This is a genomic window from Rhizobium sp. KNZ14-9A (assembly GCF_056755015.1).
In genome coordinates this window covers 2052306-2106855 of record NZ_JBPGXB010000002.1, presented here as the reverse complement: position 1 = coordinate 2106855, position 54550 = coordinate 2052306, and the positions used below count along the sequence as shown (strand labels likewise).

Here is a 54550-nt window from a genome sequence, read left to right as displayed (position 1 = left end):
GGTTGGACTGGACACCGATAAGCGCGATCATCCCGAAGTTGTCATTGCGTTTGAACTGAGAAATCAGCGCCGCAAAATCGATCCGCGTATTGGTCTCATCGATGACGGTGATGTCGATGGCGGTGTCGGCCCCAAGCACCTGCCGCTCCGCACACTCGGCGGCAATCCCAAAGATCGCCGCCAGCGAGTTAGAGGGGATCATTGCCCGCCACCATCGGATCACGTAGCCGTCATCGTCATAGTGTGACGGCTTTATCAGGACGAGCTGAAACCGTCTGCGGGCAGCCTCTGAAATATCGGGCAAAATAACTATCTTTCGTTGTGGTCTGCATAGTTGGACTTGGTGGTACTGCAGGCCGGTCTAAGACACGGATTTCAGGCTGTCGAAAGCGCGCCCCATACTTGGGAAGGCGATAAGCAAAACGCAATAGAACAATGCAAGGCGCGAACACCCTGACCTTACCAATATCTTTTGACATAGGATATAGGCAGTTGCCGCAGGCCACAGGCAGTCACCAACAGCGTGCAATGAGGCGCGTTGTCGTAAAATAAGAACTGAGGATCAGTGGCTTACGTTCTCTAGCCTGGAAGGCGAGGGACGTTCCCTCGCTTCTTCAAAGCTCAGATTTTATGTCGCCCATGCGGTTCCACGCATCGAGGCCGGCGATTTTATAGGCTTCGGCGAGCGTCGGGTAGTTGAAGGTATTTTCGACGAAATATTCGACGGTGCCCTTCAGGTTGAGCACGGCCTGGCCGATATGCACGAGCTCGGTAGCACCTTCGCCGACGATGTGTACGCCGAGCAGGCGGCGCGTCTTTAACGAGAAGATGAGCTTCAGAAGACCCGTATCGAGGCCCATGATGTGGCCGCGCGATGTCTCCCGGAAACGGGCAATACCGCACTCATAGGGAATGCCGCGCTCCTTCATTTCCTCTTCGGTCAGGCCGCAGGTGGAGATTTCTGGCACGGCATAGATGCCATAGGGGAAATATTTCTGCGGTTCCTTGGCGACGGCGCCGATTGCGACGCGAGCAGCAATGCGGCCCTGTTCCATCGAGGTCGAGGCAAGGCTCGGGAAGCCGACAACGTCGCCGGCGGCATAGATATTGGGCACGGACGTCTGGAACGTCTCGGGATTGACCTTCAGGCGTCCGCGGCTGTCCGCTTCGAGACCGATGGCATCCAGGTTGAGCGTATCGGTGGCGCCCATGCGCCCGGCGGCGAAAAGCACCATGTCGGTCACGAGATGCCGGCCGCTGTCGAGTGTCAGCTGCACCTTGCCTGTCTCAAGCCGCTCGACCTTCTCGGCCTTCGTGCCGAGCAGCAGCTTCATATTGCGGTCGCGCAGCTGATAGGTGAAATCCTCGATGATTTCCTTGTCGATGAAGTCGAGCATGGTCGACTTTGGATCGATGACGGTCACGGCCGTATCCAGCGCCGAAAAGATCGTTGCATATTCGATGCCGATGACGCCGGCGCCGATGACGACCATGCTGCGTGGCAGTTCCTCGATATCGAGCAGCTCGTCGCTATCGAGCACGGTCTTGTTGTCGAAGGGCATGTAATCAGGCCGAAACGGCTTGGTGCCGACGGCAAGCAGGATGCTGGCGCCAGTCACCGTCATTGTGTCGCCGTCGTCCTTGATGATCTGCAGGGTATTGGTATCGACGAAGCTTGCCTTGCCGCGGATGTGCTGGACGCGGTTGCGGGCGAACTGATGTTCGAGCACTTCCACTTCATGATCCAGCGTGATCAGCAGGCGACGGCGCAGGTCTTCAGCGCTGATCTCCTGCTTGACGCGGTAGCTGCGGCCGTAAAAGCCGCGCTCGCGCCAGCCGGAAAGATTGAGTGCGGTTTCGCGCAGCGTCTTGGAAGGGATCGTGCCAGTATGGACGGACACGCCGCCGACACGCTTTCCCTGCTCGATGACCAGCACTTTCTTGCCGAGTTTTGCAGCCTGGATTGCGCCGCGGCGCCCTGCCGGACCGCTGCCGACTACCACGAGATCGTACTGGAACATCTTTAGCCCCGAACTGGAATTGGAATCATATTGCGACGCGAAATGTCGCGCGTTCATCGGTAGCCGGTCAATGTTACAGTTTGTATTCCGGCGTAGTTTAGGAGTTCAAAAAGCCGAACATTGGCTCAAGCCGCTCGAATGTGCGGTCCATCGCGTAGGCGCCGATGAAGAAAAGCGACAGATGGCCGTATGTCAGCGAGATCTGCAACTCCGCCGCAATCTCTCCTTCCTTGGCAACGCCGGCGACGTAGATGGCCGAAGCCAGTCCCGTACGGTCGGCGCCGGCCTTGCAGTGGATGAGCAGCGGCTTGGGCGCGGCGGCCATGATCGCCATCAGCTGGCGCCCTTCCTCGATGGAGAGTTCTTTCGTCGCCGACATGTGGAAATCGATATGCTGGACATTGAGGCCCTTTGCCGCGGCGACCTCGTTGTCGTACCAGGCCTCGCCGCTGCTGTCGCCGCGCAGGTTCAGTACGGATTTGATGCCGTACTCCTTGACGAGTTCGCCAAGCTTGGCGGGCGAAGGCTGGGCGGAGCGGTAGACCTGGCCATCGACAACCGCATGAACATTGGTCGAAAGCTGCAGGTATCCGAGATAGAGACCGGCTACGACAAGCAGCAGAAGTGTCAGTCGTATCAGCGATCGGAGGCTCGGCGGCGCGTACAAGCGACCAGGAGAAATGCCCATAATTCCCATCCTGTTGTCAGTCATTCAGCTTGGAGAACGCCAAGATGGCTTTTTCATGCCTTAGCCGCAGTCTTATATTAAGCGCAGGCCTTTGAGGCTTGCTTGTCCGTCTTTGCCGATGATGATGTGATCGTGGATGGCAATACCGAGCGGCTTTGCAGCATCGATGATCATCTTCGTCATGTCGATATCTGCGCGCGATGGTGTGGGGTCGCCCGAGGGATGATTGTGGACGAGAATAAGCGCCGTTGCCGAAAGCTCGAGCGCCCGCCTGACCACCTCACGCGGATAGACAGGTGTGTGATCCACGGTTCCGCGCCCCTGCACCTCGTCGGCGATCAGCGCATTGCGTTTGTCGAGGAAAAGAATGCGGAACTGCTCGCGCGTCTCATGCGCCATGGCCGCATGACAATACTGGATGACCGACGACCACGAGGAAAGCACCTGCTTGCCCTTGAGCTCGCTCTTCAACGTGCGATGGCTAATGGTGGATATCAGCTTCAGATCCAGCGCCACCGCCTCTCCGACGCCTTTGACCTCCTGTAGCAGCGCTGCCGGTGCGCCGAATACGCCGGAAAGCGACCCGAAGCGATCGATCAGTGCCTTGGCGATCGGCTTGGTGTCGCGGCGCGGGATCAGCCGGAGTTCGAGGATTTCATAATCGGCAAGCGCCGTATCGCCATGGTCGCGGAAGCGATTGCGCAGCCTCTCGCGATGGCCGTGATAATGCTCTTCCTTGGCGGGCAGGGCGGCTTTTTTGGCGGAAGCTGCCGCCTTTGACGGCTGTCCAAAAAACGCCCGTTCGTCCATAGCGATATCCTCGTCCATGTCGAAAGGCAGTTCGTCGTTGCCAACCTGCGGAACGGGACCTTTCGCCATGGCGAGTGTTACCCGTTGAGCGGCGGCAGGCCTGGCCGGTCGAGACCGGCGGGCGACAGCGTGAAGATCTCGCAGCCATTGGCGGTCACGCCGACCGTATGTTCGTACTGTGCTGATAGCGACCGGTCGCGCGTCACGGCGGTCCAGCCGTCCGCCAGCACCTTCACATGCGGGCGTCCGAGATTGATCATCGGCTCGATGGTGAAGATCATGCCCTCACGCAGTTCCGGCCCTTCATTGGCGCGGCCGTAATGCAGGATGTTCGGCGAATCGTGGAAGAGACGGCCGACACCATGGCCGCAGAAATCGCGCACGACGGAGCAGCGCTCCGCTTCGGCATAGGTCTGGATCGCTTCGCCGATCGCGCCGGTGCGCGCGCCGGGATGAACGGCGGCAATGCCGCGCATCAGCGACTCATAGGTCACTTCCAGCAGACGTTCGGCTGCGCGCTTGACCTGGCCGACCGGATACATGCGGCTCGAATCCCCATGCCAACCGTCGACGACGAAGGTCACGTCGATATTGACGATATCGCCCTCGCGCAGCGGCTTGTCATCGGGAATGCCGTGGCAGACCACATGATTGATCGAAGTGCAGGTGGACTTGGTATAGCCGCGATAGTTCAGGGTCGCCGGATAGGCGCCGTTATCCATGCCGAATTCGAAAACGAAGCGGTCGATTTCATTGGTTGCGAGACCCGGCTTGACGATATCGGCAAGCGCATCGAGGCAGCGCGCGGTCATCTGGCACGCGTTGCGCATTCCCTCGAATGCTTCAGGGCCATAAAGCCTGATGGCGCCGGTATTCTTCGGCGGCGCGGAGGAGGCTTCGATATAATTCACCATTGCAAGGCCTTAGCATAAATTGTCGTCTCTTTTCATAATGCAGCTATGCCGGGTTCGTCCATCGCGATCAACCGCGTGGGCAAGATTTCTCGGGCGTGTTGTGCGGGGTGAAAAAGCCGCCGGGCCGCCCACCAGCGTTAGCAGAGCTGCGGACCATCAATATCCACAGTCTTCTCAATAAGATAGGATTGTGAACGGAAAATTCCACTGTTACTCACCGATTGGTGACAGACCGGGGTTGACCGAATGCTGAATGAAACTGCCATGGCCGCGCTCGAACAGACGGGTGCCAATGAGCCTGAAAAGCGTATCCGCGACAGAAGCGCTACGGAACGCGCTATCCTGAAAGCCGCCAAGAGCCTGCTGGCGGAAGAGGGTTTCCAGAATTTCGGCATCAATGCCGTCGCCCGCCGCGCCGGCTGCGATAAGCAGCTCATCTACCGCTATTACGGTGGTCTCGACGGCCTCGTGGAGGCGATCGGCGCCGATCTCGGCAACTGGGTCAAGGACCGCATCCCCGAAGATACCGGCGGCATGTTCCTCTTGACCTATGGCGATCTCATGGAGCGGCTGTCGCTGCTTTTCCTGGAAGCGCTGCGCGACGATCCCCTAATGCGCCGCATCGTCGCCTGGGAAATCTCGGAAAATACCGAGCAAGTGAGGCGTCTTTCCGAGGCGCGCTCAAAAGCGCTCGGACTGTGGCTGGATCGCATGCGCGGCTCGCTGACGCCGCCGAAGGGCATCGATCCGGCAGCCGTCAATGCGCTGATCTTTGCCTCGATCCAGCATCTTGTGCTGTCGGCGGCCGCCGGCGGTCAATGCGCGGGTCTGGTTTTGAAGAACGGCAAGGACTGGGAGAAGGCGGCCACCGCGTTGAAACGGCTGGTGCGCGGCGTCTACGGCTGAACAATCCACAGCCTCCACCCGGCCATTAACCTTAACAATTGGTTTACGTTGCGTGGCGCTGGTTAACTCGCCAGTGTGGCCCACATTAGAAATGTAACAATTGTGGACCCGAGTTCAGTGATGGGAACCAGAGCAGCCAGAACCGCGTTGCTTGTCGCGGCGATGATGTTTTTCGCCGTGCTGGCGCTGGATATCGCCGTGCCCACGCTCGTACTCTGCATCATGGCATCGTCGGTCTGGCTCGTTTCCCTTGATATGTCGGTCCTACACAAGCACGAAGGAGAGGCCGCATGAAGTGGTTTCTGATCTTCTGGGCCGGTCCGATCGTCTTCCTGGCGGGATGGTACTGGCTTTCTTATTACGATCTGAACTTCGGCATCTTCATGCTGACGCGGCAGGTCCATGACCTGACCTTCCAGATTTACGGCAAGGCGCTCGGCCTTCCGCCACAGGAAATCCCGCCGCTCGTCGCCCGCGCGATTGCCGTCGACAGCCTCGTCGTCTTCGCCATCATGGGTTTCCGCAAGCGTCGCCAGATCGCCACCTGGTGGAAGGCACGTCACGCTTCCGTGTCGTCGGCAGATCTCGCCAGCAAGGAAAGCCTGTCGAGCGCTCCCTGAAGGATGAAGCTTGCCGCAGCCGAATCGATCCGTTCGGCGCGTTTTGCCCGCGAAACATCCATTTCCAGCAGGGCACGTTCGGCAGCCACCGTCGATAGCCGCTCATCCCAATAAATGAAGGGAATGGCGGTCTTTTGCTCCATGTTGCGCACGAAAGCCCGCGTCGCCTGCACGCGCGGTCCTGCCGATCCATCCATATTCATCGGCAGGCCGATGACGAAGGCCGCGACCTTCTCCTTTGCTGCGAAGCTCAGCAGCGTCTCGGCGTCGATGGTAAATTTCTCACGCTTGAGGACCGGGCGCGGCGTCGCAAAGCGGCGTCCGAGATCGGACATGGCAAGACCGATCGTCTTGGTGCCGAGATCGAGGCCGGCGATTGCCTGTCCGGGACCGAGCGTTCCGGCCAGTTCCTCGATCGTAAGCACCGTCATTGCCGTGTCATCCTGTCAAAAGAAATTGAAGTTCCCGCCGCTTTTCTTTGCGGCCATATCGGCTATGTCCTTAGAGCAATTCCAGAAAAAGTGCGAAACGGTTTTCCGACCGGAATTGCTTTAAACAGTTCTGGTCCGGAAATCGCTTTTGCATCATGTAATAAAGGAGACTTTTCATGAAGATCACCTGGCTCGGCCATTCTGCTTTCCGGATAGAGACGAAAGCCGCCAAAATCCTGATCGATCCCTTCCTGACCTATAATTCGTCCTTCTCCGGACAGGATATCAAGGAAGTGACCAACGGCATCACCCATATCCTGCTGACCCACGGCCATGGCGACCATGTCGGCGATACCGTGGAGATCGCCAAGGAAACCGGCGCCGTCGTTCTCGCCAATGCCGATCTTGCCTCCTGGCTCGGAACCAAGGGGGTCGATAAACTCGAAATGGGCAATACCGGCGGCACCGTCCCGCTCGGCAGCTTCACCGCTACCTTCACCAATGCGCTGCATTCTTCCGCACAGACCACTGAAGACGGCGTTTCCCATTCGCTCGGTAGCGCGAACGGCCTCATGCTGCATTTCGACGACGAGCCAAGCCTCTTCCACATGGGCGACACAGATATCTTCTCCGACATGGCGCTGATCAACGAGCTGCATCAGCCGGATATCGGCATCGTGCCGATCGGCGACCGTTTCACCATGGGCGGTGCGGTGGCGGCTCTTGCCTGCCAGCGTTATTTCAACTTCAAGACTGCCATTCCCTGCCACTACGGCACCTTCCCGATCATCGACCAGACGCCGGAAAAATTCATTGCCGGCATGGAAGCCTCGAAGACGCAAGTGAAGGCGCCGAAGCCTGGCGAAAGCCTGTCGCTCTGATGCATAAGCCCTCAAATCCCGGTGGGTTTGAGGGTAGGAATTCTGCATTGCCGAAAAGGCAAACCCGTTGCACAGGACGGACATGGTCTTTATAGCGATAGGAAAATTCCTATCCGGAGAATGCCATGTCCGTCGATCTCGCCACCGTTAAGCGCGTTGCGCGCCTTGCCCGTATTGCCGTCTCGGAAGAGGAGGCAAATCGCATGGTCGGCGAATTGAATGGTATCCTCGGCTTCGTCGAGCAGCTTTCCGAAGTGAATGTCGAGGGCGTCGAGGCCATGACTTCGGTGACGCCGATGGACATGAAGAAGCGCACCGATGTCGTCAATGATGGCAATAAGGCCGCCGATATCGTTGCCAATGCGCCGATCACCGACCACAATTTCTTCCTGGTGCCGAAAGTCGTCGAATAAGGCTTTGACCGCCTCTTTCCGACCCTGTTGCCATTTCCAGATCTGAAGCGAAAACACGATGAGCGAACTCACCAGCCTGACCATTGCCGAAGCCCGCCAGAAGCTGCGCGCCAAGGAAATCACCGCGACCGAACTGACCGAGGCCTATATCTCGGCGATCGATGCGGCCAATGGCCAGCTCAATGCCTATATCAAGGTCACGCCGGATCTCGCACGAGTCATGGCGAAGAATTCCGACGAACGCATCGCTGCCGGCAAGGCGGGCGATCTCGAAGGTATTCCGCTCGGCATCAAGGACCTGTTTGCGACCGTCGGCGTGCACACCCAGGCCTGCAGCCATATTCTCGATGGTTTCGAGCCGCGCTATGAATCGACTGTGACCCAGAACCTCTGGGATGACGGCGCCGTCATGCTCGGCAAGCTGAACATGGACGAGTTCGCGATGGGCTCTTCCAACGAGACCTCGCATTATGGCGCGGTCATCAACCCGTGGCGCGCCGCTGGGTCCAACCAGCAGCTCGTTCCGGGCGGCTCGTCTGGCGGTTCGGCTTCAGCCGTTGCCGCGCATCTCTGCGCTGGTGCTACCGCGACCGACACCGGCGGCTCGATCCGCCAGCCTGCAGCCTTCACCGGCACGGTTGGCATCAAGCCGACCTACGGTCGCTGCTCGCGTTGGGGCACGGTTGCCTTTGCCTCTTCGCTCGATCAGGCCGGCCCGATCGCCCGCGACGTCCGCGATGCCGCGATCCTGCTGAAGTCGATGGCAAGCGTCGATGCCAAGGACACCACTTCCGTCGACCTGCCGGTGCCGGACTACGAAGCCGCCATCGGCCAGTCGCTGAAGGGCATGAAGATCGGCATTCCGAACGAATATCGCGTTGATGGCATGCCCGACGAGATCGAAGCCATCTGGCAGCAGGGCATCGCCTGGCTGAAGGATGCAGGTGCGGAGATCGTCAACATCTCGCTGCCCCATACCAAATACGCCCTGCCGGCCTATTACATCGTGGCACCCGCCGAAGCCTCTTCGAACCTCGCCCGTTATGATGGCGTACGCTACGGCCTGCGCGTCGACGGCAAGGATATCGTCGATATGTACGAAAAGACGCGCGCTGCCGGCTTCGGCCAGGAGGTCAAGCGCCGCATCATGATCGGCACCTATGTGCTGTCGGCCGGCTACTACGATGCCTACTACCTGCGCGCCCAGAAGGTCCGCACGCTCATCAAGCGCGACTTCGAACTGGCCTTCGATGCCGGCGTCGACGCCATCCTGACGCCGGCCACCCCGTCGTCCGCCTTCGGCGTTGCAGACGAGAACCTCGCCGCCGATCCGGTCAAAATGTACCTGAACGACATCTTCACGGTGACGGTCAACATGGCCGGCTTGCCGGGCATCGCCGTTCCCGCCGGCCTCGACCACAAGGGCCTGCCGCTCGGCCTGCAGCTCATCGGCAAGGCCTTCGACGAGGAAACCCTCTTCAAGACCGCCCATGTCATCGAGCAGGCCGCCGGCAAGTTCACGCCGGCCAAGTGGTGGTAACCGGTCTAACGATACGAAAGATTGCAGACGCCGACCACAAAATGGTCGGCGTTGTTGGTTTTGCCGCATGGGCGGGAAGTAGTGCCTTTGAAGACAGCTATCGGGATCCCGCTGTCATCGACCGGGTGAAGCAGGAATTCGCGATTTTTCCGGATGAGACGACGGGCGAGATCTTCGTTGCAGAGCTTGACGGAGGAATCGTCGGCTGGGGCGCACGGGAGAATACGCCAAACTATATTTCCGACCTGTGGGTGCATCCCGATCATCAGGGCAAAGGCATTGGCAATGCGCTGCTGCTTCATCTCTGCGAGCTGACGAAAGGCGAGGGCCTGGAAACGGTGCGGGTCGATACGCATGCTAAGAACAGCGGTGCGATCCGGCTTTACGAGCGCTGCGGTTTCAAGATCATCTGGCACGGTATCGAGTTTGCAAAGAGCATGGGCGTCCCGCTCGAAAAGGTACATTTGCAGAAGCAATTAGCCGAGGACTAGCGCGACAAGCCTGAAGAAAGGCAGGCGCCGTCTCGGATTTCGAGGCGGCGCCTGTTATAGAGGGAGGTCTTTGCGAGGAGGGCCTCATGCCGAAACAGGATCTTGCGCGGTTGATCGGGGCCTTTGACCGCCTCGCCGCCAGTGGCTTTAAATTGGGCGCAGAGTGGGAGGCGGTTCACGAAATCTGCCAGAACCACGAGGGTGAACAGGTTTTCGACTGGGGCCATGCCCTTTGCCACCGCGTCGAAGGCGACGATTGGAACGCCGGTTATTGGTATCGCCGCGCCGGCAAGACGATTGGAGCAGGCACGATTGCCGAAGAATGGGCGGCAATGCGCCCGGAGCTTTCTGAAAAGCTCTGAAACGTTCCTGGCCGCACGACGACGGCGCCGCACGGCCAGGCTTTGTCAGACCTATCTGTTATCGAGCTGCGATCTGACGAGCTTCAGTCCTCTTTCGGTGATCCGGTAGGGCTGACCGGCGGAAGATTTGATTGCCTTCAGCCGTTTCAGCTTGCGGAAAAGCTCCATGCCGAAGCCGGGATAGACCCAGCCGTCGCGGGTGAAGCAACTTACCGTTTCGATCTTTTTATTGTCGTCTCGGGTGATTTCGATACGGCCGCCCTGGGCCATAAGGTGCAGGATGCGCTGTTCTGCGCGCGAGATGTCCATTGCTGTTGATCCGGAAACGCGCCTTCAGGAAGGCGCACGAAAACGATCTGGCGTTCGGGTTTAGCCGATACGCCGCGGCTTCGTTTTTCGGGCCCATGCGCGCGAGGCTGTGCTTGCGGGCAGGGCCTTTACCGGGTCTCAGGCAGGTTAGACATAAAACACCTCTGACGGGCTTTTTATCAGCAACCACAATCCGGTCAAGCAGCCGCAGCGGAACAAAAAAGCCGCCGATAGTTTTGCTTTCGCTTCTTCATCTCATTGCAGGGACTGGAAAATTGCCCAACTCAATGGTCTACTACTCTGTAGTAACGCGGAGGTGCCATTGATCCACATTCGCAATGCCCGCGAAGGCGACACGGCGCTCTTGAGCGAAATCGGCTTGCGAGCCTGGCAAAGAGCGATGGCATTGATCGGCGAATCGGACGCCATGACGGATGGAGCCCGCACCGCCTTCCGAACGTTCGTGGATAATAACTGGCTCACCATCACTGTCGTCGAACAGAACGGGCAGGTTGCCGGCTGGGCCGCGCGCGAAGGACTGGACGAGACCATCTCTGACTTCTGGATCGATCCGAGCTTCAATCGTCAGGGCCTCGGCACCGCGCTTCTGGAGCATATCGAGTTTGATATTTTCGAGCAGGGCTTCGAGGAGGCGGCGATGCAGACCCATTCTGGAAATACGGAGGCGATCTCCTTCTTCCAGAAGCACGGCTACACGATCCACTGGCTTTCGGTCGCTTATAATCCGAAGCTCGACCGCGACGTGCCATCAGTCGGTCTCAGCAAGCATCTCGGCCCGCAGGAGCCGGAAGGCTATGGCCCGGGTTTCTAGGCTGCCGAAAGCCTTGCACCGGCAGGCCATTTCCTTTACCTCACCTGTTGAAAAGAACAGCCTTCGAAGAGCATCTCATGACCATTGTCGACGTTCGCACGCCTGATCCGAAACGTTATATCCCCGGCGCCACCGGCGATTGGGAAGTCATCATCGGCTTGGAAGTCCATGCCCAGGTGCTTTCCAATTCCAAGCTTTTCTCCGGCGCTTCGACGGAGTTCGGCAAGCCGCAGAATTCGAACGTCTCGCTCGTCGATGCGGCCATGCCCGGCATGCTGCCCGTCATCAACGAGGAATGCGTCAAGCAGGCGGTGCGCACTGGTCTCGGCCTGAAGGCCGAGATCAACAAGCGTTCGGTCTTCGACCGCAAGAACTATTTCTATCCGGACCTACCGCAGGGCTATCAGATCTCGCAGTACAAGGACCCGATCGTCGGCGAAGGCAAGATCGTCATCTCGCTCGGCCCGGATCGCCAGGGCCAGTTTGAGGACATCGAGATCGGCATCGAACGCCTGCACCTGGAACAGGACGCCGGCAAGTCGATGCACGACCAGCATCCGACCATGTCCTATGTGGACCTGAACCGTTCAGGCGTTGCGCTGATGGAAATCGTCTCCAAGCCGGATATGCGCACCTCTGACGAGGCCAAGGCCTATATGACGAAGCTGCGCTCCATCGTGCGCTACCTCGGCACCTGCGACGGCAACATGGACGAAGGCTCCATGCGCGCCGACGTCAACGTCTCCGTGCGCCGACCGGGCGAGCCCTTCGGCACGCGTTGCGAAATCAAGAACGTCAACTCCATCCGCTTCATCGGCCAGGCGATCGAATACGAAGCCCGCCGCCAGATCGGTATCCTGGAGGATGGCGGCACCATCGATCAGGAAACCCGTCTCTTCGACCCGAACAAGGGCGAGACGCGGTCCATGCGCACCAAGGAAGATGCGCATGACTATCGCTATTTCCCCGATCCGGATCTGCTGCCGCTCGAATTCGACGACGCCTTTGTCCGTGATCTTGCTCGGTATCTGCCGGAACTGCCCGACGACAAGAAAGAGCGTTTCGTCCGCGAGCTCGGTCTCTCTATCTACGATGCCTCCGTGCTCGTCTCGGAAAAGGCGATCGCCGATTATTTCGAAGCCGTTGCCGAAGGTCGTGACGGCAAGGCCGCCGCCAATTGGGTCATCAACGATCTGCTCGGCGCGCTCAACCGCACCGGCAAGGATATCGAGGAAACGCCGGTTTCCCCGGCTCAGCTCGGCGCCATCATCGACCTCATCAAGGCCGAGACCATCTCCGGCAAGATCGCCAAGGATGTTTTCGAGATCATCCTCAACGAAGGCGGCGATCCCGCCGAGATCGTCGAAAGCCGCGGCCTGAAGCAGGTGACGGATACCGGCGCGATCGAGAAGGCTGTCGATGAGATCATCGCCGCCAATCCGGACCAGGTCGCCAAGGTCAAGGCAAAGCCGACGCTTGCCGGCTGGTTTGTCGGTCAGGTCATGAAGGCGACCGGCGGCAAAGCCAATCCGCAGGCTGTTCAGGCCCTCGTCAAGGCCAAGCTCAGCATCGAGGAAGAATAAGCCAACGGCCTCGGCCAAACAGCGTGGAGCGGTGTTCGGAAGACCGATACCGTGAGGAGAAGGTCTTGGTTTATTTCGTCCGAACGGCTGGCGAGCGCGATCTGGAGAATGTCCGCGCCCTGCTGGTCGAGAGTTTCCATGCGGCCTATGATGCAAGCCATGGCGTTGCGAAGGTCAAAGAACTGATCGCTCATCTCTTTTCGCCGGCTGCGCTGAAGGCGCGGCTGACGAAGAAGAATGCCGAATTCCTCGTTGCCGATGACGGTCGGAATATTGGCGGCATGGGCTATGCGGCCATGTCATCCGAGATGACGAAGACTGTCATGCTGCATCTCCTCTATGTAAAGCCGGATCTGCAGCGCCAGGGCATCGGCCGCGATATCTTCGCGGAGCTTGAGACCTGTTTTCCGGATGCGGAAATCATGCGGCTGGAAGTCGAGGTTCAGAACCACGAAGCCATCCATTTCTACACCCGGCTCGGTTTCGTCGAAGCCGGACGCAATGAGAACAGTGGCCCCGGCCAGTCCGGCGTTCCGACGCTGGTTTTCGAGAAAGCGCTCGAGCTCCACTGATATGGCATCCGGCGACATTATCATCCGCGAAGCACGTGAAGCCGATCTGCCGGCTTTGATTGCCATGTTTGCTGCCGATCAGCTCGGCGGCCATGGGGATACGAGTGATCCGGAGGCCTATCCGGAGTACGCCCGCGCCTTTGCGGGGATCGCTGCGTCTCCCAACCAGACGCTGTATGTTGCCGAACGGGACGCTGACGTCGTCGGCACCTTTCAGACGATGATCACCACCTCGCTCAATGCACGCGGCTCATCCGCCATGATCATTGAGGCGGTGCAGACGCGCTCCGATATGCGCGGGCAGGGCATCGGTGCGCGGATGATCGAATTTGCCATTGCCGAGGCGAAAGGTCGCGGCGTACGGCTCGTCCAACTGACATCGAATGCGGTACGCAAGGATGCCCATCGTTTCTACGAAAGACTGGGCTTCAAGCCATCGCATCTCGGTTTCAAGATGGCTCTGAAATGACCGTAGTTTCGGCGGGAATCACTGGACAATTCGGCTTGGCGGCGGCATAAGCGAAAAAGCCTATCTGCTTTCGTCCGCGTCCTGCGGCCACGAGGAAAAGACATGATCAAGTTCCTGTTGCACACCTTCACCTGGTGGAACAATTACACTTTCGGCACGCTCTTCGCCCTTCGCGGCTTCAAGCGCGTTGGTGAAGACGAGTTGGGCAATGTCTATTACGAAGGCGGTCTTTCCTCCTACGGCCTGCCGAAGCGCTGGGTGATTTACAAGGGTTACGCCGAAGCTTCCGCCATTCCTCCGGGCTGGCACGGCTGGATGCATCACCGCACCGATGTTCCTCCGTCCAAGGAAACCTACGTCGCTAAGGAATGGCAGAAGCCGCACCGCGCCAACCCGACCGGTTCGCCGCAGGCTTACCGTCCGCCGGGCTCGCTCTCGGTTGCCGGCGAACGTCCGCGCGTGACCGGTGACTACGACGCCTGGACGCCGGGCAACTGAGCGTCAAGCATCTGATGGCGGGTTCTGCCCCGCGCTTTGGCCACAATTGACCTTTACCCGCAGGTTGGCCGCAATCGCTGCGGCCATGAACCTGATATGTGCTGGAGACGGGTAGATATGAAGCTTTCCCTGCGAAACACGGTCCTGCCGGCTGCGGGAGCTGTATCGCTATTGGCGCTTTCCGCCGGGCTTCTTTCCAATCAGGCACAGGCTGCCCGCATCGACAATCCGGTCGCCGTCTTCTCCGGCCTCGACAAGATCACCGGCCGTATCACCACTTTCGACGTCTATGTCAACGAAACGGTCCAGTTCGGCGCCCTGCAGGTGACGCCGAAGGCCTGTTATTCGCGCGATCAGTCGGAAGCCCAGAAGATCGATGGTTTCGTCGAAGTCGACGAGATCACGCTCGACCGCAAGATCCGCCGCATCTTCACCGGCTGGATGTTTGCCGACAGCCCCGGCCTCAACGCCGTCGAGCATCCGATCTATGACGTCTGGTTAAAAGACTGCAAGCAGAACTCCGACGTCCCGCCTCCGGACAGCGCCGGCGCGAAATAAGCTTTTTCTGACGGAATAATCGTTCCCTAGAACGCGAGATGCGGCGATTCCATTGCGGCGGCGAGCAGTAGCGCATAGTCCGCTTTAGGCACGTCAATGGCACCGAATGTCTTCAGATGCTCAGTCGTGAATTGCGTGTCGAGCAGGGTGAAATGTTTCTGGCGCAAATGCTCGACTAGATGCACGAGACAGATTTTCGAAGCATCGGTGCGCCGCGAGAACATGCTTTCCCCGAAGAAGGCGGAGCCAAGCGACACGCCGTAGAGCCCGCCGACCAATTCATCACCATCCCAGGCTTCGACGGAATGGGCGTGGCCCATGCGGTGCAGGGCGGAATAGAGTGTCCTGATGGTCTCGTTGATCCAGGTACTTGGGCGGTCGGATGTTTCCTGCGCGCAAGCGGTGATCACGGCATCGAAATCGCTGTTGAAGCGGATGTCGAAGGGCCTCTGCTTGATCGTCTTTCGAAGGCTTTTGGAAACGTGAAAACGATCGCCCAGCGGAAGGACACCGCGGACATCGGGTTCGACCCAGAAAATTTCCGGGTCGTCGGCGGATTCGGCCATGGGAAAGAGGCCGATCGAATAGGCGCGCAGGAGGATTTCCGGGGTAATACCTGGTGACTTCCTGCGCGCTCCTGCCATTCCTGTCCTACGCTGCCGGCTTGCTGTTGGCGAGATACTTTTCCAGCCAATGGATATCATAATCGCCATTGGCGATATCCTGGTTAGAAACGAGATCCTGGAACAGTGGCAGCGTCGTCTTGATTCCGTCAACGACAAATTCATCGAGCGCACGGCGCAGGCGCATCATGCATTCGACGCGTGTCCGGCCATGCACGATCAGCTTGCCGATGAGGCTGTCGTAATAGGGCGGGATCTTGTAGCCCTGATAGGCGCCGGAATCGATGCGCACACCAAGTCCACCCGGTGCATGGAAATGCGTAATCGTGCCGGGCGAGGGCACGAAGGTGCGTGCGTCCTCGGCATTGATGCGGCATTCGATGGCGTGGCCGTGGAAGTGTACTTCATCCTGCGTGACCGAGAGCCCGCCGCCGGAGGCAACGCGGATCTGTTCATGCACGAGGTCGATGCCGGTGATGGCCTCGGTGACCGGATGTTCCACCTGCAGACGGGTGTTCATTTCGATGAAATAGAACTCGCCGTTTTCGTAGAGGAATTCGATCGTGCCGGCGCCGCGATATTTCAGCTTCATCATGGCGTCTGCGCAGATCTGGCCAATCTTCATGCGCTGCTCGACATTGAGGGCAGGCGAGTTGGCTTCTTCCCAGACCTTCTGGTGACGGCGCTGCAGCGAGCAGTCGCGTTCGCCGAGATGGACCGCATTGCCTTCGCCGTCGCCGAACACCTGGATTTCGATGTGGCGCGGCTTTTCGAGATACTTTTCCATGTAGACGGCGTCATTGCCGAAGGCAGCGGCCGCTTCGGTGCGGGCCGTCGACCATGCCTCGATCAGGTCGGCCTCGGTCTTGGCAACCTTCATGCCGCGTCCGCCGCCGCCGGCCGTTGCCTTGATCAGTACCGGATAGCCGATTTCGGCTGCCGTCTTCAGTGCATCCTCTTCGGTCTTCACTTCGCCATCGGAGCCGGGAACGACCGGGATGCCGAGTTCCTGGGCCGTGGTCTTGGCGGTGATCTTGTCGCCCATGATGCGGATATGTTCCGCCGTCGGGCCGATAAAGGTAATGCCGTGCGCTTCGAGAATATCGGCGAACTTGGCATTTTCCGACAGGAAGCCATAACCCGGATGCACGGCGTCAGCGCCGGTGATTTCGCAGGCTGCGACGATCTGATGAATATTGAGATAGCTTTCGCGCGACGGCGGCGGGCCGATGCACACACTCTCATCGGCAAGGCGCACATGCATGGCGTCGGCATCGGCCGTCGAATGCACGGCAACACTTGCAATGCCGAGCTCCTTGCAGGCGCGCAGCACGCGAAGGGCGATCTCGCCACGATTGGCTATGAGGATCTTCGAAATCATTGGCAAAGCCTTATTCGACGACGACGAGCAGCTGGCCGTATTCGACGGGCGAACCGTCTTCGACAAGGATTTCCGTGACCTTGCCGGATTTCGGTGAGGGGATCTGGTTCATCGTCTTCATCGCTTCGATGATGAGGAGCGTCTGGCCTTCCTTGACGGTGGCGCCAACTTCGATGAACGCGCGCGCGCCCGGTGCCGGAGCCATATAGACCGTGCCGACCATTGGTGCGTTCACCGTATTGGCCGGGTTACGGCCGGCTGCTACCGGAGCGGCGGCGGCCGGGGCTGCTGCGATCGCTGCAGGCGCCGCATAAGCAGGACCTGCGATCGGTGCCTGGATGTACTGGGGCGTGCCTGCGCGCGAAACGCGGATACGCAGATCTTCCTGTTCGACTTCGATCTCGGTCAGATCCGTGTCCTTGAGGATGTTGGCGAGATCGCGGATCAGTGCCTGATCGATACCGGATTTCTTTTCAGCCATGAGTGTTGCCCTGTCTTCTTCTTATGCCGTGATGTTCTTCAGCGCGTGCAGCGCCAGGATGTAGCTATGAGGCCCGAAGCCGCAGATCACGCCCTTGCATGCGGGTGCGATCATCGACTTGTGGCGGAATTCTTCCCGCGCGTGCACGTTGGATATGTGGAGCTCGATGACGGGAATGGAAATGGCACGGATCGCATCATGCAGCGCGACCGACGTATGCGTATAGGCGCCTGCATTGATGGCAACGCCGATGGCCTTTTCATCCGCTTCGTGGAACCAGTCCACCAGCGTGCCTTCGTGATTGCTTTGGCGGAAATCGATGTCGAAGCCGAGTTCGCGGCCCACAGCCTTGCAGTCCGCCTCTATGTCCTTGAGCGTCTTGCCGCCATAGATGCCAGGTTCTCGCTTGCCCAGCATATTCAGGTTGGGCCCGTTCAGGACAAAAATCGTTTGCGTCATCGAATGTTCCGTTTGGCGCACCGGCTCTTGATCCTCTCGGGATCAAGCGACCGCTACGCGGTTCACTGTATTCATCGCGTCCTGTGCCAGCCTATCGGCAGCAAAGGCACGGGAATGCGCGAGCGCCACCTATAGACTCCACGCGGGCTTATTGAAAGCCCTTACAGAATCGGCAAGGGACGTCGCGCCATGTTTGTCCACATGGCTGAAACGCTTCGATTTAGGCGATTTGATGAGCGCGGGTTCAGCAGCTCGTCTTGCCGCAGGCCCGCATGTTCTTCACCTTGGCTTCAAGATCGTCGATGCCGACGGCGCCGGGCACCATTTCGTTGCCGATCACATAGGACGGTGTACCGCTGATGCCGAGATTGGCGGCGAGCTGATAGGTCGCCTGCACGATGTCATCGTTCGGGCTCTTTTTCATCTCCGCGCGAATCTTGTCTTCGCTGACGCCGAGAGAGGAGGCGACCTGGATTGCGGTATCCTCGGAGGCGCGGCCGTCGCTGCCGAGTAGCGCGACGTGGAAATCGCTGTACTTTTCAGGCGCAAGCCGGCGGAAGGCATCTGCCACGCGATGTGCCGCGACCGAATCCGGTCCGAGAATCGGGAACTCCTTCAGCACGAAGCGGACATTCTTGTCCTTCTTCAGGAGCGCCTGCATGTCGGGCAGGGCGTGACGGCAATAGGTGCAGTTATAGTCGAAGAACTCGACGACGGTGACATCGCCCTTCGGGTTGCCGAGTGTCACGTCATTCTTGGAATCGAAGATGCCGTCGGTATTGTTCTCGATGGCCATGGTCGCCTTCACCTGCTGGGCCATCTGCTGCTTTTTCTGCAGCGCATCCTGCACCTCGAGCATGATCTCCGGATTTTCGATCAGATACTGCTTGATGAATTCACCCAGTTCCTTCTTCTGCTGGTCGTCGAATGCAAATGCCTGAGCCGGAAGGGCGATGGAGGCTGCAAGCGCCAGCGCGGTGAGCGTTTTGGAGAAGAAGGCCATGGTATCCTCGTCGTCGGCTGATGGGTTTTCGAACGAAAAATACCATCGCCGGGTTAATGGGCTTGGATGCGTCCGCATCAAATTACGGCGCGTCGGGCCGCCATCAAACAGGAATTTTCCTCCGATCCAAGCCCTCGCGGGATTGTGATGAGCCGATTATTGCGGCAATTGTCTGGCCTTTATCTGAAGCCAGGCAGGAAGTGATCGTGTTTTCCATATCGAAACGCAGCCAAGTCGAACCATTCCACGCCATGGATGTTTTGGCCGAAGCGACGAAGAGACGGGCAGGCGGTCACCCCGTCATTTCCATGGCTGTCGGCCAGCCCTCGCATCCCGCACCCCAGGCAGCCCTTGAGGCCGCCCGCACAGCGCTTGCCGAGGGGCGGATCGGCTATACGGATGCGCTCGGCACAACGCTGCTGAAACATGCGCTCGCCTGGCACTATCGCGATCGCCACGGCCTTGAGATCGATCCCGTCCGCATTGCCATCACAACCGGCTCGTCGGCGGCCTTCAATCTCGCCTTCCTGTCGCTTTTTGATGCCGGCGATGCGGTTGCCATTGCCCGGCCGGGCTATCCTGCCTATCGCAACATCCTCGGTGCCCTCGGCCTCAATGTGGTCGAAGTGCCCGTCACATCAGAAACGCATTTCACGCTGACGCCCGAAAGCCTCGAAGCGATCCAGAAGGAAAAGGGCGTGAAGCTGAAGGGCGTGCTGCTTGCAAGCCCTGCAAATCCGACCGGCACGGTGACCGGCCGCGAAGGCCTGAAGGCGCTTGCCGCCTATTGCGATGCCAATGACATCGCCTTCATCTCCGACGAGATTTATCACGGCCTCACCTTCGCAGGCGAAGAGACGAGCGCGCTGGAGCTGACGGACGAGGCGATCGTCATCAACTCCTTCTCCAAATATTATTGCATGACCGGCTGGCGCATCGGCTGGATGGTGCTGCCTGAGCGGCTGGTGCGCCCGATCGAGCGCGTCGCCCAGAGCCTCTATATTTCGCCTCCGGAGCTTTCGCAGATCGCAGCCACAGCAGCGCTCGGCGCCAGCGAGGAGCTGGATCGCGTCAAGGCAAGTTATGCCGCAAATCGCGAACTGCTGCTCGATCGGCTGCCGAAGATCGGCCTTGCACCGGCGTCGCCCATGGATGGCGCCTTCTACGCCTATGTCGACGTATCGCGCTTCACCAATGACAGCATGGATTTCGCGCGCCGCATGCTGGCGGAAATCAATGTCGCCGCGACACCCGGCCTCGATTTCGATCCGGTGGAAGGACCGCGTACGCTCCGCATGTCCTATGCCGGTTCAGAAGCCGAGATCGCCGAAGCGGTAGAGCGCATCGGCGTATGGCTGAAATAGGCGAGGCCTAGGTCCGATATTCGGGCGCCTGCCGGTCGAGAACGCGCCTGACGCTTTCAAGATGCAGGCGGGCACTTTCCGGATCGCCTTCACGCATCTGCTTTGCCGCCTGTTCAGCAATCTCTTCTGATACCGGCACCAGCCGGCGTCCGGTGCTCATCGCCTTGAGTTGAACCTCTGCGGCGCGCTCCAGATAGTAGAGATCGTCCCAGGCTTCGGCGATGTTTGGCGCGCAGACCATGACGCCATGGTTCTTCATGAACAGGATGTCCTTGTCGCCGAGCACGGCGGCGATCCTGTCGCCCTCACGTTCATCGAGCGCCAGTCCATTATAGTTCTCGTCGACGGCGACGCGGCCATAGAACTTCAGTGACGTCTGTCCAGCCCAGATGAAGGGATCGCCCTCGACCATGCTGAGCGCTGTCGCATTCGGCATATGCGTGTGGAAGGCCGCACCGACGCGCGGCGACATCTTGTGCAGGCGGGCATGGATGAAGAAGGCGGTTGCTTCAGGCACGCCGTCGCCGTCAATGACGTTGCCTTCAAAATCGCAGATCAGCAGCGATGAAGCCGTTGCCTCCTGAAAGGCCCAGCCGAGCCTGTTGACGAGAAAGAGATCGGGATGGCCGGGCACGACTGCCGAGAAATGGTTGCAGATGCCTTCCTCGAGCCCGAGCCGCGCCGCCATTCGAAGGCACGCCGCGAGATCGACACGCGCCTGCCAGATCTCGTCGGCATCGAGCGGCAGATTGCGCAATATCGCCGGCTGTGCCTTCGCCAGGTTCAGTTCATGGGCCATGTCTTGTCTCCTATCGTGTCAATTACATCCAGCCGTTTGCGGCAAAAAGACCGGGTACCTTGTCGAGCGTCGGCACGATTTCGTTGGGGCGGTAGTCGCTGAGCGGTTTCCGTCCCGTGCCACGATCAACCCAGATCGCACGAAAACCGAGTTCTCGCGCGGCGGCAAGGTCAAGATGCGGGCTGGCGCAGATATGTACGAGATCATCCATGCCGATGCCGAGCGTTTTCCAGGCGTGCCGGAAGATTTGCGGCGAGGGCTTATAGGCTTCCGCCTGCTCCGCGGTGATCACCCGGTCGACGAAACCGCCGAGCTGCGCGACATTGCCGGCAATGATCGCGTCGTCCGTATTGGAAATAATGGCAAGCCGGAAACCGGCGGCTTTCAGCTTGCCGAGCGTTTCTACCACTTCCGGGAATGGCGGCATCCGGCCGATAGAGCATGTCAACAGATCGGCATCGGCGGTGTTGAAGGGCAAGCCGAACTCCTTCATGGCAAGTTCCAATGCGCGAGCCGTGACTTGGCTGAAGGATCGGTGCGGCTTTTGTTGTTCCAGTTCATGCTCGTAGCGGTCATAGGCAGCAATGAAGGCGGCCTGGTCGATATCGCGACCTTTGGCTGACAGGATCGCGTCCATGGCAGCAAGCAGGCCTTCATCCCATTGGATGAAGGTGCCATAGCAATCGAAGGTCAGCCAGGTTGGTCGGTTTCCGGGAAGGGTCATCTCTCATCTCCATGATTTGCCTCATGTTGACAAAGAACGGAGTCATTGAGAAATTAAATATTATAATTATAGACAGTGGAAAATCGAATGAGCTTCGCCTTTGACCTTGATCTTCTCCGGACCTTCGCAGCGGTCGTCGATGCCGGCGGCTTCACGCGGGCGGCTGAGCGTGTTCACCTGACCCAGTCCACCGTCAGCCAGCAGATCAAGAAGCTCGAGGCCAATATCGGCCACACCCTGCTTCTGCGCGACAAATCGACGGGTGGTATCCAGACGACGGAGGAGGGCGAAATTCTCTTGAGTTATGCCCGACGTCTGTTGGCGACGGCAGAAGAGGCAATGGACGTCATGCGCAAGCCCGCTGCGCCCAAGACCGTCAGGCTCGGCGTTCCCGAGGATTTTGCCGGTCGCAGGCTCATCGATCTTCTCTCCGGTTTTTCCGCTGCCTCACCGCATATTAGGCTCGACACCGTCAGCGGCTGGAGCGTCGAGCTTCGCCGCCTTCTCGATACGGGCGAAATCGATCTGGCACTGATCAAGCGGGAACCCGGTGATGGTGCCTGTCTGGCGAGTTGGAAGGAGGAACTGATCTGGGTCGAGAGCACGCGCCGGTCGGTGAGGAATGAGCCGGTCCCGCTTGCTGTTTTTCCTGTCGGCTGCATCTACCGTGAACGGGCGATCCGCTTCATCGAGCGCAGCGGATGGCGCTGGCGCATCGCCTATACGAGCCAGGGTTTGATGGGCGTTCAGGCGGCGGTCGCCTCAGGCCTCGGCATCAGCCTGCTGCCGTCGGATGCCGTCCTGCCTGAACATCGCCGGCTTGGAGCAGCAGACGGGTTCGATCCGCAGCCGGCATCCGAACTCGCACTCGTCAGGGGAAAGATGCGCCTCACGGCGGAGAGCCGGTCGCTCGCCGATTTCCTCGCGGCCAATCTTTAGAGCCTTTCTCGGTCAGATTGCAGCATTCTGCCGGAGCAGGTTTTCGTCAGGGCAAAGGCGATTGGCGAAGGGCATACCCCTAGGTACGTCCGAGCCGATCGCCTTTGATCCTGGCGGAAAGATGCCCGGCCCTTCGGGTTGGCTGAAACGGGTCGCCTGATCGACCGGCCGGCTTGGCCGTAGATCTGGGCTACGACGCGCGCCGGCCGGTCGACCATCCGGCTCCGTTTGAGCCAACAGAATGCTGCAATCTGACCAGGAAAGGCTCTAGGTGCGTGAGGAGAAGAGCGAGGCGAGTGTCGAGGCCGGCTTGTTGTTCATCCGCGGCACGACGACGAGCTGCCGGATGTCTCCACGCTTGTAGGCAGCCAGGAAGCGCTTGTAATCCCTAAAGGAAACGCAGCCGTTGGAATCGCCGTTCCTGCCGAGCATATAAGTATGCGCCAACAGACCGACACGGTTGAAAATGGCGTCCGAACCCTGCACCGGCGTCAGGCGAATGGCCGCCACGCCATGGAACAGGGCTTCGCGCATCGTTAGGTTATAGGTGTGCGGCGGCGTCGGTCCGCGCATTTTCTGATCAATATAACGCGGGTTGTCGCGCATCTTGCCGAGACCGGAATGGGCCTCCAGCCGCTCGCCGTTCGGCAGGTAGACGGTAGCGTTTTCAATGTCGTAGATCGCCACACCAGCGCGCAAGCGCGGCGTAAAGACCGGCTTGTCATAGCGCGGCACCGCATCGTCTTCGTCATCTTCGATCGGCGAGTTCGGCTTGGCATAGGCAAGCACAGGCTCGGCAGTACGCTGCGAACCCTTGGAGACAGGCGCCGGCTTGCCGACGAGGCCATCGGGCCGCGCCATCGGCAGCGGTACGGAATCCTCATCTGGGGTGAGAACCAGATCGAAAGGCCGCGCACCATCGTCTGCTTCGGCAACCTCCATCTCGGCCGGCTTGTTGGCGGCGAGAGCAGCGGGGATCGCCGGCGGCAGTTCGACGGGAGCGGGCATGACGCGTGGGCCAGCGTCGGCTAGAGCGAGCATAGCCGGCATTTCGGCTGCAGCGACTGCGTCCTTCGACGGGATGATGATCCGGTCGGCGTCATCCTCGGCAGGCGTGGCGGCGGCGGTTTGAACGACCGCTGCCACCGCCTTGACGGTGTCTTCCTTGTTGAAGCGCGGATTGTCGGAGACGGCCACCGGCTGAAGTTCCGCGACGGCAACGGGGAGGCGATTGCTCTTGGCGAACGCGAGCTTTGCGCTCGATGCCGCCGAGGTCTTCTCCGCGTGAGACTGGATAATCTGAGCCGTCAACGGCATGACCGGCTTGGCATCGAATGCTGCAAGCCGCGAAGCCTTGTTGACATGGATAAGCCGCTCATGCGTGACGGCAACAGGCGTTGGCCTTGGTGCTGCTGTGACCGAAGCGATCTCCTTCGGTGAGGAGAAGGGCATCGATACGGATTGCATTGTTGCAACCGTGCCGATAAGCCACGTGGAGGTCAAAAGTCCGGCTATTGCGATGCCGGTGAGTAAACCACGGGATCTGCCCGAACGAACAGCGGATCCGCCAAAAGGGGCGACGTTATTGAACGTCCCTACCGCAAACGCCATACTCTACTCGTCTTCCAAAACGCGCTACACAGGCCGGCAGCACTGACTTACTGATCTTTGTCGGAGCCGCTAACTGCCCAAAAAGGCCGAATTTTGGCCCATTCGCGACAAGCGACCGTTTCTTAAGGATGACGAACTATGGTTTCCAATTGGTTTACGGACGTGGAGTTCTGCTTCGATTGTCGCGAAAAGAGACGTATTATTTTAGAAAAAGCTATTTTTCAAAGGCTTGCCGCGATCGGTATGTCGCCGCTCGGTGAGGGCGGGCAGGCGGCGGGAAATTTTTCTGTTTTCAGCTGCGCGCCATCACATAGCTGCCGGGAGCTTCCTCGATCGCATTGAGTGCTGCTCCACCCGCCTTGCGGGCAGCCACACGCTCGCCGGTTTGCGCCTCGATCCACGCATGCCAGTGCGGCCACCAGGAACCCCTCGTCTCCTTTGCCTTGGCAAGCCATGCATCATAGTCGCCCTTGGCGGGGCCGCCGGTCCAGAACTGATACTTATGCTTGTCCGGTGGATTGACGACGCCAGCAATATGGCCTGAGCCAGCGACGACGAACTGCACCTTGCCGCCGAAGAATTGGCTGCCGAGGAAGACGGAATTCGCCGGCGCGATGTGATCCTCGCGGGTCGCGAGATTATAGATGGGTATCTTGATGTCCTTCAGCGACAAGGTCTTGCCGTCGAGGACCATCTCATCCTTGGTCAGCGCATTCCTGAGATAGCAGTTGCGCAGGTAGAAGGCATGATTGGCCGCAGCCATGCGGGTCGAATCGGCATTCCAGAACAGCAGGTCGAAGGGCAGGGGCTCCTGGCCCTTCAGGTAGTTGTTGACGAAATAGGGCCAGATGAGCTCGCTCGCCCTGAGCATGTTGAAGGCTGTCGACATGCGCGAGCCGTCGAGATAGCCGAGCGCCTGCATATGCGCTTCCAGCGCCTGAAGCTGCTCCTCGTCGACAAAGACCTTCAGGTCGCCGGCATGGGTAAAATCGACCTGGGTGGTGAAGAGCGTTGCACTCTTGATGCGCTTGTTCCTTTCCTTGGCGTGCAGGGCAAGGGTTGCGGCAAGCAGCGTGCCGCCGACGCAATAGCCGATGGCGTTGACTTCCTTCTCGCCGGTTGCCTTCTCGACCGTTTCCAGTGCGAAATCGACGCCTTCCCTTGCGTAAGCCGTCCAGTCCTTCAGCGCATGGCGGCTATCCGGGTTGACCCAGGAGATGACGAAGACCGTATGTCCCTGGTCCACGCACCACTTGATGAAGGATTTCTGCGGGTTGAGATCGAGGATGTAGAATTTGTTGATCCACGGCGGGCAAATCAGCAGTGGCCGCTTGAGCACGGTTTCCGTCGATGGCTCGTATTGGATGATTTGGCAGATTTCGTTCTGGGCGATCACCTTGCCCGGTGTCAGCGCCATGTCGCGGCCGACGGCGAATTTGGTCATGTCGGTCTGGCGCATGCGCAGTTCGCCGCGACCGGCAATGATATCCTCGGTCAGCATCCTCATGCCGCGCACGAGGTTTTCGCCGCTCGTTGCGATCGTCTCACGGTAGACCTGCGGATTGGTGACCACAAAATTGGTGGGCGAGAGCGCTGCCGTAATCTGCTTCACATAGAAGCCGGCCTTGTGCTTGGTGTGCTCGTCCAGCCCTTCGGTCTCGGCAACCAGCTTTTCGGCCCAGTCGGCGGTCACGAAATAGATCTGCTTTAAAAATTCGAAGAAGGGATTCTTCTGCCAGTCTTCGTCGGCGAAACGCTTATCCACCCGTGCGATCGGTTCCGCTCCCAGCGGGCTGCCCTGCATCCTCTGCATGGAGTTCATCCATATGCCGAAGAACGAGCTCATCAGCTGTGTCTGCGCCTCGAAGGTTCGGCGCGGATCAGAAATCCAGTATTCCGTCACCTTGGAGAGCGTCTTCACCATATCGGTGACGGGTTCGACGACCGTGTCGGAGATTTCGCCGCGCTCACGCGGGCCGAGCCACGCCGAAGCTGCCGTGCCCAGGTTTTCGAGCGCACGGGCGAAGTTCATCGCCATGGCCTCGGGATCCTTCAGGAGATAGGGATCGAGATCCTTGGCGTCGAAATCCACCTTTGCACCATTCTCCCGCTTGCTGTCGGTCACGCACTTCCTCCGGCGGCAGCATCCACTGTTCATTCGTTGTACATCTGCTGCATTGAAGAAAACAAGTTCCGCGCGCCTGCTCTCATGCTATTGCTTTGTCGCTGCGACGAATTTAACAGTCGAAGCAGGCAGGATTGGATCATCAGGCATGACGACGACAGGCATTGGGCATATCGCGACCTTCACCCGCACCGCAGCAATCTGCGCGGCGGCCGCGGCCATGGCCATTGCGCTTGCCGGATGCAACAAGACCGCTGAGGAGAAGAAGGCTTTTGCCCAGCGCATGGCAGCGCCGACGGCAGTCGTGATGCCGGCCTCCAAGGGCGAACCCGTTGAAGGCGGCCTTACCAAAAGCCCGGACGGCTATCCGTCGTTCGGTGCGCCGCTGACGGCCGCCAATGTGCAGATGAGCGACGAACAGGCGGCCGAGCTTCAGCACCAGCTGACGGCCCTGACCGCCAAGCGGCAGTCGGGCGCAATCTCGGAAGCGGAGTACCAGCGTCGCGTCGCCGAGATGCGCGCGCTTGCCGCCGACCACGGGGCCGCGACGCTCTCCGAAATCACCAAATAAGCCTTGCCTTTAAGGCGATTTGGACGCAAAGCCTTCCGGATGGATCGGAAGACGCAATTTTCCCGATAATGCGCTTCGTGCGCGGCTTCTCCGTCAAAGATTTGCCGCGCAGTTAAGTTGAAGAGGAATACGGCGCTGCGAGTTTGAAGCTCGTATCGCAGATGCCGGGAGACGGAACGAGCTTCGACAGCGGTCACGTTGGCCGCATTTCCATGGGGAAAGAGATGGAAGAGTTTCACAAAGTCCGGCGTTTGCCGCCTTACGTTTTCGAACAGGTCAACCGTTTGAAAGCGAGCGCGCGAGCGGGCGGGGCCGATATCATCGATCTCGGCATGGGAAACCCTGATCTTCCGACCCCTCAGGCGATCGTCGACAAGCTCTGCGAGGTCGTTCAGGACCCGCGCACCCATCGCTATTCGTCTTCAAAGGGCATTCCCGGTCTGCGCCGCGCGCAGGCTGCCTATTACGCCCGTCGATTCGGCGTGAAGCTGAACCCGGACACGCAAGTGGTCGCCACCCTCGGCTCCAAGGAAGGCTTCGCCAACATGGCGCAGGCCATCACCGCGCCGGGTGACGTCATCCTCTGCCCGAACCCGACCTATCCGATCCATGCCTTCGGCTTCCTGATGGCCGGCGGTGTGATCCGCTCCATGTCGGTCGAGCCGGACGAGAGCTTCTTCCCGCCGCTGGAACGCGCCGTTCGCCACTCGATCCCGAAGCCGCTGGCGCTGATCCTGAATTACCCGTCGAACCCGACGGCCTTCGTGGCGACGCTCGACTTCTACAAAGATGTCATCGCCTTCGCCAAGAAGCATGACATCATCGTGCTGTCGGACCTTGCCTATTCGGAAATCTATTTCGATGGCGAGCCGCCACCGTCGGTTCTGCAGGTTCCGGGAGCAATGGATGTGACGGTCGAATTCACCTCCATGTCCAAGACCTTTTCCATGCCGGGCTGGCGTATGGGCTTTGCGGTCGGCAATGAGCGGCTGATCGCGGCGCTGACGCGTGTCAAGTCCTACCTCGATTACGGCGCCTTCACGCCGATCCAGGTTGCCGCAACCCATGCCCTGAATGGCGACGGCTCCGACATTGCGGAGGTACGCAACGTCTACAAGCGCCGCCGCGACGTCATGGTCGAAAGCTTCGGCAAGGCCGGCTTCGAAGTGCCGCCGCCGGCTGCCACCATGTTCGCCTGGGCGAAGATCCCGGAAAAGTTCCGTCATCTCGGCTCGCTGGAATTCTCGAAGCTTCTGGTCGAGAAGGCCGATGTTGCCGTTGCCCCGGGCATCGGCTTCGGCGAACAGGGCGACGACTACGTCCGTTTGGCGCTTGTCGAGAACGAACACCGCATCCGGCAGGCTGCGCGCAACATCAAGAAGTTCATGTCGACGGCGGACGAGACGATGCACAACGTCATCTCGCTCAACGCCCACCGTTAATTCCAACCTCGAAGACAGCCGCAGATTTGCGGCTGTCTCTCACTAGACATTTCAGGATCGATCCATGGCAGATGCCCTCAAAATCGGCATTGCGGGCTTGGGCACCGTTGGTGCCTCGCTTGTTCGCATCATCAGGCAGAAAAGCAATGAACTTGCAGTCACCTGCGGACGACCGATTACGATTACGGCAGTTTCGGCGCGTGATCGCTCGAAGGACCGTGGCATCGATCTGACCGGCATCACCTGGTACGAACGCCCGGAAGAACTGGCCGAAAAGGCCGATATCGACGTGTTCGTCGAGCTGATCGGCGGTGCTGAAGGGGCTGCAAATACCGCTGTTCGCGCCGCTCTTTCCCGTGGTCTCCATGTGGTGACCGCCAACAAGGCGCTGCTTGCCTATCACGGCGTCGAGCTTGCGACGATTGCGGAGGAGAAGGGCTCGCTCCTGAACTTCGAAGCGGCCGTTGCCGGCGGCATCCCTGTCATCAAGGCGCTGCGTGAATCCCTGACAGGCAACACGATCTCGCGCGTCTACGGCATCATGAACGGCACCTGCAACTACATCCTCACCAAGATGGAGAAGGAAGGCCTGTCCTTTGCCGATTGCCTGAAGGAAGCTCAGCGCCTCGGTTATGCCGAAGCCGATCCGGCTTTCGACATCGAAGGCAATGACACCGCCCACAAGCTTTCGATCCTGACGACGCTTGCCTTTGGCAACAGGATCGCCGCCGACGATATCTATCTCGAAGGCATCACCAATATCTCGATCGACGATATCCACGCCGCAGCCGACCTTGGCTACCGCATCAAGCTGCTCGGCGTCGCCCAACGCACGGATACCGGCATCGAACAGCGCGTGCATCCGACCATGGTGCCGGTCGATTCCGTCATCGCCCAGGTCGATGGCGTTACCAATGCGGTCGCAATCGAATCCGATATCCTCGGCGAATTGCTGATGGTCGGCCCCGGCGCCGGCGGCAACGCCACGGCCTCTTCGGTGCTCGGCGATATCGCCGACATCGCCAAGAGCCAGCCGGGCGCCCAGCGCGTTCCCGTTCTCGGCCATCCTGCCAAGTCGCTTGAGACTTACCGCAAGGCGCAGATCCAGAGCCATGAGGGCGGCTATTTCATCCGCCTGACCGTTCTCGACCGCACCGGCGTTTTTGCCAGCGTCGCCACGCGCATGGCGGAAAACCAAATTTCGCTGGAATCGATCGTCCAGCGTTCCAAGCAGCATCTGGCGCCCTCGCACCACCAGACGATCATCCTTGTCACCCATGCGACCATGGAGGATTCGGTGCGCAAGGCGGTCGCGGCGATCAAGGAAGAAGGCTACCTCGTCGGCGAGCCGCAGGTGATCCGCATCGAGCGTCCCAAGGAAGAATCCTGACGCTTTGTTCCAATTTGGAGCGGTTCAACCCGTCCGAGGTCGCTCGGACGGGTTTTCTGTTATTAATCAAAGCATTTCGCCGAATTTATATTAACAGATATGTAGATATAGATATAATCAACCTGGGAGCCGTTGGAGTCGCGGGTTGAGGAATATCGAGCATACGCATGATCATGTTCGGACGGAGATCGAAAACCCTCAGGCGGGCTTGCAGAAATCTGACCCTACGGCGCCTGGAGCTGCCTTCGAGCGGGAGGCGCCGCGAGGGCGGAATTGGGCCACGCTCCTGATCCTGCTTTCGATCCTCTTCGTCCTGCTGCTTGTTATCGGCTTGGTTATCTGGGCAATTTTCTGGTAATCCACAGGCTTGAAATCACCGCTTTGCTATCTGCCCTGCATCTGTAAAAAGGGCAGATGATGAAAGCGGAGTTTGGCATGGCAGATCAGGTCGATCCGGTACCGCGTGCCTTCCTGGGCGTCGAAAAATCGGTTCTCGACAATCGCTGGGTTTCACGCCTCGATCAGGCGGGGCAGAACCGCGCGCTCGCCATGTCGCAGATGCACGGCCTGCCGGATCTGATCGCACGTGTGCTTGCCGGCCGCGGCGTGACGGTGGATGAGGCAGTCGAATTCCTCGATCCCACCATCCGCAGCCTCATGCCAGACCCCTACAAGCTGACGGACTGCGAGAAGGCCGCCAAGCGCCTTGCCGCTGCGATCCGTGACGGCGAGCCCGTCGCGATCTTCGGTGACTACGATGTCGATGGTGCAGCCTCCTCCGCGCTCATGTATCGCTTCCTGACCCATTTCGGCGTCAAGGCGCATATCTATATTCCCGATCGCATCTTCGAAGGTTACGGGCCTAACCCGACGGCCATCAATCAGTTGATCGACAACGGCGCTAGCCTCATCGTCACGGTCGATTGCGGCTCCACCAGTCATGAGGCGCTGGCGGCTGCCGCGGACCGCAACATCGATGTCGTCGTCATCGATCACCACCAGGTGACACACGAGCTGCCGCCTTGCCACTCCCTCGTCAACCCAAACCGCGAAGACGATCTTTCCGGCCTAGGGCATCTTTGTGCGGCCGGTGTCGTCTTCATGGTGCTGGTTGCAACGCTGCGCCTGCTGCGCGAGGCTGGAGACAAGCGCATTCTCGCGATCGATCTCCTGCAGTGGCTGGATATAGTGGCGCTCGCGACCGTCTGCGATGTCGTGCCCCTCAAGGGCCTCAACCGCGCCTATGTGGTCAAGGGGTTGGTCGCGGCGCGCCACCAGAGCAATGCCGGTCTTGCGGCACTATTCCGCAAGGCGGGCCTGGCAGGTCCTGTTACGCCCTATCATTTCGGCTTCCTGATCGGCCCGCGCATCAATGCCGGCGGGCGAATCGGTGATGCTGCGCTGGGAAGCCGCCTGCTGACGCTGGACGATGCCGTAGAAGCCGAAGCCATCGCTCAGCGGCTGGACGAGCTCAACCGCGAGCGGCAAGCCATGGAAGCGATCATGCTGCAGGAGGCCGAGGCCGAAGCGCTGGCCGAGTATGGAGACGGCGAGGGGGCTTCCGTTATCGTCACCGCGCATGAGAAATGGCACCCCGGTATTGTCGGCCTCATTGCTGCGCGCCTGAAGGAGAGGTTCAAGCGACCCGCCTTCGCCATCGCCTTCGATCCCTCAGGCAGGGGCACCGGTTCGGGGCGTTCGATCAACGGCTTCGACATGGGCAGGATGGTGCGTGCAGCGGTCGACGAGGGACTGCTTGTGAAAGGCGGTGGTCACGCCATGGCTGCCGGCTTGACCGTCGAGCGCGGCAAGCTTGGCCTGCTGAGAGCCTTCTTCATCGAGAAAGCACAGAAGACGGTATCGGCTCTTGTTGCCAATGAAACGCTGAAGATCGATGGTGCTATCGCTGCAAGCGGCGCAACGATCGAGCTTATCGACCGTCTGGAAACGGCGGGGCCTTATGGCTCGGGACATTCCCAGCCGGTCTTTGCCATACCGGCGCATCGTGTGCGTGATTCCCGCCTGGTCGGCGAGCGGCATGTGAAGGTGACGCTGGAAGCCATGGACGGTGCGCGCCTCGACGGCATAGCCTTCAGGGCTGCCGAGACCCCGCTCGGCAACCTGCTTCTCAACTCTCGCGGCGCCAACCTGCATGTCGCAGGCTCGCTCGGTGCCGAACACTATCAGGGCTCGCGCAGAATCCAGCTGCGTATCAGCGACGGCGCACCGGCCAAGTGACTGGCTGAAGGGCTAGGCTTGGAAAGAGATCAGGCCGGCTGCGGCTGAGAAAGCGGTGCTTTTCTGCGAAGGCGAGTGACGATCACGGCAAGCAATATGCCGCCCGCAATGATTCCGACGGACAACAGCGGCCTGTAGGCGAACCAGCCTATGGCGATGACAACAGGGCCGACGAGCAGTGTCAACACGCAGGCCACGATGCTCGTGCCGAAGCCGATGACCGAGCCGAGAAACGGAATCAGGTCGGCGAGGATGGGCAGGAGCGCGAACATCAGCTTGAAACTGACGAACAAGCCGATGAGGCCGCAGGCGCGCACAAGCCAGGTGATAATGCTGTTTTCGCTCTCTGCCGTTTTGAACATCTGGCCGGCATCCACATCGCCATCAGCGGTAAGGAAAATATCGCGGTGGTTGGTCGTCTCGTAGGGAACGAGCGCGCTGTGACTCTGCTTGCCGACGATGCTTGCCGTTTCCACGTCGATTCTCTGGTAGGTGATCCTGAGATCGCCGACGTCGGGCAGGTTTTCGTTCAGACCGATATAGGCACCCTCGGAATTGCGCTTTGCCGGCCGGCTGGCGCCAACCTGCACCGCTATGCGCTGCACGTCGCTGTCGGTGAGCGCGAGTCGCGAATAGTCGCCGATCCCCGCCACATCCTTGCCTGGTACCGAGAAGGCGCCGACATGCGCCGTTTTTGCCGTGAAGGTGGCGCCGTCAGGCATGCTGGTTGGATTTTGATGATCATCAGATTGCTTGAAGCGGCTCGAATCGACGATGTCCGAGCGCCATTCCTTGGTGTAGGAATAGGTCGTCGTCGTTTCTTCGCCGCCACCCAATGTCTTTTTGGTCTGGCTCTCGCTCTTTTCCACCCACTGATACATCGCGACGCTACGGGAAAGGCCGACGGCCCCATCGGCGATGACGCCGAATTGGCTATCCTGCGGGATCTGATCGGATTTCACCGCGCCACTGATATGGACCAGCTTGCCTTCATTGGCCGAATTGATAGCCGCACCATCGACCGAAATCACCTGTGACGCGCCTTCGGACAGAGCGCGATAGGTCTGGATCGCACGTCCTTCGTTCCATATCAGCAGCCAGATACATCCGATAAGCAGAACAAGGCCGACCAATGCGCCGATCAGCGCGCTTTTGATGCGCTCAAACCACGAGGTATAGGTCGTTTCCGTATGGCTCATATCCGAAAATCCCTTGTCGCTCAGGAGTATGTTGGAGTGCCGTGTCAGCAGAAATGCCTTGATGATCTTAGACGCCGCCCGCTAATCCCCGGTAAATACCGAAAACCATTTTTGGGCTGATCATATCGTTGAAAAGAATGAGTTTTCCCAAGATTGCGGAGCGAGTTCACGAGCCGAGCTTCGTTCTGCAGACGGCAGCGTATGATGCGTGATGTCATTGCATTTGCCCCATCAACTCGCGCGACAAGCACAGTTGGATCCGCGAACGGAACTCTATGAAAAGACAGGGAAATGATGAAGGAGAGTGGCACGCCCTAGGGGAGTCGAACCCCTCTTTACAGAATGAAAATCTGTCGTCCTAACCGATAGACGAAGGGCGCGTGCTCTGTGGTGGCGCCCTTATAGTCAGCACCTTTCTGCGCCGCAAGCGGCAAAATGAGAATTTTTCGCCGGATTATGCAGATTTTTTCTGGGCTTGTGGAAAAGTGGAAAGCGGACGGGAATGATTGTCTTCGCCAGACCTTGTCGCTGCGTGAATTGTTGGCCTGCAGCGGTGGGTCACCATATGACAGGACAAATTTAGTTCTTCGTGAAATTTCGGTCGGTGGCTTTTGGTACGCCCTAGGGGAGTCGAACCCCTCTTTACAGAATGAGAATTTGTCGTCCTAACCGATAGACGAAGGGCGCAGGCTTCTAGTTCAAATAGGAAAGCACAACGCGTTCCGCAAGCGATAAGAATAATGTCGAATTGGAAGAGGAAGTGGCACGCCCTAGGGGAGTCGAACCCCTCTTTACAGAATGAAAATCTGTCGTCCTAACCGATAGACGAAGGGCGCGTGCTGTGGTGGCGCCCTTATAGTCAGGCACTTCCGATCCCGCAAGCGGCAAATTCGAAATTTTTCAAAAAAATGACAAGCCGTTTCCGCTTGTGGAAAATGAAGATTATTGCAGGCGAATCAAAGAGCTGCAGCGGCCGCCGGAAATCTCGTGCCGGCCGCTTCCCCAACGTTACTCTTTCAGAGGAGTGAAGGTCAGATCGCCCTTGCCGAAGCAATCGGCGCGCTCTTACGGCCGCAGCCCCAGTTCCAGTCGCGGGCATTGCCCGTGTCCAGATGGACCGAATCCGTGTGGCAATAGGTGCCGACGCCGCCGCGGTTCGGGAGCGACCGGATATATTGGGCGATATCCCATTTGCTGATGCCGTCGATCTGGATATCGGCGGCTTCGCAGCTCTTATGCATCGATTCCTCAGCGCCCCCGACTTCACGGTTGTGCTGCGGATCGCGGTAGCCTGACGTGACGACAACTGGCTTGCCGAAGTGAGTCTCGACTGTCTTGATGACCCGCATGAGATCGGGCTTGAAGCAGCCGACCTGGACGCTGTCGTTCTGCACATGCAGGCCGTTTGGCGCGATGCGCGTCATGCCGGGCAGCGATGCTTTCTGCAGAAGCCCGGAAAGGCTGCTGAGCAGGTTCTGCTTCGGCGCGCTGTAGAGCGCATTCATCGTCGATCCCGGAATGCTTCCGTCGGCAAGCGAGGCGGTCTGATCAGGTGCAAGCTTCGTGCTGGTATTCTGTGATGATTGCTGCGGCAGCATCTCGCCTTGTTGTGGCTCGGGCGGCGCGCTGAACACGCTCGATCTTGGGCCAGCGTTCTGCGGTGCGTAGGCGTTCACGCCCTGCGGCTGAATGACCGTCGAGGTCGAATTGTTCTGCGGTAGCGGCTGATGATCGGAAAAGATGCTCATCGCCTGCGCATTGATTCGCGTCGACTGCATGACGAGACCACCGATATTGGCCGGCTGCTGCTGTTGCATGGACGGATCGACGGGCGGCGCGGCCGTTGCCGCATTCGGATCCTGCACTGCTGCCTGCGGATTGACACCGGAGACATTGGTCAGCATCGGATCGCGATAGAGCTGTTTCGACGCGGGGGACGATGCGGCGGGCATTGCTGCTGCAAGCCTCGGCGCCGGCTGTCCCTCCACCGCCGGTGTGGCGACGGCGGCCGAATCAAGCGCCTTCTTGTCGGAGACGCAGCCGGAAAGCGCCAGGATAGAGCTGGCGATCAGCAAAGCACCGACAGCCTGCCGGCTCGGAGGGGCAATCCGCTTGTTGTTTCTGGGCAACCGAGAAATCTCCGGTGAATGCGGAAGGCGCCCGAAAGCGCGCTTCCGTTACGATGGAACCGGAGAATGCCTCGTGAAGCTTGCCTGCAGCTTGGCTTACCAGGCGCCGGTATTGCCCATGGACAGCCAGGGTTCGGCCGGGGCCAGTTTTTCGCCCTTCTGCAGGATCTCTATCGAGATGCCGTCGGGCGAGCGTACGAAGGCCATGTTACCATCACGCGGGGGGCGGTTAATCGTAATACCATTGTCCATCAATTTCTGGCAGATCGCGTAGATGTCATCCACCTCATAGGCGAGGTGACCGAAATTGCGTCCTCCGGTATAATCTTCCGTGTCCCAGTTATAAGTGAGCTCCAGGCAAGGAGCTTTTTCGCTGCGGGCACGGTCGAGATCATCGCGAGCGGCCAGGAAAACGAGCGTGAAGCGGCCCTTCTCGTTCTCATGGCGGCGGATTTCCTCGAGTCCGAAGAGTGTGGTGTAAAAATGGAGGGAAGCGTCGAGGTCTTTGACGCGAACCATGGTGTGGAGATAACGCATTGTGTTTCCTCTCTCTATTTAGGCTAGCCCATCTGGAGTAACAGACGCCAGTTTCGGGCAAGTCATCGCTATAAAATGTACAGTTGGGAATAACCGAAAACTAGGACTTGCGCTTATCCGTTACCAAGATGTTAATCTTGATTTCAAGAATCAGTTAACCGTAACAGTGTGACGCGTATTGAGGGGCTGGCGACATGGCTGACAGGATTTCATCGAATGGCTTTACCGACCTTGAGGAGTTGTCGGGGGAACCGGTTGACCTCGTTGAAATCACCGGCGTGGTGAAATGGTTCGACGTGGCCAAGGGCTTTGGCTTCATCGTTCCCGACAATGGCATGCAGGATGTGCTGCTGCACGTAACCTGCCTGAGACGTGACGGCTACCAGACCATTCTTGAGGGCACCCGCATCGTCGCGCTTATCCAGCGCCGCGAACGCGGCTTCCAAGCCTTCAAGATCCTCTCCATGGATCAATCGACTGCGATCCATCCCTCGCAGATGCCTCCGGTTCGCACCCATGTGCAGGTCACGGCAACCAGTGGCCTCGAGCGCGCCCTGGTGAAGTGGTTCAACCGCACCAAGGGCTTCGGCTTCCTGACGCGCGGTGAGGGCACGGAAGACATCTTCGTGCATATGGAAACGCTCCGCCGCTTCGGCCTCACCGAGCTGCGCCCTGGCCAGGTGGTGCTGGTGCGCTTCGGCGACGGCGAGAAGGGCCTGATGGCTGCCGAGATCCATCCTGACGTTCCGAGCCCGGTTGGCCGGTCTCACTGATGCGCAGCCTGTTTACCGTTGAGATGATGAGAAGCGCCTTAATGGCGCTTTTTTTCATGATTGCCCTGCCGGCATTTGCACAGCAGGACATGCACTTCGATAGAGAACCGCTGATCATCCAGACGGCTGCGGGCAAAATGCTGCACTTCACCGTAGAGATCGCTGCCACCGGCGACCAACGCGCCTACGGCCTGATGTTCCGCAAGACGATGGCTGACGACGCCGGCATGATCTTCGATTTCGGCGTACCGCGGCGTGTCACCATGTGGATGGAAAATACCGTCTTGCCTCTCGACATGCTCTTTGCAGACGACAGGGGCGTGATCACCCATATCAAGGAAGATGCCACGCCCTATTCCCGCGACATCATCGATTCGATGGGTGAGGTCCGATATGTGGTCGAGATAAACGCCGGCACCGCCCGCAAGCTTAATATCCGCCCCGGCGATCGTATCGTCAGCGCCACGACAACGAAAAAGGCGAAGTAAGTCTGTGAAATCTGCCTGCCCAGGTGGATTTATGGGGTTGCTAGGGCAGGGGGAAGCGTGTATTCCCGCTGCCAACAACGGCTCGGAGTGTAGCGCAGTCTGGTAGCGCATCTGGTTTGGGACCAGAGGGTCGGGAGTTCGAATCTCTCCACTCCGACCATGTTTTTCCCTATATCCCTAGTGATTTGAGATCGGCGCCAGAGGTTGTTGCCTTGCCTTGGCACGGCAGATTTTGGCATTGGGAACATGCGACAATATCATTCACGTCGCAAAGCGCATGCCTAAGCGTGCCGTGACTCAGCCCTGAGCAAGCAGGCCGACATATTGGGCATAGCTGATCGCCGCGTAAAAAAACGCAGTGATGCTGGCTCCAATCATGATGGCATGGAATTCTGCAGAGGTTCTCATAGCACTCACCCGTGTCACAACGGTTGGTAGGCACCCTAGTCGCCTATGCCGGCTATAACAATTAGAAAGCGATCAAAACATGCAACAATCCGAAACATTTCGGATTGTGTAACAGGATTGCCCGCTTATCCACACCCGGCTGCGAAGAGGGCTGCGCCTAAGGCGCTCCGTATAAGAAACGCACGATGCGGCAATCGGTTTCACTCACCTGCATGCTGTGATAACGGCGCTTTTCCCTTGAAAAGGCGAGGATTCGCGGATAATCAAAATTCACTTCTTGCTGCCATATTGGGATATGCAAGCGAAGCCTGATCAGGGTTGATTTATGAAAGGCGGGCGCCGCCCGCATATCGGAGGCACTGCAGCATGTCTGCTAAGATCTATCGTCCGGCCAAGACCGCAATGCAGTCCGGCAAGGCCAAGACCCATCTCTGGGTGCTGGAATTTGATCAGGAGCAGCCGCGCAAGATCGATCCGATCATGGGCTATACCTCGTCAGGCGACATGCGCCAGCAGGTAAAGCTCACCTTCGAAACGCAGGAACTCGCAGAAGCCTATGCCAAGCGCAGCGGCATCGAATACCGCGTGATTGCTCCGAAGGATCCCATCCGTCAGGTCGTCGCTTATCCGGATAATTTCCGCTATACCCGCACCCAGCCCTGGACGCATTGATCCGTACGCGGTTCAAGACAGATATGTCGCGGGATCGCGACATGCGAGACGGCCCCTTAGCTCAACTGGATAGAGCAGCTGCCTTCTAAGCAGCAGGTCGCAGGTTCGAGTCCTGCAGGGGTCGCCACTTTTTATCTGTCCATACCGAAGACATAGGTAACAGAACGTACCTAACACATGGGTGACAACCTCGTGCCGAACGGGTTGTCGATGGTTTGCAAAGTCCTCTGTTCCAGGTCGATATATCCCAGATCATAGTGCATGAAGCTGACGAGCCAAATGCCGTCATCAACTTCCTTGATTCCAAGCTTTTGTCCGGCCGGTACGGTGGAGATGTTGATCTTCTTGCGATAGATGCAGAGGCGGCCGCAATTGGTGACGAGCGCCTCCCTGTCGTGGAAGGGATAGTCGATCTCCGGCAGGCCCCGATAGGGGCGTGACGATGCGACAAAGAGATCTGCCGGCACCTTCATGTCCAACGCCTCGTGCGGCCGCTCCTCATTGAATTCGCTGACGAATGCATCAAAGCGGGCCTGCTGCTGCAGAGTGTTCCTGCCAGGTGGCCTCGTCGCCTCCTTCTTCAGCGTCAGATGCATGCGCTCATGGCGTCCGTTCTGTTGCGGATGGCCAGGCCTAATGCGTTCGAGGCCGATCCCCAATCGCAGCCACCAAACGGACAGCTTCGATAGATTATAGAGGCCATTCGGGCTTGCGAAAGGAAGGCCATTGTCGGAACGAATGGCTGCAGGCAGGCCGTGTTCGGTAAAGATCCTGCGGAACGCTTCAAAGACGCCCTGTTCGCGCGTCGATTCGAAGGCTTCGCAGCAAAGAAGATAGCGTGAGGCCTGGTCTGTGATCGTCAAGGGGTAACAGTAGCGGCCGTTACCAAGCTTGAATTCGCCTTTGAAGTCGGCGCACCACAGATCATTGGGCTCAAGGGCTTCCGAAAGCTGCGTGCCAACGGCCTTGTTAGCCCGGTTCCTCTTGCGGGCCTGGCTCACAAGGCCGTGTCGATCGAGCACAGCATGCACCGTGCTCTTTGCTGGAATGCGCACATCGCCAGCGAGCCGTTTAACGAGCAACTCCCTGATCTTTCTGGCACCCCAGTGAGGCTTCTCCTTTTTGAGGTGAACAATCATTGCCTCCACCGGATCGGGCAACTGGTTGGCGTAACGCACCGGCCGTCGGGATCGATCCGTCAGCGCCTCCAGGCCGTCGTCCTTGTAGCGGTTGAAGATCTTGTAGCCGGTCTTGCGCGAGATGCCGAACTCCCGGCACACATCGCTCATGCCTTCGCCCTCAAGCAGCCGGGCGACAAATCGAAGACGTTCCTCCATCACCGAAGTCTCTCTCCACGGCATCAACACCTCCCGCAAAAAGCGAAAAGTGTTACCCATGTCTCCGGTACGAAACGTCACCTATCTCTCGGGTCGGGCACAGAATTTTCTAGATATCGCGACATGACTATGAACTCTGTTCGTGGCCAAGTGCAGCATTAGAATCGGTAACAACAACAAGCCGGCGGCGCATCGGATATGACGATGCGCCGCCGGCCTTTGTTTTATTGGCTCTTGCTGCCTTAACCCTCGGGCGACAGCGTCATGGACGTGCCTGTCGCGGCAACATTGAGGCCAAGCTGGCCCGTGACGCTGATCGTCTGAAGATGGATCGAACCGGAAGTGCCGCCAAAGAGGACGTTGGTGCCGAGGCCGCCGACAAGCGTGGCTTCAGCGGTCGCACCCTGGTAGAGGCCGGCCAGCGAGCCGCGGTGGTAACCGGCTGTCGGTGCGAAGACGGCCCAAAGCAGACGACCACGCGTGGTGAAACCGAGATCCACGCCGAACTTGCGCAAAGCACCGCTGTAATGTTCAGGCGATTCGCCACGGCTCGTCGGCTGGAAGACGCAATCGATCTGCTTGGAAGAACCGAGCACATAGCCGACGCCGCCGCCGATCTCGCAATCGAGGTAACCGATCTTCACGCCCCCGCTTACATCGGGAGCCACCGGCGGCTCCGTCCGTACCAGGTCCGCCGCGCTGGCGCTCATGGCAAAGGCCTGGAGCAACGAGGCTGCGGCGATTGTGGTCGCGAGTATCTTTTTCATTTTCGTCTCCTGTGAATATCGCTGGAAGGATATAACGTCGGCTTTGTCATAACCAAGGCAGGAAAGTCTTCGCCGTCATTTTGGTTCCGACAGTCGCCTGCGCCAAGCTGCCGCGCCCATCTTTTATGGAACCCTATCGGCCTGCATCGGTTGTCCAGATGTCCATTTTTCAAACAATGGAGATCAGAATGAGCAAGACCAATGCAGACGACATCCGCAAGAAAACAGAGCGGCAGGTTGAGAACACCAGTGCCGGGGGACATCTCGGCGGAACCTATTTCGGCCAGCAGCCCGATGGCAAGACGGCCTCTTCTAGCAGTTCCGAGGCACGAAAGTCACGGCCGAACGACGGCCGCAACTGACGTGAGGACGATCGCACTGGGCATTTGCGACTGGCCCGAGAGGCCAGTCGCCTCATCCAAAGGTGGTATTTGTCCCAAGTTGAAACGCACGAATTTAGTAAATTTTAGGGTATTTTAACCATGATTTTCTCTCGGCAGCTTCCCTGAAACATTTGGAACCTGACCGCGTTTAATTCGCACGGGCTAATCCAATGAGCGTCGCCCTCGGCAATTCGGGCAGCGGCATAAACGTCAATGCCAGCATCGGCGGTGGTGATGGAACAGGCCCTGCGCTTTTCGGGCCGAATGGCTTGAATCTCGGCCTTGGTGTCGGAGTCGCTAGCACAGGGTGGAGGCGCGAGTTCCGGCGACGGTACGGGGTAGGGTCCGGCAGCCTCACGCCGACAGTGGTGCTCCAGCGCTTCCGGGAAATGTCCGTCAATGACCAGAGGAAGATGCTTGTTCGCTGCCGCGATATATCCGTTTCCAGCGGCTATGATTCTGGCCTCGCAGGGCTGTGCGGCCTGCTGCGCTCTGCGGCTTCCCGCTAGAACGCATGAAAAACCCGCCGGTAATCAGCCGGCGGGTTTTGAATGTTATATCTGTCTGATTTAGTGCAGGATTTGGCTGAGGAACAGCTTGGTGCGCTCATGCTGCGGATTGTCAAAGAATTCGGCCGGCGAATTCTGCTCGACGATCTGGCCCTGGTCCATGAAGATCACGCGGTTCGCGACCTGGCGGGCAAAGCCCATTTCGTGGGTGACGCACAGCATGGTCATGCCTTCTTCGGCAAGGCCGACCATCGTATCCAATACTTCCTTGATCATTTCCGGATCGAGCGCCGAGGTCGGCTCGTCGAACAGCATGATCTTCGGGTTCATGCAAAGCGAGCGGGCAATCGCCACGCGCTGCTGCTGGCCGCCCGACAACTGGCCCGGATATTTGTTGGCCTGTTCGGGGATCTTCACGCGCTTCAGGAAGTGCATCGCCACTTCCTCGGCCTGCTTTTTCGGCATTTTGCGCACCCAGATCGGCGCCAGCGTGCAGTTTTCCAGAATCGTCAGATGCGGGAAGAGGTTGAAGTGCTGGAACACCATGCCGACTTCGCGGCGCACTTCGTCGATCTTCTTCAGGTCGTTGGTCAGTTCCGTGCCGTCAACGACGATCCGGCCCTTCTGGTGCTCTTCCAGACGGTTGATGCAGCGGATCATCGTCGACTTGCCTGAACCCGAGGGGCCGGCGATGACGATGCGCTCGCCGCGCATGACCTTGAGGTTGATGTCGCGAAGAACGTGGAAGTCACCGTACCACTTGTTCATGTTGATGATCTCGACGGCCACATCGGTCGCCGACACGGTCAATTTCTTGGTGAGAGGCTCTGCCATTGCGGGTTCCTATTCTTATCGTTTGTGGCCGGTGTCGAGATGGCGTTCCATGAATGCTGAATAGCGCGACATGCCGAAGCAGAAAAGCCAGAAGGTGAAGCCGGCGAAAATCAGCCCGGACAGCGGCGTCACAGCGGTTGCCCAATTGGCATCGGTGAAGTTGAGGCGAACGATGCCGAGCAAGTCGAACATGCTGATGATCGATACCAGCGACGTATCCTTGAACATGCCGATGAAGGTGTTGACGATGCCGGGGATCACGAGCTTGATCGCTTGCGGCATGATGATCAGCCGCATCTTCTGCCAGTAGCCGAGGCCAAGCGAATCCGCACCCTCGAACTGGCCCTTCGGAATGGCCTGCAGGCCGCCGCGAATGACCTCAGCCATATAGGCGGAGGCAAAGATCGATACACCCACGATCGCTCGCAGCAGTTTGTCCACCGTCCAGCCAGCGGGCAGGAAAAGCGGCAACACGACGCTTGCCATGAAGAGAACCGTGATCAGCGGCACGCCACGCACGACCTCGATGAAAATGATGCTCACCATCCGGATGACAGGCATATGCGAGCGTCTGCCGAGCGCCAGGAGAATACCGACCGGGAAGGAGACGACGATGCCGACGAAAGAGAGCACCAGCGTCACCATCAGCCCGCCCCAGAGCGGCGTGTCGACGATTTCGAGGCCGAAGCCACCATAAAGCAGGACGAAGGAGACGATCGGCAGCACGACGAAGAGCAGGATCGCATTCAGCCCCTTGCGTGGCACAGATGGGATGAGCATCGGCACGAGCAGGAGTACGAAGAGAATGCCGACCAGTGTCGGCCGCCAGCGCTCGTCGAGTGGATAGCGTCCGTAGATGAATTGGTCGAACTTGGCATTGACGAAGGCCCAGCAGGCACCGCTCCAGCCATCCGGCTGAATGCCGCCCTGGACTGTCGTGGCGCAGAAGGTGCGGTCCGGACCTGTCCAGACCGCCTGTACGAACAGCCAGTTAATGGCATGCGGCAGAGCCCAGGCGAGGAAGGCCGCTGCCAGAAGAGTGAGGATGATATCCTTGGGTGTCGCAAGCAGGTTGCGGCGTATCCAGGCTGCCGCGCCCTTTTCTCCAGCCGGAGGCGGCTCCGGTGCGAGTATAGTGGTTCTGACGAAACTGTCGCTCATCTTATCTCTCCACCAACGCCATCTTGGCATTGAACCAGTTCATGAGCAGAGAGGTCACGATGCTGAGGCTGAGGTAGATGACCGCCCAGATCAGGATCACCTCGACGGACTGGCCCGTCTGGTTCAGAGTCGTGCTGCCGACGGCGACGAGATCGGCAAAACCGATGGCGATTGCCAGCGACGAGTTCTTGGTGAGGTTCAGATACTGACTGCTCAGAGGCGGAATGATGATGCGGAACGCCTGCGGAATGACGACCAGCCGGGTGATTGCCGAAGGATGCAGGCCGAGTGCAGCTGCTGCCTCCGTCTGTCCTTTGGGCACGCCGCGGATACCTGAGCGCACGATCTCGGCGATGAAGGCCGCCGTGTAGAAGGAAAGCGCCAGGAAAAGCGACATGAATTCCGGGCCGACCACGGAACCGCCGGTCAGATTGAACTTGCCGGCGACCGGGAAATCAAAAGACAGCGGTGTGCCTGCGAGCAGGAAGGCAATGAGCGGCAGGCCGACGATGAGGCCGATCGAAACCCAGATCGTGTGGAACGGCTGACCTGTCGCTGCCTGCCGACGATGCGCCCACCGTGCGGTGATAATAGTGGCGATGATCGCGACAGCGAAGGCAACGCCGACCAGCCAGAAACCGTCGCCGAAGATCGGCTTGGGGAAGGCGAGGCCGCGATTGTTCAGATATGATCCGAGAGGCAGATGCAGCGAGTCACGGGCATTGGGCAGAATCGCCAGGACGCCCGAATACCAGAAGAAGATCACCAGCAGCGGCGGGATGTTGCGGAAGACTTCCACATAGACCGTGCAGAGCTTGGCAATCAGCCAGTTCCGCGACAGACGGCCGATACCGACAACGAAGCCGATAATCGTTGCAGTGATGATGCCGGTAACGGCGATCAGGATAGTATTCAGAAGGCCGACGAGCAGCGCACGGCCATAGGTCGAATCACTCGAATACGGGATCAGCGACTGGCCGACTTCGAAGCCGGCGCGTCCGTTCAGAAAGCCGAAACCCGATGCAATGTTGGCGCGCGCCAAATTGACTGCCGTATTGTGAGCAATCGACCAGATCAGCGCGACCAGCAAGACAATGGTAAGGACTTGGAAGAAGATGCCCCGAACTGTCGGGTCATAGAGGGCAGACTGGAAGCTCCAGCCGCTCCTGGGCAAAGATGTTGAATCCGCAACCTGATGCGTCATGCCTGGCCAATTCCCCACGTTATGCGCTCCTTTTCGGAGCTTTTTTATAGGAGGAGGGAAAGGCGGTTATCCGCCTTTCCGGCTTTTCATGCGTAGTGCCGATTAACGAACCGGCGGAGCGTACTGAATGCCGCCCTTGTTCCAGAGAGCGTTGAGGCCGCGCGAGATCTTCAGCGGGCTCCCCTGGCCGATGTTCTTTTCGAAGACTTCGCCATAATTGCCGACGGTCTTGATGATGTTGTAGGCCCAGTCATTGGTCAGGCCGAGATCGGTACCGATCTTCGTGTCGGCTTCAACGCCGAGGAAGCGCTTGATATCCGGGTTCGGCGAATTCTTCATGTCGTCGACATTGGCCTGCGTGATACCGAATTCTTCGGCGTTGATCATCGCGTAGCCGACCCAGCTGACGACATCGAACCACTGGTCGTCACCCTGGCGAACGGCCGGGGCGAGAGGCTCCTTGGAAATGATTTCCGGCAGGATCATGTGCTCGTCCGGGTTCTTCAGCGTCAGACGCAGCGAGTAGAGGCCCGATTGGTCAGTCGTGTAGACGTCGCAACGGCCGGAGTCATAAGCGGCGTTGACCTCATCCAGTTTCTCGAAGACGACCGGATTGTACTGGAGGTTGTTGGCCTTGAAGTAGTCGGCGAGATTGAGCTCGGTCGTGGTGCCTGACTGCACGCAGACGGATGCGCCGGAGAGTTCCAGAGCCGACTTCACGTTCAGGCTCTTGCGAACCATGAAGCCCTGGCCGTCATAGTAGTTGACGAAGCGGAAGTTCAGGCCGAGAGCCGTATCACGGTTGATCGTCCAGGTCGTGTTGCGGGCCAGAACGTCGACTTCGCCGGACTGCAGGGCCGGGAAGCGGTTCGCGGCGCTAAGCGGCGTGAACTTCACCTTGGTCGGATCGCCGAAGACCGCAGCGGAAACCGCGCGGCAGAAGTCGACGTCGAAGCCCGACCAGTTGCCGGACGCATCAGGTGCAGCAAAGCCGGCAAGACCGGTGTTGACGCCGCACTGGACAAAACCTTTTGCCTTTACGTCTCCGAGAGTAGTGGCCGAAGCGGCCGAAGCGCCAAGAGCGAAAACTGCTGCGCCGGCTGCTGCGGACAGGAGCTTGTACTTCATTTTTCCCAACCTTTTTCCGTTGTCTTATCTTTATCTTTTCGGGGAGTGGCCGGATTGAACTAGCCCGTATGCCTCCCCATTTCCCGCAACCCTCCCGGCGCGAGTGGGTCTATCACAGTCGCAAATGTCACTATGGTCAAGTGTCGCGGCCAATAATTGCGGCAAAATTCAGCATTTTGGTGGATTGCGCTGCGTCTCTAGGCACTTGGCTAGAAATTGGGCTCTAGCTTGAGGAAAAAAATAGCGCTGAAATCGCGAAGTAAAGGCCGGTGGCTTGGCGGGGCGAGGCCATCACGTCAAGTTGTAGGGGTTGACCCTGATGGCGACGGGGTTCAAGAGTTCGGCCTTTGCATACCCTCGCCAGAAGGCCATTTCTCACATGAAAGATCTAGACCGTCTCCTGCCGGGCGCCGGCATCAATACCCGTCTTTCCCATATCGGCTACGACCCCGCGGATTATCACGGTTTCGTCAATCCGCCGGTGGTGCGCGCGTCCACGGTGCTCTTTCCCGACGCCAAGTCCATGGAGACGCGCAACAAGAAATACACATACGGCACCCGCGGCACGCCGACGACCGACGCCCTTGCCGAGGCGATCAATGCGCTCGAAGGCTCGGCCGGCACTGTGCTGGTGCCCTCCGGTCTCGCTGCCGTCACAGTCGCCATCCTGGCCTATGTCGCGTCGGGCGATCACGTGCTGGTCGTCGATTCCGTCTACGGTCCGACGCGCCATTTCTGTAACACGATCCTGAAGCGAATGGGTGTCGAGGTCGACTATTTCGATCCGGCGATCGGCGCGGCCATCGAGACTCTCTTCAAGCCGAACACCACGGTCGTGCTGACCGAAGCCCCAGGCTCCAATACTTTCGAGATGCAGGATATCCCGGCCATCGCGGCTGTGGCGCACAAACACGGCGCCGTCGTGCTGATGGACAACACCTGGGCCACACCTCTCTATTTCCGCCCGCTGGACTTTGGCGTCGACGTATCCATCCATGCCTCGACCAAATATCCGTCGGGCCATTCCGACATTCTGATGGGAACCATCTCCGCCAATGCCGAGCACTGGCCGCGGCTGATCGAAACGCATGGCACACTCGGCCTTTGTGGCGCGCCGGATGATTCCTATCAGATCCTGCGTGGCCTGCGCACCATGGGGATCCGGCTGGAGCGCCACTACGAGAGCGCGCTGGCAATCGCCACGTGGCTCGAAAACCGCGAAGAGGTTGCCCGCGTCCTGCATCCGGCCCTGCCGAGCTTCCCGTCGCACCATATATGGAAGCGCGACTTCAAGGGTGCCAGCGGCATCTTCTCCTTCGTGCTGAAGGTTGACGATCCGCAAAAGGTCAAGCCGAAGGCACATGCCTTCCTCGATGCGCTCTCTTATTTCGGACTGGGCTATTCCTGGGGCGGCTACGAAAGCCTTGCCATACTGGTCAATCTTTCGGACCGAGAGATCGCCAGGGCCCCGGCCGAAGGTCCGGTCATTCGCCTGCAGATCGGTCTGGAAGATGTCGTTGATCTCAAGGCTGATATCGAGCGGGGCTTTGCTGCGGCAAACGCCGTCTGATCAGCCAACTGGGCGATAGCCGTAAATCCAGTCGAGATCCGCCGCGAGGCTTTGCGGCGGTTTCAGCGACAGCACGATATCCCGGCCGAGACGGATCGGTCCGCTTGCATGATAGGCAAAACGGTTGAAGGCGCCGCGCTGGCGGAGCTTGGCGATCCGCGGCATGCGATGCCGTTCGAAGAGCGAGATGGCTTCGGAAACCGGGCGGGTGGCGAGGAAGGCTGCGAGCTCGAATGCATCCTCGATCGCCATCGCTGCGCCCTGTGCCGCAAAGGGCATCATGGCATGTGCCGCATCGCCGATCAGCACGATCTTGTCACCGTCCTGCCATTTGCCCGGCGTTGCCTCGAAAAGCGGCCAGAAGGTGATGTCGCTGCGCCGCCCGAGCAAACCGGCAATAACAGGATGCCAGCGACGGAAGCGTGACTGCAGAAGCTCTTGCTGAGCCTGTGTCGGCTCGCCTTGCCAGGCCTGCGGCGCAATATTGCCGGCGGTAATCGCCACCATGTTGAAGCCGCCGGTTTCCTTCAGCGGATAGCAGACCATATGCGCCGATGAGCCGAGCAGGGCCGAGACGCTGGTGCGGTCCAGAAAGCCCGGCGCCTCTGCCTCTGCGATCGTGAAACGAAAGGCGACATTTCCGGAGAATTGCGGGGCAGGGGCGCCTGGTATTGCCTGCCTCAGCCTGGACCAGACGCCATCGGCGCCGATGATGACATCGGCCGGGCGCCGGCCCGGTGGCAAGTCCGATTCGAAACGTGTTCCGAGACCGAGTTGGCAGAGCGGATTGGCGCTGACCGCATCCAACAGGGCCTTCTGAAGCGTCTTGCGATGCATGACGCCGTAAGGTGCTCCCCAGCGGTTCCTGGCGAAACTCCCGGCCGGGACGGCTGCAAGCTCGCGCAGCGAACTGCCCGAGATCAGCCGGATGGATTGCGGCTCGAGCCAGAGGCTGGTCAGCCCGTCGAGCACACCGAGTTCGGCAAGCACGCGCGATGCATTGGGAGAGATCTGCAGGCCGGCACCCACCTCGGCAAGCTCGGGCGCCTGTTCGAAAATATCGGAACTGATACCACGTCTTGCGAGTGCCAGAGCAGCCGTCAGGCCGGCAATTCCGGCGCCGATAATGGCGGCATGTTCGACCGGCATGGGATATCCGATCTAAAGAGGAGAGAAATTACGCCGCCTTGACGTGGAAGACGCAGCCGGGCGGGTTGGTCTGGTTGGACTTCAGCGAAGCATTGTAGCGATAGAGGGTCGAGCAGTAGGAGCAGACCTTCTCGTTGTCGTCGCCCATATCGATGAAGATATGCGGATGGTCGAAGGGAGCGGATGCGCCGGTGCACATGAATTCCTTGACGCCGACTTCGATAACGCGGTGACCGCCGTCGTTCTGGAAGTGGGGAATGCTGTGGCCGGCCATGTCTGTCTCCGAATGCTTTGATATTCTGCGCGGACCTTATAGGCCTTCGAAGGAAAAGTGTAGTGCCAAAGCATGGCTCCAATGCGAGTTTTTGGCTTCACGCTCAAAGGCGGCTCGACTATGGTCGCGCCAAATAAGGACGGCCCGATGAACCTGAATACGCCTGCATTTTCAAGCTTCACCCATGACGGACTGAAACTCGCTTTCTTCGACGAGGGTGATCCCTCCGGCCCGCCGGTGCTGCTGATCCATGGCTTTGCCTCGTCGGCGAACGTCAACTGGGTTCATCCGGGCTGGCTGAAGACCCTGGGTGATGCCGGCTACCGTGTCATTGCCATCGACAACAGGGGGCATGGCGCCAGCGACAAGCCGCGCGATGCCGAAGCTTACAGGCCGTGGTTCATGGCTGGTGACGCGATCGCGCTGCTTGATCATCTCGGGATTCCCGAGGCCAATCTGATGGGCTACTCCATGGGCGCCCGCATCTCCGTCTTTGCGGCGCTTGCCCATCCACACCGCGTCCGCTCGCTGGTGCTCGGCGGCCTCGGTATCGGGATGACGGATGGGGTGGGCGATTGGGACCCGATCGCCGATGCGCTGCTTGCACCGTCGCTTGCCGACGTCACCCATCAGCGCGGCCAGATGTTCCGCGCCTTTGCCGAGCAGACGAAGAGTGACCGTGAGGCGCTTGCCGCCTGTATCAAGGGTTCGCGCGATCTGGTTGCCCGCGCCGACATGGGCAAGATCGATGCGCCCACCCTGATCGGGGTTGGAACGAAAGACGATATTGCCGGTTCTCCCCAGGAGCTTGCGGCGCTGATGCCTGACGCCGAAGCACTCGATATTCCCGGCCGCGACCACATGCTCGCCGTGGGTGACCGGGTGTTCAAGAAGGCTGTCCTGGAATTCTACGCAAAGGTCGCCGCCGGCTGATGTCGCCGGCAGGTGACATAAACGTGATTTCAAAGAAAAACACGCTTAACCGGTGTGCCGCGGGCACCCATTTATGTTATCGGCGTTTTCCTCTATATAATCGCATTCCAACGGGAAATGAGGAGGCCGGAAATGGTCGCTAAGACGGATATCCGCACGCTGGAGGGAGCCCATCCTCTAAAGGTGATGGACCCAATCTGGGACAGCCTGCGAGAAGAAGCGCGCCTCGCTGCGGAAAGCGATCCGGTGCTGGCGGCCTTCCTCTATTCGACGGTCATCAACCATCGCTCGCTCGAAGAATGCGTCATTCACCGTATCTGCGAGCGCCTCGACCATCCCGACATGCAGGCAAACTTGCTGCGCCAGACCTTTGAGGAAATGCTCGAGGACTGGCCGGAATGGAGCTCGATCCTGCGCGTGGATATCCAGGCAGTCTATGATCGTGACCCCGCTTGCCTGCGCTTCATGGAAGCCGTTCTGTACTTCAAGGGCTTCCACGCGCTGCAGACTCACCGGCTGGCGCATTGGCTGCTCAACCGCGGCCGGCGCGACTTCGCGCTTTACTTGCAGAGCCGCTCCTCCAGCGTCTTTCAGACGGACATCAATCCGGCAGCTCGCATCGGCAAGGGCATCTTCCTCGACCACGCGACCGGCCTCGTCGTCGGCGAAACGGCTGTCATCGGCGACAACGTCTCCATCCTGCATGGTGTGACGCTCGGCGGCACCGGCAAGGAAGGGGCCGATCGTCACCCGAAGATCGGCACGGGCGTAATGATCGGCGCAGGCGCCAAGATCCTCGGCAATATCGAGATCGGCTTCTGCTCGCGCGTCGCTGCCGGCTCCGTCGTCCTGAAGGCGGTGCCGCCAAAGACCACGGTGGCGGGCGTGCCCGCCAAGGTCGTCGGTGAAGCGGGCTGTTCCGAGCCTGCCCGCGTAATGGATCAGGTTATCGGCGCCGATATCTGAGCCTTCATTTGAAAAATGCGGAAAAACGCCTAGATCCCGGTGAAGACAGTCACTGCTAACTCGAGCTCGCGACCTTTACAGCGCAGCTTTACCTGTGCAAGAAGCGGCCAACCGAGATCGCTTACGGAGATCAAAAGAGTGAAGCCTGAAGAAATCAAGAAGCTCGACGCCTATTTCAAACGCACGCTGAACCCGCAGATCGTGGTGAAGGCGCGTCCGCGCAAGAACGACTCCGCGGAAGTCTACATTGGCGAAGAATTTCTGGGTGTCATCTACATCGATGACGAGGACGGCGACCGTTCCTACAATTTCTCGATGGCAATTCTCGACGTCGATCTCTGATCGCCGTCACATCGATTGAAAGCCATGCATCGCCAGCCGATGCATGGCTTTTTTTGTTTGCGCCGATCGCCAAATACGCTGGTTCACTAAAATTTCTGCTAACCCTGCGGTTGCAGTCGCCTGATATATTTTAGCAAAATCAATAAAAGACGAACGTGCCCAAAAATCCGGTCTTTAGCGCTGACAGCGGGTGCAACCATTGGGTGTTTTGCGATGCACAAGACTACTTGACTCTTTGTGCGTTGCAGCTACCCTCTGCTTGCAACTGCCAATTGGAGGATGGTCATGTTCAATTTCGACGATACAAACCGGAAGAGCAAGGAAGCCGTAGATTCGATGCTCAAGAGCTATTCCGATACTGCCAAGGGTTTCCAGGCGATTGCCTCCGAGGCGGCCGAATATTCCAAGAAGTCCTTCCAGGATGCCGTCACCCATTTCGAGACGCTGTCGGGCCTAAAGAGCTTCGAGGCGGCCTTCGAATTGCAGACCAATTATGCGAAGTCTTCCTATGAGGCTTTCGTTTCCGAAGCGACCAAGCTCGGCGAAATGTATGCCGACCTCGCCAAAAATGCTTATAAGCCCTACGAAGCACCGATGGCCGCCGTTGCCGCCAAGGTCTCGAAAGCCACTCCGGTAGCCCCCGCCGCCGCATAAATCTTGTGGCGTGTTGCGCGCCGCCTATTGAAAATCAAAGACCGGCACCGCATTTGCGGCCGGTCTTTTTTGTTTCCCGAAGCGCGCCCTGGTTTTTACGCAGACTTTTTTGGCCTTTGCGTCAAGTCCTGCGGAATTGTGATTGCAGTCGGAAACAAGGGGCTTAAAATCGCTCTATTATGAACTACCTTAGGGTTTCAGATATTCGTCGGGAAAGCACCCCTCCCATGCTGCCTGCCGGATTGATTGAGGAATGAATGACAATGATCGCCAGACCGATCCGGATGCAAAACGACAGCGAAAGGAACGGGGATAACGGAAATCGAACCTCGGTCATCACGCGCACCAAGCCGAAGACCAAGAAGCCTAATCTCTATCGCGTACTGCTTTTGAATGACGACTACACCCCAATGGAATTCGTCATCCATATCCTGGAGCGTTTTTTTCAGAAGGATCGGGAAAGTGCCACCCGCATCATGCTGCATGTCCATAACCACGGCGTCGGCGAATGCGGAATATTCACATACGAGGTAGCGGAAACCAAGGTGAGCCAGGTGATGGACTTTGCCCGGCAGCACCAGCATCCGCTGCAATGCGTCATGGAAAAGAAGTGAGGAACTGAACGTGCCAACATTTTCGCCTAGTCTTGAGAAGGCGCTCCATCAGGCACTGACCTTTGCCAACGAGCGGCACCATGAATATGCGACGCTCGAGCATCTGCTGCTCGCCCTGATCGACGATGCCGATGCGGCTGCGGTCATGGGTGCCTGCAATGTCGACCTCGACGCGCTCCGTAAAACGCTCCTGGAATATGTCGATAACGAACTCTCCAACCTGGTCACCGGTTATGACGAGGACTCCAAGCCGACATCCGGCTTCCAGCGCGTCATTCAGCGCGCGGTGATCCATGTCCAGTCTTCCGGCCGCGAGGAAGTGACCGGCGCCAACGTGCTCGTCGCGATCTTCGCCGAGCGCGAAAGTCATGCTGCCTATTTCCTGCAGGAGCAGGAAATGACCCGCTACGACGCCGTCAACTATATCTCCCACGGCATCGGCAAGCGCCCCGGCGTATCCGAAAGCCGTCCGCCGCGCGGCGCTGAGGACGAGTCCGAATCCAAGCCGACCGCACGCGGCGGCAACGAGGAAGAAAGCGGGCCGAAGAAGCAGCAGGATGCACTGAAGGCTTACTGCGTAAACCTCAACGAGAAGGCCAAGGGCGGCAAGATCGACCCCTTGATCGGCCGTCACGCCGAGGTGAACCGGACCATCCAGATCCTGTGCCGCCGCTCCAAGAACAACCCGCTCTATGTCGGTGACCCCGGCGTCGGTAAAACGGCGATTGCCGAAGGCCTTGCCAAGCGCATCGTCGAAGGCAAGGTGCCGGAAGCTCTGGCCGATGCCACGATCTTCTCGCTCGATATGGGCACGCTGCTTGCCGGCACCCGCTATCGCGGCGACTTCGAAGAGCGCCTGAAGCAGGTCGTCAAGGAACTGGAAGAATATCCGGGCGCCGTGCTCTTCATCGACGAAATCCACACCGTCATCGGTGCGGGTGCAACGTCGGGCGGGGCCATGGATGCATCGAACCTCCTGAAGCCGGCTCTGTCTTCGGGTGCGATCCGCTGCATCGGTTCGACCACCTACAAGGAATACCGCCAGTTCTTCGAAAAGGATCGGGCTCTGGTCCGCCGCTTCCAGAAGATCGACGTCAATGAACCGTCGATCGACGATGCGATCGAGATCATGAAGGGTCTGAAGCCCTATTTCGAAGAATACCACCACCTGCGTTACTCGAACGAGGCGATCAAGACCGCCGTCGAGCTCTCGGCCCGTTACATTTCGGACCGCAAGCTGCCGGATAAGGCGATCGACGTCATCGACGAGACCGGTGCCGCCCAGATGCTGCTGCCGCCGTCCAGGCGCCGCAAGTTGATCACCGAAAAGGAGATCGAAGCGACGATTGCGACGATGGCCCGCATCCCGGCGAAGACCGTCTCGAAGGATGATGAAGCCGTTCTTGCCAACCTTGAGCAGGAACTGCGCTCGGTCGTCTATGGTCAGGATGTGGCGATCGAAGCCCTGTCCACCTCGATCAAGCTGGCCCGTGCCGGCTTGCGCGAGCCGAACAAGCCGATCGGTGCCTATGTCTTCTCCGGTCCCACCGGCGTCGGCAAGACGGAAGTCGCCAAGCAGCTTGCTGCCTCACTGGGTGTCGAGATTTTGCGCTTCGATATGTCGGAATACATGGAGCGGCATACGGTTTCCCGTCTGCTCGGCGCACCTCCCGGCTATGTCGGCTTCGACCAGGGCGGCCTCTTGACCGATGGCGTCGACCAGCATCCGCATTGCGTGGTCCTGCTCGACGAAATCGAAAAGGCGCATCCGGATATCTATAATATCCTGCTGCAGGTCATGGACCACGGTACGCTGACTGACCATAACGGCAAGAAGATCGACTTCCGTAACGTCATCCTGATCATGACGACCAATGCGGGCGCTTCGGAAATGGCCAAGGCCGCCATCGGCTTCGGTTCGTCCAAGCGCACCGGCGAAGACGAAGAGGCTCTGACCCGCCTGTTCACGCCGGAATTCCGCAACCGTCTCGACGCGATCATTCCGTTCGCGGCGCTGCCGACGGCCGTCATCCACAAGGTCGTGCAGAAGTTCATCATGCAGCTGGAAGCTCAGCTCTCTGAACGCAACGTCACCTTCGACCTGCACGAGGATGCGATCGCCTGGCTGTCCGAAAAGGGTTACGACGAGAAGATGGGCGCCCGCCCGCTTGCCCGCGTGATCCAGGATGCCATCAAGAAGCCGCTGGCGAACGAAATCCTCTTCGGCAAGCTGAAGAAGGGCGGCGTCGTCAACGTCACCGTCGGCCCGAAGGAAGATGGCAAGCCAGGCCTCATTCTGGAAGCCGTTCCGGAAACGGCACCTATCAAGCCGAAGCCGGAAGCCGAGCTGGTTCATCCGGGAGCGGTCGATGAGGATGATGGCGAGCTGAAGACCAAGCCGGTCAAGAAGGCGAAGGCCAAGACCGTGCCGCAGCCTGAGCCTGAAGTCCGCGACGCGCCCAAGAAGGGCT

Annotated in this window: 58 protein-coding genes and 5 tRNA genes (2 of these 63 only partly in view); 33 read left to right on the top strand and 30 right to left on the bottom strand. The window is 59.1% G+C overall.

Annotation, left to right across the window (positions count from 1 at the left end):
- From ACR9ZQ_RS16970 to map, 5 genes are all read right to left on the bottom strand, one after another.
- Window positions 1-304 carry the beginning of a radical SAM protein gene (locus ACR9ZQ_RS16970; RefSeq protein WP_310383193.1) on the bottom strand. It extends 1478 nt beyond the left edge of the window, so the window shows 304 of its 1782 coding nt (coding positions 1-304); its start codon is at window positions 302-304; its stop codon lies off the left edge, out of view.
- A gap of 310 nt (window positions 305-614) precedes the next feature.
- On the bottom strand, window positions 615-2021 hold the full coding sequence (sthA, locus tag ACR9ZQ_RS16965) for a Si-specific NAD(P)(+) transhydrogenase (RefSeq protein WP_037070635.1): 1407 nt from the start codon (window positions 2019-2021) through the stop codon (window positions 615-617).
- Between the two features lie 97 nt (window positions 2022-2118).
- The gene (locus tag ACR9ZQ_RS16960; protein ID WP_481428341.1) at window positions 2119-2709 is read right to left on the bottom strand and encodes a dual specificity protein phosphatase family protein; all 591 of its coding nucleotides are present in this window, start codon (window positions 2707-2709) and stop codon (window positions 2119-2121) included.
- A 72-nt stretch (window positions 2710-2781) separates the two neighbouring features.
- The gene (radC, locus tag ACR9ZQ_RS16955) at window positions 2782-3588 is read right to left on the bottom strand and encodes a RadC family protein (protein ID WP_481428340.1); all 807 of its coding nucleotides are present in this window, start codon (window positions 3586-3588) and stop codon (window positions 2782-2784) included.
- A gap of 8 nt (window positions 3589-3596) precedes the next feature.
- Complete coding sequence (gene map, locus ACR9ZQ_RS16950; RefSeq protein WP_113322415.1) at window positions 3597-4433, bottom strand: type I methionyl aminopeptidase; 837 nt, start codon at window positions 4431-4433, stop codon at window positions 3597-3599.
- Between the two features lie 246 nt (window positions 4434-4679).
- Between map and ACR9ZQ_RS16945 the strand changes: the two genes are divergently transcribed.
- The 3 genes from ACR9ZQ_RS16945 (at window position 4680) to ACR9ZQ_RS16935 (ending at window position 5959) form a co-directional block, all read left to right on the top strand.
- Complete coding sequence (locus ACR9ZQ_RS16945; protein ID WP_310383202.1) at window positions 4680-5339, top strand: TetR/AcrR family transcriptional regulator; 660 nt, start codon at window positions 4680-4682, stop codon at window positions 5337-5339.
- A gap of 120 nt (window positions 5340-5459) precedes the next feature.
- On the top strand, window positions 5460-5633 hold the full coding sequence (locus ACR9ZQ_RS16940; protein WP_481428339.1) for a hypothetical protein: 174 nt from the start codon (window positions 5460-5462) through the stop codon (window positions 5631-5633).
- Complete coding sequence (locus ACR9ZQ_RS16935) at window positions 5630-5959, top strand: DUF6105 family protein (RefSeq protein ID WP_310383207.1); 330 nt, start codon at window positions 5630-5632, stop codon at window positions 5957-5959. Before ACR9ZQ_RS16940 ends, ACR9ZQ_RS16935 begins: the two co-directional genes overlap by 4 nt.
- Here ACR9ZQ_RS16935 and ruvX read toward each other — a convergent pair.
- Complete coding sequence (ruvX, locus tag ACR9ZQ_RS16930) at window positions 5899-6390, bottom strand: Holliday junction resolvase RuvX (RefSeq protein ID WP_113322412.1); 492 nt, start codon at window positions 6388-6390, stop codon at window positions 5899-5901. The two genes, ACR9ZQ_RS16935 and ruvX, sit on opposite strands and share 61 nt — an antisense overlap.
- A 176-nt stretch (window positions 6391-6566) precedes the next feature.
- Here ruvX and ACR9ZQ_RS16925 point away from each other — a divergent pair, with 176 nt between their 5' ends.
- The 5 genes from ACR9ZQ_RS16925 to ACR9ZQ_RS16905 all read left to right on the top strand — a co-directional run bounded on the left by ACR9ZQ_RS16925 (window position 6567) and on the right by ACR9ZQ_RS16905 (window position 10077).
- The gene (locus ACR9ZQ_RS16925; protein ID WP_310383211.1) at window positions 6567-7271 is read left to right on the top strand and encodes a metal-dependent hydrolase; all 705 of its coding nucleotides are present in this window, start codon (window positions 6567-6569) and stop codon (window positions 7269-7271) included.
- A gap of 125 nt (window positions 7272-7396) precedes the next feature.
- Window positions 7397-7684 (top strand): Asp-tRNA(Asn)/Glu-tRNA(Gln) amidotransferase subunit GatC, encoded by a 288-nt coding sequence (gene gatC / locus ACR9ZQ_RS16920; RefSeq protein ID WP_310383213.1) that lies wholly within the window; start codon window positions 7397-7399, stop codon window positions 7682-7684.
- 58 nt (window positions 7685-7742) lie between these two features.
- Window positions 7743-9224: an Asp-tRNA(Asn)/Glu-tRNA(Gln) amidotransferase subunit GatA gene (gene gatA / locus ACR9ZQ_RS16915; protein ID WP_310383216.1), complete on the top strand. Its 1482-nt coding sequence runs from the start codon at window positions 7743-7745 to the stop codon at window positions 9222-9224.
- A 41-nt stretch (window positions 9225-9265) separates the two neighbouring features.
- Window positions 9266-9715 carry an N-acetyltransferase family protein gene (locus ACR9ZQ_RS16910; protein ID WP_481428338.1) on the top strand — a complete coding sequence of 150 codons (450 nt, stop codon included), beginning with the start codon at window positions 9266-9268 and terminating at the stop codon, window positions 9713-9715.
- Between the two features lie 86 nt (window positions 9716-9801).
- Window positions 9802-10077, top strand: a complete 276-nt coding sequence (locus ACR9ZQ_RS16905) for a hypothetical protein (RefSeq protein WP_007825228.1) — start codon at window positions 9802-9804, stop codon at window positions 10075-10077.
- A 51-nt stretch (window positions 10078-10128) separates the two neighbouring features.
- Here ACR9ZQ_RS16905 and ACR9ZQ_RS16900 read toward each other — a convergent pair whose 3' ends face one another.
- On the bottom strand, window positions 10129-10386 hold the full coding sequence (locus ACR9ZQ_RS16900) for a YjhX family toxin (RefSeq protein ID WP_310383221.1): 258 nt from the start codon (window positions 10384-10386) through the stop codon (window positions 10129-10131).
- A gap of 322 nt (window positions 10387-10708) precedes the next feature.
- Between ACR9ZQ_RS16900 and ACR9ZQ_RS16895 the strand changes: the two genes are divergently transcribed.
- The 6 genes from ACR9ZQ_RS16895 to ACR9ZQ_RS16870 all read left to right on the top strand — a co-directional run bounded on the left by ACR9ZQ_RS16895 (window position 10709) and on the right by ACR9ZQ_RS16870 (window position 14898).
- Window positions 10709-11218 carry an N-acetyltransferase family protein gene (locus ACR9ZQ_RS16895; protein WP_481428337.1) on the top strand — a complete coding sequence of 170 codons (510 nt, stop codon included), beginning with the start codon at window positions 10709-10711 and terminating at the stop codon, window positions 11216-11218.
- Window positions 11219-11295: 77 nt separating this feature from the next.
- Window positions 11296-12801, top strand: coding sequence for an Asp-tRNA(Asn)/Glu-tRNA(Gln) amidotransferase subunit GatB (gatB, locus tag ACR9ZQ_RS16890; protein WP_439014853.1), 1506 nt, complete (start codon window positions 11296-11298; stop codon window positions 12799-12801).
- A gap of 65 nt (window positions 12802-12866) precedes the next feature.
- Window positions 12867-13373 carry a GNAT family N-acetyltransferase gene (locus ACR9ZQ_RS16885; protein WP_310383227.1) on the top strand — a complete coding sequence of 169 codons (507 nt, stop codon included), beginning with the start codon at window positions 12867-12869 and terminating at the stop codon, window positions 13371-13373.
- A 1-nt stretch (window position 13374) separates the two neighbouring features.
- Window positions 13375-13842, top strand: a complete 468-nt coding sequence (locus ACR9ZQ_RS16880; RefSeq protein WP_310383229.1) for a GNAT family N-acetyltransferase — start codon at window positions 13375-13377, stop codon at window positions 13840-13842.
- Window positions 13843-13944: 102 nt separating this feature from the next.
- Window positions 13945-14340, top strand: a complete 396-nt coding sequence (locus ACR9ZQ_RS16875) for an NADH:ubiquinone oxidoreductase subunit NDUFA12 (RefSeq protein WP_113322402.1) — start codon at window positions 13945-13947, stop codon at window positions 14338-14340.
- 117 nt (window positions 14341-14457) lie between these two features.
- On the top strand, window positions 14458-14898 hold the full coding sequence (locus tag ACR9ZQ_RS16870) for a DUF2155 domain-containing protein (RefSeq protein WP_037106339.1): 441 nt from the start codon (window positions 14458-14460) through the stop codon (window positions 14896-14898).
- Window positions 14899-14924: 26 nt separating this feature from the next.
- On the opposite strand, the gene aat is transcribed toward ACR9ZQ_RS16870, so the two are convergent.
- From aat to ACR9ZQ_RS16845, 5 genes are all read right to left on the bottom strand, one after another.
- On the bottom strand, window positions 14925-15542 hold the full coding sequence (gene aat / locus ACR9ZQ_RS16865; RefSeq protein ID WP_310383232.1) for a leucyl/phenylalanyl-tRNA--protein transferase: 618 nt from the start codon (window positions 15540-15542) through the stop codon (window positions 14925-14927).
- A gap of 7 nt (window positions 15543-15549) precedes the next feature.
- The gene (accC, locus tag ACR9ZQ_RS16860) at window positions 15550-16902 is read right to left on the bottom strand and encodes an acetyl-CoA carboxylase biotin carboxylase subunit (RefSeq protein WP_310383234.1); all 1353 of its coding nucleotides are present in this window, start codon (window positions 16900-16902) and stop codon (window positions 15550-15552) included.
- A 10-nt stretch (window positions 16903-16912) separates the two neighbouring features.
- Window positions 16913-17383, bottom strand: coding sequence for an acetyl-CoA carboxylase biotin carboxyl carrier protein (gene accB, locus ACR9ZQ_RS16855; RefSeq protein WP_113322399.1), 471 nt, complete (start codon window positions 17381-17383; stop codon window positions 16913-16915).
- 21 nt (window positions 17384-17404) lie between these two features.
- Complete coding sequence (gene aroQ, locus ACR9ZQ_RS16850; protein WP_310383236.1) at window positions 17405-17842, bottom strand: type II 3-dehydroquinate dehydratase; 438 nt, start codon at window positions 17840-17842, stop codon at window positions 17405-17407.
- Window positions 17843-18086: 244 nt separating this feature from the next.
- A complete protein-coding gene (locus tag ACR9ZQ_RS16845; protein ID WP_477823840.1) occupies window positions 18087-18845 on the bottom strand; it encodes a DsbA family protein in 759 nt (252 codons plus the stop codon).
- 206 nt (window positions 18846-19051) lie between these two features.
- Here ACR9ZQ_RS16845 and ACR9ZQ_RS16840 point away from each other — a divergent pair, with 206 nt between their 5' ends.
- Window positions 19052-20209, top strand: coding sequence for a pyridoxal phosphate-dependent aminotransferase (locus ACR9ZQ_RS16840; RefSeq protein WP_310383240.1), 1158 nt, complete (start codon window positions 19052-19054; stop codon window positions 20207-20209).
- A gap of 7 nt (window positions 20210-20216) precedes the next feature.
- Here ACR9ZQ_RS16840 and ACR9ZQ_RS16835 read toward each other — a convergent pair whose 3' ends face one another.
- Together ACR9ZQ_RS16835 and ACR9ZQ_RS16830 are read right to left on the bottom strand one after the other, a co-directional pair.
- Window positions 20217-21008 (bottom strand): aldolase, encoded by a 792-nt coding sequence (locus tag ACR9ZQ_RS16835; RefSeq protein ID WP_310383242.1) that lies wholly within the window; start codon window positions 21006-21008, stop codon window positions 20217-20219.
- Window positions 21009-21030: 22 nt separating this feature from the next.
- Window positions 21031-21732 (bottom strand): haloacid dehalogenase type II, encoded by a 702-nt coding sequence (locus ACR9ZQ_RS16830; RefSeq protein WP_310383244.1) that lies wholly within the window; start codon window positions 21730-21732, stop codon window positions 21031-21033.
- An 87-nt stretch (window positions 21733-21819) separates the two neighbouring features.
- Between ACR9ZQ_RS16830 and ACR9ZQ_RS16825 the strand changes: the two genes are divergently transcribed.
- Window positions 21820-22671 (top strand): LysR substrate-binding domain-containing protein, encoded by an 852-nt coding sequence (locus tag ACR9ZQ_RS16825; RefSeq protein ID WP_477921518.1) that lies wholly within the window; start codon window positions 21820-21822, stop codon window positions 22669-22671.
- Between the two features lie 267 nt (window positions 22672-22938).
- Here the strand turns inward: ACR9ZQ_RS16825 and ACR9ZQ_RS16820 are convergent, their stop codons facing one another.
- Both ACR9ZQ_RS16820 and phaC read right to left on the bottom strand, forming a co-directional pair.
- On the bottom strand, window positions 22939-24282 hold the full coding sequence (locus ACR9ZQ_RS16820) for a DUF2778 domain-containing protein (RefSeq protein WP_481428336.1): 1344 nt from the start codon (window positions 24280-24282) through the stop codon (window positions 22939-22941).
- 292 nt (window positions 24283-24574) lie between these two features.
- On the bottom strand, window positions 24575-26407 hold the full coding sequence (gene phaC, locus ACR9ZQ_RS16815; RefSeq protein WP_481428335.1) for a class I poly(R)-hydroxyalkanoic acid synthase: 1833 nt from the start codon (window positions 26405-26407) through the stop codon (window positions 24575-24577).
- Between the two features lie 148 nt (window positions 26408-26555).
- On the opposite strand from phaC, the gene ACR9ZQ_RS16810 reads away from it, so the two are divergent.
- The 4 genes from ACR9ZQ_RS16810 (at window position 26556) to recJ (ending at window position 32048) form a co-directional block, all read left to right on the top strand.
- The gene (locus ACR9ZQ_RS16810) at window positions 26556-26978 is read left to right on the top strand and encodes a hypothetical protein (RefSeq protein ID WP_113322389.1); all 423 of its coding nucleotides are present in this window, start codon (window positions 26556-26558) and stop codon (window positions 26976-26978) included.
- A 224-nt stretch (window positions 26979-27202) separates the two neighbouring features.
- The gene (locus ACR9ZQ_RS16805) at window positions 27203-28420 is read left to right on the top strand and encodes an LL-diaminopimelate aminotransferase (protein WP_007825161.1); all 1218 of its coding nucleotides are present in this window, start codon (window positions 27203-27205) and stop codon (window positions 28418-28420) included.
- A 64-nt stretch (window positions 28421-28484) separates the two neighbouring features.
- Window positions 28485-29810 carry a homoserine dehydrogenase gene (locus ACR9ZQ_RS16800; RefSeq protein WP_310383253.1) on the top strand — a complete coding sequence of 442 codons (1326 nt, stop codon included), beginning with the start codon at window positions 28485-28487 and terminating at the stop codon, window positions 29808-29810.
- A gap of 435 nt (window positions 29811-30245) precedes the next feature.
- On the top strand, window positions 30246-32048 hold the full coding sequence (gene recJ, locus ACR9ZQ_RS16795; protein WP_310383255.1) for a single-stranded-DNA-specific exonuclease RecJ: 1803 nt from the start codon (window positions 30246-30248) through the stop codon (window positions 32046-32048).
- Between the two features lie 29 nt (window positions 32049-32077).
- On the opposite strand, the gene ACR9ZQ_RS16790 is transcribed toward recJ, so the two are convergent.
- The 6 genes from ACR9ZQ_RS16790 to gloA form a co-directional block, all read right to left on the bottom strand.
- Window positions 32078-33247, bottom strand: coding sequence for a TMEM43 family protein (locus ACR9ZQ_RS16790; protein WP_481428334.1), 1170 nt, complete (start codon window positions 33245-33247; stop codon window positions 32078-32080).
- 305 nt (window positions 33248-33552) lie between these two features.
- Window positions 33553-33627, bottom strand: a tRNA-Glu gene (locus ACR9ZQ_RS16785).
- Between the two features lie 232 nt (window positions 33628-33859).
- Window positions 33860-33934, bottom strand: a tRNA-Glu gene (locus ACR9ZQ_RS16780).
- A gap of 74 nt (window positions 33935-34008) precedes the next feature.
- Window positions 34009-34083: transfer RNA gene (locus ACR9ZQ_RS16775), tRNA-Glu, on the bottom strand.
- A gap of 195 nt (window positions 34084-34278) precedes the next feature.
- Window positions 34279-35376: a YcbK family protein gene (locus ACR9ZQ_RS16770; protein WP_310383281.1), complete on the bottom strand. Its 1098-nt coding sequence runs from the start codon at window positions 35374-35376 to the stop codon at window positions 34279-34281.
- 96 nt (window positions 35377-35472) lie between these two features.
- Window positions 35473-35913, bottom strand: coding sequence for a lactoylglutathione lyase (gene gloA, locus ACR9ZQ_RS16765; protein ID WP_112545722.1), 441 nt, complete (start codon window positions 35911-35913; stop codon window positions 35473-35475).
- A 194-nt stretch (window positions 35914-36107) separates the two neighbouring features.
- Between gloA and ACR9ZQ_RS16760 the strand changes: the two genes are divergently transcribed.
- The 5 genes from ACR9ZQ_RS16760 (at window position 36108) to ACR9ZQ_RS16740 (ending at window position 38381) form a co-directional block, all read left to right on the top strand.
- Window positions 36108-36686, top strand: coding sequence for a cold-shock protein (locus ACR9ZQ_RS16760; RefSeq protein WP_007827433.1), 579 nt, complete (start codon window positions 36108-36110; stop codon window positions 36684-36686).
- On the top strand, window positions 36686-37174 hold the full coding sequence (locus ACR9ZQ_RS16755) for a DUF192 domain-containing protein (RefSeq protein ID WP_310383284.1): 489 nt from the start codon (window positions 36686-36688) through the stop codon (window positions 37172-37174). The genes ACR9ZQ_RS16760 and ACR9ZQ_RS16755 overlap by 1 nt, the downstream gene beginning before the upstream one ends.
- Window positions 37175-37257: 83 nt before the next feature.
- Window positions 37258-37334 (top strand) — tRNA-Pro (locus ACR9ZQ_RS16750).
- Between the two features lie 614 nt (window positions 37335-37948).
- Window positions 37949-38254 (top strand): ETC complex I subunit, encoded by a 306-nt coding sequence (locus tag ACR9ZQ_RS16745; RefSeq protein ID WP_310383286.1) that lies wholly within the window; start codon window positions 37949-37951, stop codon window positions 38252-38254.
- Between the two features lie 50 nt (window positions 38255-38304).
- Window positions 38305-38381: transfer RNA gene (locus ACR9ZQ_RS16740), tRNA-Arg, on the top strand.
- A gap of 43 nt (window positions 38382-38424) precedes the next feature.
- Here ACR9ZQ_RS16740 and ACR9ZQ_RS16735 read toward each other — a convergent pair.
- Together ACR9ZQ_RS16735 and ACR9ZQ_RS16730 are read right to left on the bottom strand one after the other, a co-directional pair.
- Entirely contained in the window at window positions 38425-39615 is a 1191-nt protein-coding gene (locus ACR9ZQ_RS16735; protein ID WP_481428263.1) for an IS481 family transposase, read from the bottom strand.
- A 218-nt stretch (window positions 39616-39833) separates the two neighbouring features.
- Window positions 39834-40358: a DUF992 domain-containing protein gene (locus ACR9ZQ_RS16730; RefSeq protein ID WP_007827426.1), complete on the bottom strand. Its 525-nt coding sequence runs from the start codon at window positions 40356-40358 to the stop codon at window positions 39834-39836.
- A 188-nt stretch (window positions 40359-40546) separates the two neighbouring features.
- On the opposite strand from ACR9ZQ_RS16730, the gene ACR9ZQ_RS16725 reads away from it, so the two are divergent.
- Entirely contained in the window at window positions 40547-40720 is a 174-nt protein-coding gene (locus ACR9ZQ_RS16725; protein ID WP_310389453.1) for a hypothetical protein, read from the top strand.
- Window positions 40721-41310: 590 nt separating this feature from the next.
- Here the strand turns inward: ACR9ZQ_RS16725 and ACR9ZQ_RS16720 are convergent.
- The 4 genes from ACR9ZQ_RS16720 to ACR9ZQ_RS16705 form a co-directional block, all read right to left on the bottom strand.
- Window positions 41311-42084 (bottom strand): amino acid ABC transporter ATP-binding protein, encoded by a 774-nt coding sequence (locus ACR9ZQ_RS16720; protein WP_007827421.1) that lies wholly within the window; start codon window positions 42082-42084, stop codon window positions 41311-41313.
- Between the two features lie 15 nt (window positions 42085-42099).
- Window positions 42100-43245 carry an amino acid ABC transporter permease gene (locus tag ACR9ZQ_RS16715; protein ID WP_481428333.1) on the bottom strand — a complete coding sequence of 382 codons (1146 nt, stop codon included), beginning with the start codon at window positions 43243-43245 and terminating at the stop codon, window positions 42100-42102.
- A gap of 1 nt (window position 43246) precedes the next feature.
- Window positions 43247-44449 carry an amino acid ABC transporter permease gene (locus ACR9ZQ_RS16710; protein WP_310389457.1) on the bottom strand — a complete coding sequence of 401 codons (1203 nt, stop codon included), beginning with the start codon at window positions 44447-44449 and terminating at the stop codon, window positions 43247-43249.
- 102 nt (window positions 44450-44551) lie between these two features.
- The gene (locus ACR9ZQ_RS16705) at window positions 44552-45577 is read right to left on the bottom strand and encodes an amino acid ABC transporter substrate-binding protein (protein WP_113322785.1); all 1026 of its coding nucleotides are present in this window, start codon (window positions 45575-45577) and stop codon (window positions 44552-44554) included.
- 379 nt (window positions 45578-45956) lie between these two features.
- Here ACR9ZQ_RS16705 and ACR9ZQ_RS16700 point away from each other — a divergent pair, with 379 nt between their 5' ends.
- Entirely contained in the window at window positions 45957-47147 is a 1191-nt protein-coding gene (locus ACR9ZQ_RS16700; protein ID WP_481428332.1) for a cystathionine beta-lyase, read from the top strand.
- Here ACR9ZQ_RS16700 and ACR9ZQ_RS16695 read toward each other — a convergent pair whose 3' ends face one another.
- Window positions 47148-48296 carry an FAD-dependent monooxygenase gene (locus ACR9ZQ_RS16695; protein ID WP_310389462.1) on the bottom strand — a complete coding sequence of 383 codons (1149 nt, stop codon included), beginning with the start codon at window positions 48294-48296 and terminating at the stop codon, window positions 47148-47150. It lies immediately after the preceding gene.
- Between the two features lie 28 nt (window positions 48297-48324).
- Window positions 48325-48570, bottom strand: coding sequence for a zinc-finger domain-containing protein (locus ACR9ZQ_RS16690; RefSeq protein ID WP_007827409.1), 246 nt, complete (start codon window positions 48568-48570; stop codon window positions 48325-48327).
- A gap of 147 nt (window positions 48571-48717) precedes the next feature.
- Here ACR9ZQ_RS16690 and ACR9ZQ_RS16685 point away from each other — a divergent pair, with 147 nt between their 5' ends.
- The 6 genes from ACR9ZQ_RS16685 to clpA all read left to right on the top strand — a co-directional run.
- Window positions 48718-49503, top strand: coding sequence for an alpha/beta fold hydrolase (locus ACR9ZQ_RS16685; protein ID WP_310389465.1), 786 nt, complete (start codon window positions 48718-48720; stop codon window positions 49501-49503).
- 132 nt (window positions 49504-49635) lie between these two features.
- The gene (gene cysE, locus ACR9ZQ_RS16680; protein ID WP_007827405.1) at window positions 49636-50469 is read left to right on the top strand and encodes a serine O-acetyltransferase; all 834 of its coding nucleotides are present in this window, start codon (window positions 49636-49638) and stop codon (window positions 50467-50469) included.
- A 138-nt stretch (window positions 50470-50607) separates the two neighbouring features.
- A complete protein-coding gene (locus ACR9ZQ_RS16675) occupies window positions 50608-50811 on the top strand; it encodes a DUF3126 family protein (RefSeq protein WP_007827403.1) in 204 nt (67 codons plus the stop codon).
- 285 nt (window positions 50812-51096) lie between these two features.
- A complete protein-coding gene (locus ACR9ZQ_RS16670; RefSeq protein ID WP_310389468.1) occupies window positions 51097-51465 on the top strand; it encodes a phasin family protein in 369 nt (122 codons plus the stop codon).
- A 263-nt stretch (window positions 51466-51728) separates the two neighbouring features.
- Entirely contained in the window at window positions 51729-52079 is a 351-nt protein-coding gene (clpS, locus tag ACR9ZQ_RS16665; protein ID WP_037072724.1) for an ATP-dependent Clp protease adapter ClpS, read from the top strand.
- Between the two features lie 10 nt (window positions 52080-52089).
- On the top strand, window positions 52090-54550 hold the 5' portion of the coding sequence (gene clpA / locus ACR9ZQ_RS16660) for an ATP-dependent Clp protease ATP-binding subunit ClpA (RefSeq protein ID WP_310389472.1). It continues 32 nt past the right edge of the window; the window shows 2461 of its 2493 coding nt (coding positions 1-2461); it begins with the start codon at window positions 52090-52092; its stop codon lies off the right edge, out of view.

What these genes read in the sequence shown, in the direction of transcription:
- ACR9ZQ_RS16880 (WP_310383229.1), top strand. Translation starts at nt 13,375, where the DNA reads ATGGCATCCGGCGACATTATCATCCGCGAAGCACGTGAAGCCGATCTG.
- ACR9ZQ_RS16845 (WP_477823840.1), bottom strand. Translation starts at nt 18,845, where the DNA reads ATGGCCTTCTTCTCCAAAACGCTCACCGCGCTGGCGCTTGCAGCCTCC.
- gatB (WP_439014853.1), top strand. Translation starts at nt 11,296, where the DNA reads ATGACCATTGTCGACGTTCGCACGCCTGATCCGAAACGTTATATCCCC.
- ACR9ZQ_RS16875 (WP_113322402.1), top strand. Translation starts at nt 13,945, where the DNA reads ATGATCAAGTTCCTGTTGCACACCTTCACCTGGTGGAACAATTACACT.
- ACR9ZQ_RS16935 (WP_310383207.1), top strand. Translation starts at nt 5,630, where the DNA reads ATGAAGTGGTTTCTGATCTTCTGGGCCGGTCCGATCGTCTTCCTGGCG.
- ACR9ZQ_RS16755 (WP_310383284.1), top strand. Translation starts at nt 36,686, where the DNA reads ATGCGCAGCCTGTTTACCGTTGAGATGATGAGAAGCGCCTTAATGGCG.
- ACR9ZQ_RS16820 (WP_481428336.1), bottom strand. Translation starts at nt 24,282, where the DNA reads ATGGCGTTTGCGGTAGGGACGTTCAATAACGTCGCCCCTTTTGGCGGA.
- ACR9ZQ_RS16720 (WP_007827421.1), bottom strand. Translation starts at nt 42,084, where the DNA reads ATGGCAGAGCCTCTCACCAAGAAATTGACCGTGTCGGCGACCGATGTG.
- ACR9ZQ_RS16790 (WP_481428334.1), bottom strand. Translation starts at nt 33,247, where the DNA reads ATGAGCCATACGGAAACGACCTATACCTCGTGGTTTGAGCGCATCAAA.
- cysE (WP_007827405.1), top strand. Translation starts at nt 49,636, where the DNA reads ATGGTCGCTAAGACGGATATCCGCACGCTGGAGGGAGCCCATCCTCTA.
- ACR9ZQ_RS16940 (WP_481428339.1), top strand. Translation starts at nt 5,460, where the DNA reads ATGGGAACCAGAGCAGCCAGAACCGCGTTGCTTGTCGCGGCGATGATG.
- accC (WP_310383234.1), bottom strand. Translation starts at nt 16,902, where the DNA reads ATGATTTCGAAGATCCTCATAGCCAATCGTGGCGAGATCGCCCTTCGC.
- recJ (WP_310383255.1), top strand. Translation starts at nt 30,246, where the DNA reads ATGGCAGATCAGGTCGATCCGGTACCGCGTGCCTTCCTGGGCGTCGAA.
- accB (WP_113322399.1), bottom strand. Translation starts at nt 17,383, where the DNA reads ATGGCTGAAAAGAAATCCGGTATCGATCAGGCACTGATCCGCGATCTC.
- gatA (WP_310383216.1), top strand. Translation starts at nt 7,743, where the DNA reads ATGAGCGAACTCACCAGCCTGACCATTGCCGAAGCCCGCCAGAAGCTG.
- map (WP_113322415.1), bottom strand. Translation starts at nt 4,433, where the DNA reads ATGGTGAATTATATCGAAGCCTCCTCCGCGCCGCCGAAGAATACCGGC.
- ACR9ZQ_RS16745 (WP_310383286.1), top strand. Translation starts at nt 37,949, where the DNA reads ATGTCTGCTAAGATCTATCGTCCGGCCAAGACCGCAATGCAGTCCGGC.
- ACR9ZQ_RS16715 (WP_481428333.1), bottom strand. Translation starts at nt 43,245, where the DNA reads ATGAGCGACAGTTTCGTCAGAACCACTATACTCGCACCGGAGCCGCCT.
- ACR9ZQ_RS16805 (WP_007825161.1), top strand. Translation starts at nt 27,203, where the DNA reads ATGGAAGAGTTTCACAAAGTCCGGCGTTTGCCGCCTTACGTTTTCGAA.
- radC (WP_481428340.1), bottom strand. Translation starts at nt 3,588, where the DNA reads ATGGCGAAAGGTCCCGTTCCGCAGGTTGGCAACGACGAACTGCCTTTC.
- ACR9ZQ_RS16825 (WP_477921518.1), top strand. Translation starts at nt 21,820, where the DNA reads ATGAGCTTCGCCTTTGACCTTGATCTTCTCCGGACCTTCGCAGCGGTC.
- ACR9ZQ_RS16910 (WP_481428338.1), top strand. Translation starts at nt 9,266, where the DNA reads ATGGTCGGCGTTGTTGGTTTTGCCGCATGGGCGGGAAGTAGTGCCTTT.
- ACR9ZQ_RS16670 (WP_310389468.1), top strand. Translation starts at nt 51,097, where the DNA reads ATGTTCAATTTCGACGATACAAACCGGAAGAGCAAGGAAGCCGTAGAT.
- gloA (WP_112545722.1), bottom strand. Translation starts at nt 35,913, where the DNA reads ATGCGTTATCTCCACACCATGGTTCGCGTCAAAGACCTCGACGCTTCC.
- ACR9ZQ_RS16760 (WP_007827433.1), top strand. Translation starts at nt 36,108, where the DNA reads ATGGCTGACAGGATTTCATCGAATGGCTTTACCGACCTTGAGGAGTTG.
- ACR9ZQ_RS16725 (WP_310389453.1), top strand. Translation starts at nt 40,547, where the DNA reads ATGAGCAAGACCAATGCAGACGACATCCGCAAGAAAACAGAGCGGCAG.
- ACR9ZQ_RS16870 (WP_037106339.1), top strand. Translation starts at nt 14,458, where the DNA reads ATGAAGCTTTCCCTGCGAAACACGGTCCTGCCGGCTGCGGGAGCTGTA.
- ACR9ZQ_RS16705 (WP_113322785.1), bottom strand. Translation starts at nt 45,577, where the DNA reads ATGAAGTACAAGCTCCTGTCCGCAGCAGCCGGCGCAGCAGTTTTCGCT.
- ACR9ZQ_RS16810 (WP_113322389.1), top strand. Translation starts at nt 26,556, where the DNA reads ATGACGACGACAGGCATTGGGCATATCGCGACCTTCACCCGCACCGCA.
- ACR9ZQ_RS16835 (WP_310383242.1), bottom strand. Translation starts at nt 21,008, where the DNA reads ATGGCCCATGAACTGAACCTGGCGAAGGCACAGCCGGCGATATTGCGC.
- ACR9ZQ_RS16685 (WP_310389465.1), top strand. Translation starts at nt 48,718, where the DNA reads ATGAACCTGAATACGCCTGCATTTTCAAGCTTCACCCATGACGGACTG.
- ACR9ZQ_RS16800 (WP_310383253.1), top strand. Translation starts at nt 28,485, where the DNA reads ATGGCAGATGCCCTCAAAATCGGCATTGCGGGCTTGGGCACCGTTGGT.
- aat (WP_310383232.1), bottom strand. Translation starts at nt 15,542, where the DNA reads ATGGCAGGAGCGCGCAGGAAGTCACCAGGTATTACCCCGGAAATCCTC.
- ACR9ZQ_RS16730 (WP_007827426.1), bottom strand. Translation starts at nt 40,358, where the DNA reads ATGAAAAAGATACTCGCGACCACAATCGCCGCAGCCTCGTTGCTCCAG.
- ACR9ZQ_RS16830 (WP_310383244.1), bottom strand. Translation starts at nt 21,732, where the DNA reads ATGACCCTTCCCGGAAACCGACCAACCTGGCTGACCTTCGATTGCTAT.
- ACR9ZQ_RS16695 (WP_310389462.1), bottom strand. Translation starts at nt 48,296, where the DNA reads ATGCCGGTCGAACATGCCGCCATTATCGGCGCCGGAATTGCCGGCCTG.
- ACR9ZQ_RS16700 (WP_481428332.1), top strand. Translation starts at nt 45,957, where the DNA reads ATGAAAGATCTAGACCGTCTCCTGCCGGGCGCCGGCATCAATACCCGT.
- ACR9ZQ_RS16900 (WP_310383221.1), bottom strand. Translation starts at nt 10,386, where the DNA reads ATGGACATCTCGCGCGCAGAACAGCGCATCCTGCACCTTATGGCCCAG.
- ACR9ZQ_RS16925 (WP_310383211.1), top strand. Translation starts at nt 6,567, where the DNA reads ATGAAGATCACCTGGCTCGGCCATTCTGCTTTCCGGATAGAGACGAAA.
- clpS (WP_037072724.1), top strand. Translation starts at nt 51,729, where the DNA reads ATGATCGCCAGACCGATCCGGATGCAAAACGACAGCGAAAGGAACGGG.
- ACR9ZQ_RS16945 (WP_310383202.1), top strand. Translation starts at nt 4,680, where the DNA reads ATGCTGAATGAAACTGCCATGGCCGCGCTCGAACAGACGGGTGCCAAT.
- ACR9ZQ_RS16710 (WP_310389457.1), bottom strand. Translation starts at nt 44,449, where the DNA reads ATGACGCATCAGGTTGCGGATTCAACATCTTTGCCCAGGAGCGGCTGG.
- ACR9ZQ_RS16735 (WP_481428263.1), bottom strand. Translation starts at nt 39,615, where the DNA reads ATGCCGTGGAGAGAGACTTCGGTGATGGAGGAACGTCTTCGATTTGTC.
- aroQ (WP_310383236.1), bottom strand. Translation starts at nt 17,842, where the DNA reads ATGACGCAAACGATTTTTGTCCTGAACGGGCCCAACCTGAATATGCTG.
- ACR9ZQ_RS16690 (WP_007827409.1), bottom strand. Translation starts at nt 48,570, where the DNA reads ATGGCCGGCCACAGCATTCCCCACTTCCAGAACGACGGCGGTCACCGC.
- ruvX (WP_113322412.1), bottom strand. Translation starts at nt 6,390, where the DNA reads ATGACGGTGCTTACGATCGAGGAACTGGCCGGAACGCTCGGTCCCGGA.
- ACR9ZQ_RS16960 (WP_481428341.1), bottom strand. Translation starts at nt 2,709, where the DNA reads ATGGGCATTTCTCCTGGTCGCTTGTACGCGCCGCCGAGCCTCCGATCG.
- ACR9ZQ_RS16905 (WP_007825228.1), top strand. Translation starts at nt 9,802, where the DNA reads ATGCCGAAACAGGATCTTGCGCGGTTGATCGGGGCCTTTGACCGCCTC.
- gatC (WP_310383213.1), top strand. Translation starts at nt 7,397, where the DNA reads ATGTCCGTCGATCTCGCCACCGTTAAGCGCGTTGCGCGCCTTGCCCGT.
- sthA (WP_037070635.1), bottom strand. Translation starts at nt 2,021, where the DNA reads ATGTTCCAGTACGATCTCGTGGTAGTCGGCAGCGGTCCGGCAGGGCGC.